General features: G+C 65.8%; 48 protein-coding genes and 1 pseudogene (1 of these 49 running past the window's edge). 13 read left to right on the forward strand and 36 right to left on the reverse strand.

Translation table 11 applies throughout. From position 1 onward, the window contains the following. A protein-coding gene (locus AB4Y44_RS23590) for a penicillin-binding protein 1A (RefSeq protein WP_368701024.1) crosses the window boundary here: on the reverse strand, nt 1–1315 show its 5' portion. It extends 1217 nt beyond the left edge of the window; 1315 of the gene's 2532 nt are visible here — the first part of the coding sequence; it begins with the start codon at nt 1313–1315; its stop codon lies beyond the left edge, outside the window. A gap of 280 nt (nt 1316–1595) precedes the next feature. On the opposite strand from AB4Y44_RS23590, the gene AB4Y44_RS23595 reads away from it, so the two are divergent. Beyond that, complete coding sequence (locus AB4Y44_RS23595) at nt 1596–2768, forward strand: porin (protein ID WP_342918506.1); 1173 nt, start codon at nt 1596–1598, stop codon at nt 2766–2768. Between the two features lie 12 nt (nt 2769–2780). On the opposite strand, the gene AB4Y44_RS23600 is transcribed toward AB4Y44_RS23595, so the two are convergent. The 5 genes from AB4Y44_RS23600 to AB4Y44_RS23620 all read right to left on the reverse strand — a co-directional run bounded on the left by AB4Y44_RS23600 (nt 2781) and on the right by AB4Y44_RS23620 (nt 6119). Continuing rightward, complete coding sequence (locus tag AB4Y44_RS23600; RefSeq protein ID WP_342918505.1) at nt 2781–3077, reverse strand: hypothetical protein; 297 nt, start codon at nt 3075–3077, stop codon at nt 2781–2783. Between the two features lie 105 nt (nt 3078–3182). Continuing rightward, complete coding sequence (locus tag AB4Y44_RS23605) at nt 3183–3797, reverse strand: flavin reductase family protein (protein ID WP_342918504.1); 615 nt, start codon at nt 3795–3797, stop codon at nt 3183–3185. A gap of 209 nt (nt 3798–4006) precedes the next feature. Next, on the reverse strand, nt 4007–4162 hold the full coding sequence (locus AB4Y44_RS23610; RefSeq protein WP_165822904.1) for a hypothetical protein: 156 nt from the start codon (nt 4160–4162) through the stop codon (nt 4007–4009). Nucleotides 4163–4362: 200 nt separating this feature from the next. Beyond that, nucleotides 4363–5181, reverse strand: a complete 819-nt coding sequence (locus tag AB4Y44_RS23615; protein ID WP_368701025.1) for a hypothetical protein — start codon at nt 5179–5181, stop codon at nt 4363–4365. Between the two features lie 251 nt (nt 5182–5432). Continuing rightward, a complete protein-coding gene (locus AB4Y44_RS23620) occupies nt 5433–6119 on the reverse strand; it encodes an MgtC/SapB family protein (protein ID WP_368701026.1) in 687 nt (228 codons plus the stop codon). A 134-nt stretch (nt 6120–6253) separates the two neighbouring features. Between AB4Y44_RS23620 and AB4Y44_RS23625 the strand changes: the two genes are divergently transcribed. Then, on the forward strand, nt 6254–7339 hold the full coding sequence (locus tag AB4Y44_RS23625; RefSeq protein WP_342918502.1) for an AGE family epimerase/isomerase: 1086 nt from the start codon (nt 6254–6256) through the stop codon (nt 7337–7339). A gap of 83 nt (nt 7340–7422) precedes the next feature. Here AB4Y44_RS23625 and AB4Y44_RS23630 read toward each other — a convergent pair whose 3' ends face one another. Next, nucleotides 7423–8982, reverse strand: a complete 1560-nt coding sequence (locus tag AB4Y44_RS23630; RefSeq protein WP_342918501.1) for a methyl-accepting chemotaxis protein — start codon at nt 8980–8982, stop codon at nt 7423–7425. A 280-nt stretch (nt 8983–9262) separates the two neighbouring features. Here AB4Y44_RS23630 and AB4Y44_RS23635 point away from each other — a divergent pair, with 280 nt between their 5' ends. Further along, entirely contained in the window at nt 9263–9706 is a 444-nt protein-coding gene (locus AB4Y44_RS23635) for a PaaI family thioesterase (RefSeq protein WP_342918500.1), read from the forward strand. A gap of 88 nt (nt 9707–9794) precedes the next feature. Here AB4Y44_RS23635 and AB4Y44_RS23640 read toward each other — a convergent pair whose 3' ends face one another. The 9 genes from AB4Y44_RS23640 to AB4Y44_RS23680 all read right to left on the reverse strand — a co-directional run bounded on the left by AB4Y44_RS23640 (nt 9795) and on the right by AB4Y44_RS23680 (nt 19004). Beyond that, entirely contained in the window at nt 9795–10643 is an 849-nt protein-coding gene (locus tag AB4Y44_RS23640) for an ureidoglycolate lyase (protein ID WP_342918499.1), read from the reverse strand. A gap of 69 nt (nt 10644–10712) precedes the next feature. Continuing rightward, a complete protein-coding gene (locus AB4Y44_RS23645; protein ID WP_069261439.1) occupies nt 10713–11456 on the reverse strand; it encodes an SDR family oxidoreductase in 744 nt (247 codons plus the stop codon). Between the two features lie 156 nt (nt 11457–11612). Further along, complete coding sequence (locus AB4Y44_RS23650) at nt 11613–12497, reverse strand: amidohydrolase (protein WP_368701027.1); 885 nt, start codon at nt 12495–12497, stop codon at nt 11613–11615. Nucleotides 12498–12500: 3 nt separating this feature from the next. Then, nucleotides 12501–13538 carry an aldo/keto reductase gene (locus AB4Y44_RS23655; protein ID WP_342918496.1) on the reverse strand — a complete coding sequence of 346 codons (1038 nt, stop codon included), beginning with the start codon at nt 13536–13538 and terminating at the stop codon, nt 12501–12503. Between the two features lie 57 nt (nt 13539–13595). After that, nucleotides 13596–14909: a UxaA family hydrolase gene (locus AB4Y44_RS23660; protein WP_368701028.1), complete on the reverse strand. Its 1314-nt coding sequence runs from the start codon at nt 14907–14909 to the stop codon at nt 13596–13598. 42 nt (nt 14910–14951) lie between these two features. Then, nucleotides 14952–15281, reverse strand: a complete 330-nt coding sequence (locus AB4Y44_RS23665) for a UxaA family hydrolase (protein WP_368701029.1) — start codon at nt 15279–15281, stop codon at nt 14952–14954. Between the two features lie 15 nt (nt 15282–15296). Continuing rightward, entirely contained in the window at nt 15297–16337 is a 1041-nt protein-coding gene (locus AB4Y44_RS23670) for an ABC transporter permease (protein WP_342918493.1), read from the reverse strand. Further along, nucleotides 16327–17838, reverse strand: a complete 1512-nt coding sequence (locus AB4Y44_RS23675; protein WP_368701046.1) for a sugar ABC transporter ATP-binding protein — start codon at nt 17836–17838, stop codon at nt 16327–16329. The genes AB4Y44_RS23670 and AB4Y44_RS23675 overlap by 11 nt, the downstream gene beginning before the upstream one ends. A gap of 83 nt (nt 17839–17921) precedes the next feature. After that, nucleotides 17922–19004, reverse strand: coding sequence for a sugar ABC transporter substrate-binding protein (locus AB4Y44_RS23680; protein ID WP_342918492.1), 1083 nt, complete (start codon nt 19002–19004; stop codon nt 17922–17924). Between the two features lie 233 nt (nt 19005–19237). Between AB4Y44_RS23680 and AB4Y44_RS23685 the strand changes: the two genes are divergently transcribed. Together AB4Y44_RS23685 and AB4Y44_RS23690 are read left to right on the forward strand one after the other, a co-directional pair. Beyond that, nucleotides 19238–20071: an IclR family transcriptional regulator gene (locus tag AB4Y44_RS23685; protein ID WP_342918491.1), complete on the forward strand. Its 834-nt coding sequence runs from the start codon at nt 19238–19240 to the stop codon at nt 20069–20071. Nucleotides 20072–20170: 99 nt separating this feature from the next. Then, nucleotides 20171–20716 (forward strand): hypothetical protein, encoded by a 546-nt coding sequence (locus AB4Y44_RS23690; RefSeq protein WP_342918490.1) that lies wholly within the window; start codon nt 20171–20173, stop codon nt 20714–20716. A 30-nt stretch (nt 20717–20746) separates the two neighbouring features. Here AB4Y44_RS23690 and AB4Y44_RS23695 read toward each other — a convergent pair whose 3' ends face one another. The 4 genes from AB4Y44_RS23695 to AB4Y44_RS23710 all read right to left on the reverse strand — a co-directional run bounded on the left by AB4Y44_RS23695 (nt 20747) and on the right by AB4Y44_RS23710 (nt 26141). Further along, complete coding sequence (locus AB4Y44_RS23695) at nt 20747–23110, reverse strand: GNAT family N-acetyltransferase (protein ID WP_342918489.1); 2364 nt, start codon at nt 23108–23110, stop codon at nt 20747–20749. A gap of 237 nt (nt 23111–23347) precedes the next feature. After that, nucleotides 23348–24949, reverse strand: coding sequence for a peptide chain release factor 3 (locus tag AB4Y44_RS23700; protein WP_321925697.1), 1602 nt, complete (start codon nt 24947–24949; stop codon nt 23348–23350). 565 nt (nt 24950–25514) lie between these two features. Next, nucleotides 25515–25808 carry an H-NS family nucleoid-associated regulatory protein gene (locus tag AB4Y44_RS23705; protein WP_069261447.1) on the reverse strand — a complete coding sequence of 98 codons (294 nt, stop codon included), beginning with the start codon at nt 25806–25808 and terminating at the stop codon, nt 25515–25517. Nucleotides 25809–25913: 105 nt separating this feature from the next. Then, nucleotides 25914–26141 (reverse strand): hypothetical protein, encoded by a 228-nt coding sequence (locus AB4Y44_RS23710; RefSeq protein WP_368701030.1) that lies wholly within the window; start codon nt 26139–26141, stop codon nt 25914–25916. Between the two features lie 384 nt (nt 26142–26525). Here AB4Y44_RS23710 and AB4Y44_RS23715 point away from each other — a divergent pair, with 384 nt between their 5' ends. Next, complete coding sequence (locus AB4Y44_RS23715; RefSeq protein WP_368701031.1) at nt 26526–27776, forward strand: helix-turn-helix transcriptional regulator; 1251 nt, start codon at nt 26526–26528, stop codon at nt 27774–27776. A 16-nt stretch (nt 27777–27792) separates the two neighbouring features. Here the strand turns inward: AB4Y44_RS23715 and AB4Y44_RS23720 are convergent, their stop codons facing one another. Both AB4Y44_RS23720 and AB4Y44_RS23725 read right to left on the reverse strand, forming a co-directional pair. Beyond that, nucleotides 27793–28014, reverse strand: a complete 222-nt coding sequence (locus AB4Y44_RS23720; RefSeq protein WP_342918486.1) for a hypothetical protein — start codon at nt 28012–28014, stop codon at nt 27793–27795. Between the two features lie 158 nt (nt 28015–28172). Next, nucleotides 28173–28784, reverse strand: coding sequence for a BON domain-containing protein (locus AB4Y44_RS23725; RefSeq protein ID WP_368701032.1), 612 nt, complete (start codon nt 28782–28784; stop codon nt 28173–28175). A 203-nt stretch (nt 28785–28987) separates the two neighbouring features. On the opposite strand from AB4Y44_RS23725, the gene AB4Y44_RS23730 reads away from it, so the two are divergent. After that, the gene (locus tag AB4Y44_RS23730) at nt 28988–30388 is read left to right on the forward strand and encodes a GntP family permease (protein ID WP_368701033.1); all 1401 of its coding nucleotides are present in this window, start codon (nt 28988–28990) and stop codon (nt 30386–30388) included. A 127-nt stretch (nt 30389–30515) separates the two neighbouring features. Here AB4Y44_RS23730 and AB4Y44_RS23735 read toward each other — a convergent pair whose 3' ends face one another. Continuing rightward, nucleotides 30516–31715, reverse strand: coding sequence for a succinylglutamate desuccinylase/aspartoacylase family protein (locus AB4Y44_RS23735; RefSeq protein ID WP_368701034.1), 1200 nt, complete (start codon nt 31713–31715; stop codon nt 30516–30518). Between the two features lie 477 nt (nt 31716–32192). Between AB4Y44_RS23735 and AB4Y44_RS23740 the strand changes: the two genes are divergently transcribed. Next, nucleotides 32193–33380 carry a DUF2235 domain-containing protein gene (locus AB4Y44_RS23740; protein WP_368701035.1) on the forward strand — a complete coding sequence of 396 codons (1188 nt, stop codon included), beginning with the start codon at nt 32193–32195 and terminating at the stop codon, nt 33378–33380. A 35-nt stretch (nt 33381–33415) separates the two neighbouring features. On the opposite strand, the gene AB4Y44_RS23745 is transcribed toward AB4Y44_RS23740, so the two are convergent. The 6 genes from AB4Y44_RS23745 to AB4Y44_RS23770 all read right to left on the reverse strand — a co-directional run bounded on the left by AB4Y44_RS23745 (nt 33416) and on the right by AB4Y44_RS23770 (nt 39621). After that, nucleotides 33416–34135, reverse strand: a complete 720-nt coding sequence (locus AB4Y44_RS23745) for an ABC transporter ATP-binding protein (RefSeq protein WP_368701036.1) — start codon at nt 34133–34135, stop codon at nt 33416–33418. Further along, entirely contained in the window at nt 34135–34902 is a 768-nt protein-coding gene (locus tag AB4Y44_RS23750) for an ABC transporter ATP-binding protein (protein ID WP_368701037.1), read from the reverse strand. The genes AB4Y44_RS23745 and AB4Y44_RS23750 overlap by 1 nt, the downstream gene beginning before the upstream one ends. Then, the gene (locus tag AB4Y44_RS23755) at nt 34899–36173 is read right to left on the reverse strand and encodes a branched-chain amino acid ABC transporter permease (protein ID WP_368701047.1); all 1275 of its coding nucleotides are present in this window, start codon (nt 36171–36173) and stop codon (nt 34899–34901) included. Before AB4Y44_RS23755 ends, AB4Y44_RS23750 begins: the two co-directional genes overlap by 4 nt. A gap of 39 nt (nt 36174–36212) precedes the next feature. Further along, nucleotides 36213–37160 (reverse strand): branched-chain amino acid ABC transporter permease, encoded by a 948-nt coding sequence (locus tag AB4Y44_RS23760; RefSeq protein WP_324159037.1) that lies wholly within the window; start codon nt 37158–37160, stop codon nt 36213–36215. A 40-nt stretch (nt 37161–37200) separates the two neighbouring features. Beyond that, the gene (locus AB4Y44_RS23765; protein ID WP_342918480.1) at nt 37201–38445 is read right to left on the reverse strand and encodes a branched-chain amino acid ABC transporter substrate-binding protein; all 1245 of its coding nucleotides are present in this window, start codon (nt 38443–38445) and stop codon (nt 37201–37203) included. A gap of 204 nt (nt 38446–38649) precedes the next feature. Beyond that, the gene (locus AB4Y44_RS23770) at nt 38650–39621 is read right to left on the reverse strand and encodes a helix-turn-helix domain-containing protein (RefSeq protein ID WP_342918479.1); all 972 of its coding nucleotides are present in this window, start codon (nt 39619–39621) and stop codon (nt 38650–38652) included. Between the two features lie 99 nt (nt 39622–39720). On the opposite strand from AB4Y44_RS23770, the gene AB4Y44_RS23775 reads away from it, so the two are divergent. After that, nucleotides 39721–40965, forward strand: a complete 1245-nt coding sequence (locus AB4Y44_RS23775; RefSeq protein ID WP_368701038.1) for a DUF1479 domain-containing protein — start codon at nt 39721–39723, stop codon at nt 40963–40965. 7 nt (nt 40966–40972) lie between these two features. On the opposite strand, the gene AB4Y44_RS23780 is transcribed toward AB4Y44_RS23775, so the two are convergent. Beyond that, on the reverse strand, nt 40973–42709 hold the full coding sequence (locus tag AB4Y44_RS23780) for an ATP-binding protein (protein WP_368701039.1): 1737 nt from the start codon (nt 42707–42709) through the stop codon (nt 40973–40975). 178 nt (nt 42710–42887) lie between these two features. Next, nucleotides 42888–43223: a response regulator gene (locus tag AB4Y44_RS23785; RefSeq protein WP_368701040.1), complete on the reverse strand. Its 336-nt coding sequence runs from the start codon at nt 43221–43223 to the stop codon at nt 42888–42890. Nucleotides 43224–43556: 333 nt separating this feature from the next. Between AB4Y44_RS23785 and AB4Y44_RS23790 the strand changes: the two genes are divergently transcribed. Next, a complete protein-coding gene (locus AB4Y44_RS23790) occupies nt 43557–43832 on the forward strand; it encodes a hypothetical protein (RefSeq protein ID WP_342918475.1) in 276 nt (91 codons plus the stop codon). Nucleotides 43833–43838: 6 nt separating this feature from the next. Here the strand turns inward: AB4Y44_RS23790 and AB4Y44_RS23795 are convergent, their stop codons facing one another. Next, nucleotides 43839–46889, reverse strand: a complete 3051-nt coding sequence (locus tag AB4Y44_RS23795) for an FAD-binding and (Fe-S)-binding domain-containing protein (RefSeq protein WP_368701041.1) — start codon at nt 46887–46889, stop codon at nt 43839–43841. A 115-nt stretch (nt 46890–47004) separates the two neighbouring features. Here AB4Y44_RS23795 and AB4Y44_RS23800 point away from each other — a divergent pair, with 115 nt between their 5' ends. From AB4Y44_RS23800 to AB4Y44_RS23810, 3 genes are read left to right on the forward strand one after another with little or no spacing between them, the layout of a single operon-like run. Next, complete coding sequence (locus tag AB4Y44_RS23800; protein ID WP_368701042.1) at nt 47005–47922, forward strand: LysR substrate-binding domain-containing protein; 918 nt, start codon at nt 47005–47007, stop codon at nt 47920–47922. 42 nt (nt 47923–47964) lie between these two features. Then, the gene (locus tag AB4Y44_RS23805; RefSeq protein ID WP_368701043.1) at nt 47965–48108 is read left to right on the forward strand and encodes a hypothetical protein; all 144 of its coding nucleotides are present in this window, start codon (nt 47965–47967) and stop codon (nt 48106–48108) included. Between the two features lie 48 nt (nt 48109–48156). Then, the gene (locus AB4Y44_RS23810) at nt 48157–49059 is read left to right on the forward strand and encodes a DUF1932 domain-containing protein (RefSeq protein WP_368701044.1); all 903 of its coding nucleotides are present in this window, start codon (nt 48157–48159) and stop codon (nt 49057–49059) included. A 7-nt stretch (nt 49060–49066) separates the two neighbouring features. Here AB4Y44_RS23810 and AB4Y44_RS23815 read toward each other — a convergent pair whose 3' ends face one another. The 4 genes and pseudogenes from AB4Y44_RS23815 to AB4Y44_RS23830 form a co-directional block, all read right to left on the reverse strand. Then, entirely contained in the window at nt 49067–50413 is a 1347-nt protein-coding gene (locus AB4Y44_RS23815) for an MFS transporter (RefSeq protein WP_368701045.1), read from the reverse strand. 340 nt (nt 50414–50753) lie between these two features. Next, nucleotides 50754–51623 carry an alpha/beta fold hydrolase gene (locus tag AB4Y44_RS23820; protein WP_133183800.1) on the reverse strand — a complete coding sequence of 290 codons (870 nt, stop codon included), beginning with the start codon at nt 51621–51623 and terminating at the stop codon, nt 50754–50756. 65 nt (nt 51624–51688) lie between these two features. After that, complete coding sequence (gene mhpT, locus AB4Y44_RS23825) at nt 51689–52936, reverse strand: 3-(3-hydroxy-phenyl)propionate transporter MhpT (RefSeq protein ID WP_342918470.1); 1248 nt, start codon at nt 52934–52936, stop codon at nt 51689–51691. 94 nt (nt 52937–53030) lie between these two features. Continuing rightward, a pseudogene (locus tag AB4Y44_RS23830) lies at nt 53031–53299 on the reverse strand (4-hydroxy-2-oxovalerate aldolase); the annotation flags it as partial.

Raw genomic sequence — 53299 nt, forward strand, 5'->3', positions numbered from 1 at the left:
CCTGCTGCACGTGGTCGAATGGTTCGTCGGTGAAGTCGCGGCTGCCCACCCACGCCTTGATCTGCCCGTTGCGCGGGTCGATGGCGAGGAAGCCCGCCTCCACCGCGGTCTTGCTCTTGCAGAGGTTGCGCATGAAGGTGCGGTCGCCGGCGAGCTGCTTGAGCGCATCGGCGTCGTTCGCACCGGCGTCGCGTGCGCTCTTGTAGTCCTGCGTTTCACGCATGAAGGTCGCGAACAGGTCGTTGCCGGCCACGCAGCCGTTGCGTCCGCTCCATGCGCCGTTGGCGATGCCCTGCAGCTGGTTCGTGTGCTGGCGCAGCGCGGCGGTGGCCATCTGCTGGAGACGCGAATCGATCGTGGTGCGCACCACGAGGCCATCCGAATAGATGTTGTAGTCGTTGCGGTCGGCCCAGGAAATCAGCCATTTGCGCAGCTGCAGCGCGAAGTGCGGCGCGGGGCCGGGCGGCTCGGTCTGACGCTCGAAGTCGAGGCGCAGTGGCTTCTTCGAGAGCGTGGCGTACTGGGCCTCGCTGAGCTTGCCGTACTTCACCATCTGGCCGAGCACGGTGTTGCGCCGCGCGAGCGCGCGCTCGGGGTTGATCACCGGGTTGTAATAGGCGTTGCCCTTGAGCATGCCGGTGAGCGTCGCGGCTTGCAGGATGTCGAGCTGATCGGCCGAAACGCCGAAGTAGGTGCGCGCCGCCATCTCGATGCCGTAGGCGTTGTAGAGGAACGGCACCGTGTTCAGATACGTTTCGAGAATCTGCTGCTTGCTGTACACCGCCTCGATCTTGAACGCCGTGATCGCCTCCTTGATCTTGCGCGTGAGCGTGGGCGCGCGGCCGATTTCATCGGGATAGAGATTGCGCGCGAGTTGCTGCGTGATGGTCGAGCCGCCCTGGCGCTCGCCCGAGAATGTGTGCAGCGCCGCGCCCGCCGTGCGCTTGAAGTCGATGCCGTGGTGCTCGTAGAAGCGGTGATCCTCGGTGGAAATCAGCGCATCGACCATGTGCGGCGAGATTTGCGCGAGCGGCACCCATTCGCGGTTCGAGGGCTTGAACTCGGCGAGCACCTTGCCGTCGGCGGAAAGAATCTGGGCCGGTTCGTCCACCCGCGCCTTGCGGATGTCGCCAATGCTCGGCGTAAACGGAATCAGCACGAGCACGTAGAGCAGGACGAGCGCCGGCAACGCGCCGATCGTCATGAGCACGCCGCGCCGCGTGGGGTGCCGCAGATGATGGCGCGCACGCGCCCCCAGCGGGCGAACAAACCCGCCCAGCCGCGCGGCGGCGGGCTTCAGGCGGGACAACGACATCGCGATTCGATCGCGGATCAACGGCACGTAACGCTTCACGCGGCAGGTAGGGTCGGCTGGCAAAGCGTGAATCGTACCAAACTCGCAAGGCCGCTCCTGCTTCTGGCCGGGTGCAAGCCCAGGATCGCCGGAGTCGATTTATGACAGGGAGATGAAATCATCGTTCCAGATCGAGGAAGAATCCTCTCCAGTCACAGCCGGTTTTTCCGGCGTCGCTCCCTCCCTACACTCCTGTCGCTGTTGCACATGCCACGAAACAACAACGCTACAGGAACCTCGAATGAAGAACCCCCTCTCGCTCACCACCGCTGCCGCCGTGATCGGCGCACTCGGCACGCTCGCCGCGCCCGCCGCCCACGCGCAAAGCTCGGTCACGCTCTACGGCCTGATCGACGCCGGCATCATGTACACGAACAACGTCGCGAGCGGCAAGTCGGGCGGCGCGCTCTGGCAGGCGACGAGCGGCAACGTGAACGGCAGCCGCTTCGGCGTGCGCGGAAGCGAGGACCTGGGCGGCGGCCTGCATGCGGTCTTCGTGCTCGAAAACGGCTTCAACGTGCAGAACGGCAAGCTCGGCCAGGACGGCCGCATGTTCGGCCGCCAGGCCTACGTGGGCCTCGCGAGCGACCAGTTCGGCTCGCTCACGCTCGGCCGCCAGTACGACTCGCTCGTCGACTTCGTCGCGCCGCTTTCGGCCACGGCGGGCACCTTCGGCGACACGGGCTTCGCGCATCCGTTCGACAACGACAACCTGAACCACTCGCTGCGCATGAGCAACGCCGTCAAGTTCACGAGCAACACGTATAGCGGCCTGAAGTTCGGCGCGTTGTACGCGTTCTCGAACCAGACCGATTTCGCCGTGAACCGCGCCTACAGCTTCGGCGCGAGCTACACCAACGGGCCGCTCGCCATCGCGGCGGGTTATCTGCAGCTGAACGGCACCCAGGGCGCGACGGCGAGCAGCCCGGGCGCGGTGGATCTCGCGGAGTCGACGGCCAACGGCAAGGGCGGCTTTGCGCTCGGCGCCGACCGCCTGCGTTCGTTCGGCGGCGGCATCAACTACACGTTCGGACCGGCGACGGCGGGCTTCGTCTTCACGCGCAGCGAGTACGCGGGCACCAGCTCGTTCGGCTCGCAGGGCGGCGACATGAGCTTCAACAACTACGAAGTGAACGGCAAGTATCAGTTGAACCCGGCGTGGAGCCTGGGTCTCGCCTACACCTTCACGGATGGCCACGTGAGCAACACGACCACCTTTGGCGCCGATCCGAAGTGGAACCAGGTGGACGCACAAGTCGTGTACCGCCTCTCGAAGCGCACCGACCTCTACGGCGAGGCCATGTACCAGCACGCCTCCGGGCACAACTACGTGGCGTTCATCAACACGGCGGGCGGCGCGTCAACGACGGCCAATCAGGTGGTGGGCACGGTGGGCTTGCGCGCCCGCTTCTGATCACGCTTCTCGTCACAACACGAGCGAAAGCGCGATCGACACCCACACGGCAGCCGCGCCGCAAAGAAAGGCGCGGCGTGCCATCAGGAAGCGCGATTCGTCGTTGGGCTTCGCGGGCGAGGTGGCGAGCCAGGGCACACTGCCGAGGCACGCGAAGCCCGCGAGCGCGATGCCCACGACCACCCGGTCGCCGACGCGCCAGGCCGACGGCTCGTGCAGCCCCCAGTAGCCCAGCGCGATCAGGCCGATCGAAAACATCGTCGAGGCGGCAGAGCTGAGCGCCACCACCGATCCCGTCGGAGATTGCATGGATTGCCTCCCTGCGCGCTTCGCGCTGTCGGGCCATTATCGGCGGGCGGGCAGGACGCGGCAACGGCGCGACCGGTTCAACCCGATGTGCGCGCCCGCAGCGGCTTACGCGCCCGGCCGCACCATCTGGAACATCTCGCCGATCTGTGCGTAGTCGGCGCGATAGCCCGCGCGCATCACGGGCTGGGCGGCGTGCGTGTCGAACAGGCCGTCCTTCAGGAATTCCTCGCGAATGTGCACACCCACCACCTGCCCGAGCGCGAGCCAGTTGTCCATGGGCGCACCATCGAGCGTGTTGAGCCGCACGACTTTCAGCAGCTTGCATTCGAGCGCGGCCGGCGACTCGGCCACGTGCGGCACCGCCACGCTGCGGCCCGGTGCGGCCGTGAGGCCCGCGAGCGCGAATTCGTCGACGTCGGCGGCGACCGGCGCGGAGGTGCGGTTCATCTGCGGCGCCAGCGCCTTCGACGTGAGATTCCAGACGAACTCACCGGTCTCTTCGATATTGCTGATGCTGTCCTTGCGGCCTTCGCTGCAGAACCCGATGATCGGCGGAAACGTGGCGAACGCGCCGAAGAAGCTGTAGGGCGCGAGATTGAGCGCGCCGCTTTTTGCGCGGCTGGAAATCCAGCCGATCACGCGCGGCGCGACGATCGCCTTGAACGGATCGTGCGGCAGGCCATGGCCCTGGGCGGGGTCGTAGAAGTAGGTATTGGACATGATGTGGCGTAGCGGTTTCGAAGCGGCACCACTATGACACGAGCCGCGCGCGGCTGCCGTCACGCCAGGCGAAGCGCCTTCGGCTTGCAGGCGCCCCAAACGCAACAAGGCCGGCTCTCTTGCGAGAGCCGGCCTTGCATGAAGACCTGGCGGTCTGACCGGAGAAACGCGTTGGACGGCGTGCGCCGCCCGAAGCGCCTCAGCTTCGATCAGTCACGCGGCATGCCGAACGGCATGTAGTGCGAGCGGCGAACGCGCTCGGCTTCGCGGTGACGCGCTTCGTACGAGTATTCCGAATCCATCGGCAGATACGGCGACGCGAAGAGGTCGCTCACCTTTTGGAACAGGGCAAAGATGAAGCTCATGGCGACTCCCAGTTAGGCTGCAGTTCAGGGTTTTCCCTAAGACAGGATGAATTATAGGGTTTTCCCTAGGTCAGCGCTAGTGCAGCGCAGCAAAAAATCTGCGACGCGCCGTCGCACGGGGTCGAGCACAATCGATGCGTTGCAGCAATACAACACATCGAGATTTCGGATACAGGGGCGGGATCGTCGGACGAAGCCGGTCAGCGCGTGGCTTTCTGGGCGCTTTTCGCGTGAGGCGTATGCGTGGCATGCGCCGCGGCACGGTGCGCGGGGGCCGGCGATGCCTTGGCGGGCGCGGCACGGGGTGACACGTGTGCGGGGGCCGCCGCCGGGGTTTCCGCGGCAGCGGTAGCGGCCGCGGCGGTTTGCGCGGCGACGCGCTGCAACAGGTCGTCGAGCGTGGACTGCTGCTTCAGGATGAACTGCTCGAGGCGCGCCTCGTCGGCGCGGGATTCGTTTGCGAGGCTGTCGAGCCGCACCGACTGCGCGATCCCGAAACCGACCGATGCGAACACCGCCACCGAAGCAGCGGCGAGCACCCACTTTTGTTGCCGTGACGAGGCGACCGCCATGCGGTTCTGCTCGGCGAGCGCACCCTGGAGCGCGTCGAGGCGCTGCGTGAGCGCGTCCGGCTCGGTGGCCGCCGGAGCCGCTTCGGACGCGAACCCGGTGGGTTCCACGCGCTCGGCAGGGTCCGCGGCAAACGACGGCTCGGCGACGAAAGCTGCGCCAGCCGGGTCCCGCACCTCTCCAACGCCCGGCGCCATCGCTTCGGCCACGGCAGGCGCCGCGGCACGCTTCGCCCGCGGCGCGCGGCGCGCAGTCGTTGCAGCCGCAACGGGCCTCGCCGCGCCCGCCTCGTCGGCGGCCGCTGCCACTGCTTGAGCCGGCTCGGGGCTTTCGAAGCCGCTCAGCGTGCCCTGACGCACGGCGGCATCCGCTTCGGCAACGGCGGCGAGTTCCTCGCCGACAAGCGCGTGCGGAGCATCGGATTCGACAGCAAGCGGGGATTCAGTCACGTCGGACGACGCAGACGTCGCGCGAGGCTGCCACGGCGCGTTGCGTTCGGGATGCGAAGAGCTCAAGGATGCGGTATCTGCGTAATCAGCCATGGGTCAGCGATGCGGTTCGCGTCGCGCGCCGGCCGGTCACGGCCGCTTGGCGACGTCCTCGTGTTCTGGTTCGAACGCACATTGTCGCATGCCAGAACGCGCGGCCAGGGGCTCTGCCCCGACTTACCCAGCCGGCATCGATCCAGCGCCCCGCGCAGTCAACCCGCTGCGCCGTCCTCGCGAAAGTCCTTCACGTCGGGCAAGCGGCGCAGCGTCGCGCAAATCGCCTCGTACTCCGTCGACGACACGCGGCTCAGCGTGATCATCACCTCGTCCAGCTCGGGCGAGTCGTCGCTCTGCTGCACGACGAACCGCTTCACACGCGGGCTCGACGTGCCGAGCGCGTCGTGCAGCGAGTGAAACGTGAGCGCGCCGCGGCTCACCAGCAGCGTGAGCTGGCGTCGCTGCCGGAACGTGATGAAGCGCCGCTCGAGCGGCTTGATGCCCGCGAGGATGATGAGAATGATGACGGTCGCCGCAATCGCGCCCGTATAGAGCCCGCCGCCCACCGCGAGGCCCACGGCCGCGACCGACCAGAGGCTCGCCGCCGTCGTGAGGCCGCGCACGATCTCGCCGCGCAGCAGGATCGAGCCCGCGCCGAGAAAGCCGATGCCCGAGACGACCTGCGCCGCCATCCGCGAAGGATCGAGCACGACGTGGTCGTCCTTGAGGACGTCGGCGAAACCGTAGGCCGAGACGAGCATGATGAGCGCCGAGCCCACACTCACGAGCATATGGGTGCGCAGCCCCGCCGCCCACGAAAGCCGCTCGCGCTCGAAGCCGATCACGCTGCCGAGCAGCGCGGCCAGCAAGAGGCGCGCAATGAGTTCCCAGTTTCCGATCATTGTTGTCACCCTCCGGGTCTTGTTGTCGTGGGCGAACGCGCTGCGGCGGACCGGAATGTCCGCGCCATGCGCGAATGCGTACAATCGCCGGCATTGCTCTTTTGATGTGATGCGCTTCGCCGCACCTTTTCGCCATGAACACACCTACGAGCGCAGCCAGCCTGCGCGAGCATTTCGACCGCGTCGTCCTGCCGATGTGGCGCGGCCCGGGCTTCAATGCCGAACTGCGTCTGCCCTACGAGGCGCTCGATGCGGCCGGCGTGCAGCCGCTGCCCGTCACGCGTTACCGCGCGATGGCGTGCGCCCGCCAGATCTTCGTCTTCTCCCAGGCCGGCGACGCCGCGCACGCGCAAACGCTCTTCGAAACGCTGCGCCACACTTATCGGGACCCGCAGCACGGCGGATGGTTCTATAGCGTCGACGCAGCCGGCGCGCCGCTCGACACCACCAAGGATCTCTACACGCACGCCTTCGTGGTGTTCGCCACCGCGGCCTACGGCCAGCGCTTCGGCGCGGCCGAGGCGCTCGACGTCGCGCGTGAAACGTCCGCGCTGATCGTCGACCGCTTCGCAGCCCGCGACGGCCTGCTCAACGCGGCGCTCGACGCCGCCTTTGCGAGCGTCACCGGCGGCCCGCTGCAGAATCCGCTCATGCACCTCACCGAAGCCTGGCTCGCGGCGAGCGAAGCGACCGGCGACAGCGCGTTCGATACGGCGATCACGCGTCTCGTCGAGGCGCTCGCACGCGGCTTCCTGCACGCGCCGACGGGCTGCATCGCCGAATTGCCGGTCGGCGCGGCGGACAACCGCCTCGAGCCCGGACATCAGTTCGAATGGTTCTGGCTGGCAACGCGTGCGGGCGCCCGCCTGGGCGCGTCGGGTCTGGACGAAGCGCTCGCGCGCGCCTTCGTCTTTGCACAGAAGCACGGCGTGGACCCGGAAACGGGCGCCGTGGCGGCCGCGCTCGACGAGCACGGCCGGGTCACTGATGCGACGCAGCGCATCTGGGCGCAAACTGAATACTTGCGCGCGCTCGCCACGCACGGCGACGCCGCAGTGCGCGCCGCGCTCGCGCCGCAGATCGAGCGCTTCGCGCCGCGCTTTCTCACGCGGCAGGGCTGGGTGGAATGCCGCAGCGCAAACGGCGAGGTGGCGCGCGCGGACATGCCGTCCACGACGCCGTATCACCTCTTGACCGCCTACCAGGGCATGGGCGTGTGAGGCGCAATGGCGCGAAGCGCCGAGGCAGGCTGGCGCAAGCCCGCCTGCCGGAGCGATAAAGCCGCTCCGGCAGTTCAAGCCATTCAGGCCGCCAGCACCGCCGGCGAAATCTCGAATGCGGCCACGGCCTCGGAAAGCTGGCGCGTCTGCTGATGCAGCGAAGCCGCGGCAGCCGCGGCCTCCTCGACGAGCGCCGCGTTCTGCTGGGTCATCTGGTCCATCTGCGAAACGGCCTGATTCACCTGATCAATGCCCGTGCTCTGCTCGAGCGACGAGGCGCTGATACCCGCCATCATCTGCGTGGCCCGCGAGATCGAGTTCGACACCTCGCGCATCGACTCGCCCGCGCGCTCCACCAGCTCCGAGCCGCCGCGGATCTGCGACACCGACTCGCTGATCAGCGTCTTGATCTCCTTGGCCGACTGCGCGCTGCGCTGCGCGAGTCCGCGCACCTCGCCCGCCACGACCGCGAAACCGCGGCCCTGCTCGCCCGCGCGCGCCGCTTCCACGGCCGCGTTGAGCGCGAGGATGTTGGTCTGGAACGCGATGCCGTCGATCACGCCGATGATCTCCGCGATCTTGTCCGAGCTTTGCGCAATGCCGCGCATGCGCTCGACCACCTCGCCCACCACGGCGCCGCCGCGCGCGGTCGCGTCGAGCGCCGCCTCGGCGAGCGCGTTCGCCTCGCGCGCGTTCTCGGCCGTGTTGCGCACGGTGCCCGTCAGTTCCTCCATGCTCGCTGCCGTCTGCTCGAGCGACGCCGCCTGCGATTCGGTGCGCGCCGACAGATCGGCGTTGCCGGTGGCGATCTCGTCGGCGCCCACGTTGATCGAGCCCGCCGTTTCGCGCACGGTGTGGACCGTACGCGCGAGGCTCGACTGCATCAGCGCAAGACCCTGGAACAGCCGGCCGATCTCGTTCTCGCCGCGCGCGGCGATGCGCTCGTCGAGGCGCCCGCGTGCGATGCGGTCGAAATGGCGCCCTGCTTCCTCGAGCGGCTCCACCACGCCGCGGCGCAGCGCGAAGTGCACGCCGGTCGCGAGCGCGATCAGCAGGAGCAGGATGACGATGCCCACGCCCTGGAAGAGCCCGAGCCGCGAGTCGATCGAGTCGAGCGAAGCGCGGCTCGCCGCGGCGTTGAACTGCGTGAAGGCGTGCAGCTCCGCGAGATAGCCGTCCTGGTACGACTGCGTCGGCTGGTCGAGGAAGGCCTGCAGGTTGTTGCCGTTGAGGTCGTCGATCAGTTCGCCGAGCGCCTTGCGGTACACCTGGTAGCGCTCGCCGAGCGCGGCGACGCGCGCGCGGTTGTCGTCGTTGATCGGCGGTACGGCCATGAGCGCCGCGAACGTGGTGTCGGCGGCGGCCAGCTGGTCGCGCGCGTGATTGACCATGTCGGTCGGCACCGCGCCGCCACGGACCATGCGCGTGCCCGCGCGCGAGAGATTGATACGGGCGTCCATCAACTGCTGGGTGATGACGTTGGCGGCGCTCGCCTGCCGCAACGCCACTTTCGAGAGGTCGGCCACGTCGTCGTGCGTGCGCGTGAGCGACCAGTAACCAAGTCCTGCGGTCACGAGCTGCAGTACACAGAACGCGACGAGGACACACAACAGGCCGGATGCGACCTTGATCTTGCTGAACATCGGGACACCTGGATGGCAGTGAATGAGTGAGGCGCGAGCATGTGATCGCTCGGGCCCGCACTGCGTTTACGGCCACGCAAACCCGGTTTTTGAGCCCTAAACCGTGAAAAAACGCCCCAAAATGCGCAACGGATCATTTCAGCAATGGTTGCACGGGCATTCCCCGCATTTCTCGCAACAATAGAAGAATGCCGACTCGATTCGATTCACCTTGACTCGACGCTGTGGCTTCCTAGAGTGGTTAGGAAACCACTCGGGGATAGACCCAGGGAACGCGACGATGACAGATCTTGTGGACCGCGCGCGCGGCGCATTGCACGCCCAACCGTTCAGCGTGCTGCTCGGAACGGAACTGACACACGTGGGACACGACGAACTGACCCTGCGCCTGCCCGTACGCGACGACCTCAAGCAGCAGCACGGCTACGTGCATGGCGGCGTGATCAGCTATCTCGCCGACAACGCGCTGACCTTCGCCGGCGCGCTGGCGCTCGGGCCGCGGGTGGTGACGGGGGAATACAAGATCAACTATCTGCGCCCGGCACTCAAGGGCACATTGATGGCGCGGGCGCGCGTGGTGCACGCGGGGCGCCACCAGGCCACCTGCCAGTGCAGCGTGTACGTGATGGAAAACGGCGACGAAAAGCTCGTGGCGCTCGCGCAGGGGACGGTGAACCGGCTGGCGGAAGGCAGCGGACCGGAAGACAAAAGCCAGTCGAATTGAAAGGCCGGCGCCGCAAAACAAAGCGCGCGAGGCGAAGCGGGTGTGCCCGCCTCCCCTCGCGCGCTTTTTCGTGCGTCTTCAGGCGCGCTTACTCGGCCGCGCGCGTTTTCTGCTGCTGCTCGCCCAGGCCCTCGATGCCAAGGCGCACCGTCTGGCCCGCCTTCAGGTACACGGGGTTCGGCTTCACGCCCATGCCCACGCCCGGCGGCGTGCCGGTGGAGATCACGTCGCCCGGCTGCAGGCTCATGCACTCCGAGAGATACGAAACCAGCTTCGCGACCGTGAAGATCATCGTGCGCGTGCTGCCGTTCTGGTAGCGATGGCCGTCGACTTCGAGCCACATGGAGAGGTTCTGCGGATCGGCCACTTCGTCGCGCGTGACGAGCCACGGGCCGGTCGGGCCGAAGGTGTCGAAGCCCTTGCCCTTGTCCCACTGGCCGCCGCGCTCGATCTGCCATTCGCGCTCGGAGACGTCGTTGATCACGCAGTAGCCCGCCACGTAGTTGAGCGCATCGGCCTCGCTCACGTTCTTCGCGTGCTTGCCGATCACCACGCCCAGCTCCACTTCCCAGTCGGTCTTCTTTGAGCCGCGCGGGATCTCGATGTCGTCGTTCGGGCCGACGATGGCGCTCGTCCACTTGTTGAAGACGACCGGCTCGCCCGGCACCGGCATGCCCGACTCGGCGGCGTGATCGGCATAGTTCAGGCCGATGCAGACCATCTTGCCGATATGGCCCACGCAGGGCCCGATACGCGGATTGCCTTCGACGAGCGGCAGCGTTTCCGGGTCGATCGAGCGCAGTTGCGCGAGGCCGGCGTCCGAGAGCACGTCGCCCGCAATGTCGGCCACGTTGCCCGAGAGCGCGCGAATGCGGCCTTCGGCGTCGAGCAGGCCCGGTTTTTCGTGGCCCTTCGGGCCATAACGAAGCAGTTTCATCGTCTGTGTTCCTCGTGTGTCTGTGCGTTGCAGTCGGTCAGAATCGCCTGGGGCGATGGTTCGGGCTAACTAGTTCGACCATCCGCCGTCGATCACATGCGCCTGGCCGGTCGTGAAGCCGGATTCGTCGGAGGCAAGATAGAGCGCGAGCGCCGCGATTTCCTCGGGCTTGCCCACGCGCCCCATCGGCTGGCGCGCGACGAACGCGGCGCGCGCCGCGTCCACGCTCGTGCCCTGCGCCGCCGCCTGCGCGGCGATGCGCTCCTCCAGCGACGGCGACGACACCGTGCCCGGGCAGATCGCGTTGCAGCGGACGCCGCGCGTCACGAAGTCGGCGGCCACGGCCTTCGTCAACCCTATCACAGCGGCCTTCGAGGCGCCGTACACGAAGCGGTTGGGCACGCCCTTCACGCTCGACGCCGCCGACGACATGTTGATGATCGACCCGCCGCCCTTTGCCAGCATGCCCGGCAGGAAAGCGCGGATGGTTCGGTACATCGCCTTCGCGTTCAGATCGAACGCGAAGTCCCAGTCTTCTTCGCTCGCTTCCAGTATCGAGCCCGCGTGCACGAAGCCCGCGCAGTTGAACAGCACGTCGATCGCGCCCAGTTCCTGCGCGAGCGCGGTAATGGCCGCGCCGTCGAGCACGTCGAGCTTGCGCGCCTCGACCGGCAGCGCCGCCAGTGCGTCGATGCGCAGGTCCGTGGCGATCACGCGTGCGCCTTCGCGCGCGAACAGTTCGGCGGCCGCGTAGCCGATGCCCTGGCCCGCCGCGGTGATCAAGGCCGTCTTGCCGGCCAGTCTTTGTACCATCTGCCACTCCGGTTGGAAGCGCGGCACGGCGATACCCCGAATTGCAGCAGGCCCCCATGCCGCGATCGAGCGATGCAATCGCGGGAAGAAGTTGGGATGACGCAAACGGCCATTATGGCGACGCAGGCGCGCCTCGTGGCGTTCGGCGGACGTTTTCTAACCGGCTGGAGGGTCCCCGAGCCCGGTTTTAAGCCGGTAGAAAGCCGCAGCGTTGCCGCCGAATACGGCGGCGCGCTCGTCTGCGGAAAGTGCTTGTGTGAGCCGTTGCGCGCTCGCGTGCCAGCGTGCATAGTCGCCGTTGAGGTTCAGCACCGGCCAGTCGCTGCCCCACATGAGGCGTTGCGGTCCGAACGACGCAAGCAGATGCGCGACCCACGGCGCCAGCGTGGCGTCGTCCCAGCCGGGCTCGGCTTCGGTCGCGAGCCCCGACAGCTTGCAGTGCACGTGCGGAAATCGCGCGAACCGCGAGACGGCCTGCGACCACGCGGTGTAACCGCTTTCGCCACCATCGGCAATTGGCGGCTTCGCGCCATGATCGATTACCACGCGCAGCGCGGGATTGCGCGCGAGAAATGTCGCGAGTGCGTGCGCATGGCGCGTGAAAACGAGTGCGTCGAAGGCGAGATCGTGTGCGATGAGCGCTTCCACGCCGCGCGCGGTATCGGCGTTCGCGATCCAGTCGTCGTCGGGCAGGTCCTGCAGCATCGGGCGCACGCCGCGCAGCTTCGGCTCGCGCGCGAGCTCGGCGATCAGGTTGGCGACGTGCGGGTCGTCCAGCGGCACCCAGCCCACCACGCCCGCGATCGACGGCTCATTGCGCGCAAGATCGAGCAGCCAGCGCGTTTCTTCGACAGTCGGCGCGGCCTGCACGACCACCGTGCGCGCCACGCCGCACGACGCGCGCAGCGGCGCGAGATCGGCGGGTCCGAACGCGCGATACAGCGCGGTCATCGAAGGCGTGAGCCAGCCGTAGTCGCCGCGCGCGGGGTCCCAATAGTGCTGATGGGCGTCGATCCGTTCGATCGTAGAGATCGTAGTCATGGCTCAAGCCTGCGGCAGCGGCGCGCGCGGATCGAGGAGACCCTTGTCGCGAAGCGCGAGCCACAACTCGCGGGGCAATTTCGTCTCGAACGAGGCGACGTTCTCGCGCACCTCCTGCGGGCTGCGTGCGCCGTTGAGCACCGTCGCCACGGCCGGGTGCGCATAGGGAAACTGCAGCGCCGCCGCTGCGAGCGGCGCGTCGTAGGTCCGGCAGATCGTATCGAGCCGCGCTACGCGTTCGACCACTTCCTGCGGCGCATCGGCGTAGTTGAACTTGAGATCGCCGAGCAGCCCGTGCGCGAGAATGCCCGAATTAAACGCGCCGCCCAGCAGAATGCTCACGCCCTTCTTCTCGCATTCGGGCAGCAGGTCGTCGAGCGGCGCCTGTTCGAGCAGCGTATAGCGGCCCGCCAGCAGCGCGCAGTCGATGTCGAATTCCTGCATCGCCTCGCGTATCACTTCGCGCTCGTTCACGCCGAAGCCGATCGCCTTGATCGCGCCCGCCTTGCGCAATTCGTCGAGCGCCTTGAAACCGCTGTCGCGCAGTTGCCGCCAGTAGTGCTCGTTGCGCTCGCCGTGCGTGTAGCGGCCGATATCGTGCACGAGCAGGATATCGATGTCGACGAGGCCGAGCCGCTGCTGGCTGTCCTCGAACGAACGCAGGATGCCGTCGCGCGTGTAGTCGAAGATCGCCTCGAAGGGCAGCGGATTTTGCCAGCCCTCGCTGCCGTCGTACGGGTGCGTGCGCGGCACGAAATGGCGGCCCACTTTCGTGGAAATCACGTACTCGTTGCGCGGATAGCGCCGCAGCGCCGCGCCCAGCCGGTGCTCGGCCTTGGTGTGGCCGTAGTGCGGCGCGGTATCGAAAAAGCGGATGCCGGCTTCCCACGCGGCGTCGACGGTGGCTTGCGCCTCTTCTTCGGACAGGTCGCGATACAGGCCGCCGAGCGGCGCGGTGCCTAGACCCAGTGCGCTGACTTCGAGCGCCGTGCGGCCGATACGGCGCCTGTGCGCCACCCTGGGATGCTGTTCTTGCGCCATGGCTCGTCACCTCCTGGAGATGGTTGTTCACACAACGAAATCATCCGACTGCGCGTTTCAGTTCGCAGCTTCGACGATCGGCACGCGCGCACTGGCGGGCAGACATACGGGGCCGACGGGCTCGAAGCTCTTGTACGTGAGGATAAACTCCTGGTGCCCGAGCATTTCCGACTTCGAACGCTCGCCGCCCGCTACCGCCAGCGTGCGATCGAACACTTCGCGCCCCACTTCGTCGAGCGTCGCGCGCCCTTCGAGAATGCGGCCCGCGTCCACGTCCATGTCGCCGGCGAGGTTGCGGTAGGTCAGCGGGTTCGCGCACACCTTGATGACCGGCGCAAGCGCCGAGCCCACCACCGACCCGCGCCCCGTCGTGAACAGGATCACGTGCGCGCCGCAGGCGATCAGCTCCGCGATTTCCGCATTGTCGCTGATATTCGGAAAGCCGAAGCGCGGCTCGCCGTCGGGCACCACGTCGAGCAGATAGAGACCGCCCGTGGGCGGCACGTCGCCCGGCTTCACGATGCCGACGATCGGCGAGGCGCCGCTTTTCGCGTATGCGCCGAGCGACTTCTCTTCCTGCGTGGTCAGGCCGCCGTCCGCGTTGCCGACGGCGAACGAACCGTGGCCGAGAATCGAGTAATAGCGCGCCGCCTTGGCCACGCACGCGACGATCTCCTCGCCCAGTTCGGGTCTCGCCGCACGGCTCTTCATGTGGAATTCGCAGCCCACCAGCTCGCCGGTCTCCTCGAAAATGCAGGCCGAGCCCGCTGCGATTAGCTGATCGAAGGCACGGCCCACAGCCGGGTTGGCGGTGATGCCGCTCGTGCCGTCCGAGCCGCCGCAAATCGTGCCGACCACGAGCTCGTCGAGCCGCATCGGCACCTTCTGTTGCGCGGCAAGTTGCGCGCGCGCTTCGCGCACCCAGTCGAGACCGTACTGGATCGTGCTGCGCGTGCCGCCCTTCCCCTGGATCGTCAGGACTTCTACCGGACGGCCGCTCGCGCGCACCTGCTCCACGAGATAGTGCTTGTTCATGCTCTCGCAGCCGAGCGAAACGAACAGCACCGCGCCCACGTTCGGATGCGTGGTGAGCTGCTTCATCATCTTCTCGGCGTAGCTGTTCGGAAAGCACCCCGGAAAACCGATCAGATGCACCGGCGGCGCTTCTGGCTGCTGCAGCGCGTGCGGATCGTCGAAGGCGCCGAAGGGCTCGCGAAACTGCGCGACGATTTCCTGCGCCACATGGTGTGCGCATTCCACGAGATAGGCCACCGCAACCACGTTGCGAATGCCCTTGCGGCCGTCGTTGCGCAGCCAGCCTTCGAGCATCGGCGCGGCGGCTTGTGAAGGGGTGACGTTGCTATCGCTCATAACTTGAATCCTGCTCGCGGCGCGTGCCGCATCATGGTGGCGTTACTTGTGCGGCACGAATTCGTGCCCCGCGTCGTGTGTATAGGTCGGCAAGTAATCGCTTTCCAGGTTGTGCGTGTGCAGATGCTCGCCGCGCGACACCGGCTCGTTCACGTGTCCGATGCGCGCGCCATAGCGCAGCACCTTCTCGTCTTGCGCGAGCGCGCGGCGCGCCACTTTGTGGCCGAGTTCGATCGTCTTCGCGAGCGTCACGCGCTCGCCTTCTATCTCCACCGTCTCGCCGGCTGCCAGACGTGCCGCCGCGATCAGGCAGTTGTCCTCGGGCGCGAGCAGAATGAGGCGGGCGTCGGTATGGGATGCGTTGCCGTTCACAGAGAGTCTCCGCGTTTAGTTCTGTGCCTCGCCGCCGGCGAGCCGCGCCACCATCAGCGAGCCGAGGATGATCGCCCCGTAAATCGCCTGAATCCAGAACGACGGCACCTGGGCGAGCGTGAGCAGGTTCTGCACCACGCCGAGCAGCAGCACGCCCGAGAGCGCGCCGAGCATCGTGCCCTTGCCGCCATCGAGCGAAATGCCGCCGATCACGGCCGCCGCGAACACCGTGAAGATCATGCCGTTGCCCTGATTCGCGTTGATCGCGCCCACGTAGCCGGTGACGATCAAGCCGGCAATCGCGGCGAGCACGCTGCCGAGCACGAACACGCCCCACGTGATGCGCTCGACGCGGATGCCGGCGGCGCGCGCCGCGTCGGGATTGCCGCCGATCGCATAGAGCGCGCGGCCTACGCGGTGATAGCGCAGCATGAACGCCGCGATCGCGAACGCGGCGGCGGCGAGCCACACGGAAACCGGCAGGCCGAGCACGATGGTGGTGGCGAGCGCGAAGAACGACGAAGGCATGTCGAAGAGCGTGCCCCCCTTGGTTGCACCCACCAGCATGCCGCGCAGCACGATCAGCATCGCCAGCGTGACGATGAAGGCGTTCAGGCGCAGCCGTACCACGAGAAAGCCGTTGATGAAGCCGATCAGCGCGCCCACCGCCACAATGGCGGCAAGCCCCGCAAACGCGGGCCATTGCAGGCCGAAGCCCGCCGAAGCGGCCGGCATGACGAGCATCGCACCGACGGCGGGCGCAATGCCCACGGTCGATTCGAGCGAAAGATCGAACTTCCCCGTGAGCACGATGAGCGATTCGGCGAGCACCACGAGCGCGAGCGCAGCGGAAGCCCCGAGCACGCTGATGAGATTCGCGCGCGTGAGAAAGCTCGGGCTCACGAAACCGCCGATCACGAGCAGCAGCACCAGCGCGGGCAACAGCGCGAAATCGCGCAGGCGCGCCAGCTGGATGCGCGGACGCGCCCGGCGGGCGCTCGCGGCCGCATCGGCCTGCGCCGCCGCGAACGCGGGCGTCGAAACACTATTCTTCATGGAGATCGACTCCTTCAATCGATGCGATCAGTTCGTGGTCCTGCCATCCGGCCGCCATCTCGGCGACCACCTCGCCGCGAAACATCACGAGCACACGGTCGCAGGTGCGCAAGTCGTCGAGTTCGCTCGACACCACGAGCACGGCCTTGCCTTCCTCGCGCACGCGGTCCACGACCGAGAGCAGCGCTTCCTTCGACTTCACGTCCACGCCGGCCGTCGGGTCGATCAGCACGAGAACGTCAGGATTGCTTGCCAATGCGCGCGCCATCACCACCTTCTGCTGGTTGCCGCCCGACAGCCCCGACACCACATGATCCGGACCTTGCGCGACGATGCCGAGCGCCTCGATCATGCGCTTGCCGAATGCCTGCTTCTTCGCCGGCGGGGCGAAACCGAAGCGCCCCAGCAAGCCCGCAATCGTCATGGACGCGTTCTCGGCCACCGACTGCGTGAGCACGAGCCCTTCGTGATGGCGATCCTTCGGCACGCAGCCCACGCCGCTCGCGAGCGCCGCGGGCACGTCGCCGGGCGTGAGCGGCACGCCTTTCACGCGAATCTCGCCCGCGCGCTGCGCCGCGAGTCCCGCAATCGCCTCGCCCACGCTCGTGCGGCCGCTGCTCGTCGCGCCCGTGAGACCCACCACTTCGCCGCGCTTGAGCGTGAACGACACGTCGTGATAGTCATGCCCCGTGAGGCCGCGCACTTCGAGCGCGAGCGGCGCGTTGGCGGGCAGCGCCGCGCGCGCCGCCGCATCGGCGACATTCAGGCCGCCGCGCTCGCCAGTCATGGCTTCGATGAGCCGCTCGCGCGGCAACTCGGCCACGCTCGCGCTCACGATGTGCCGCGCGTCGCGCAGCACCGTGACGGCCTGGCAAATCTCGTACACCTCCTGCAGATGGTGCGAGATGAACAGGAACGTCACGCCTTCGCGCTGCAATTCGTCGATCCGCCGAAAGAGGCGCTTGATTTCCTCGCCGTCGAGCTGCGCGGTCGGTTCGTCGAGGATGATGAAACGCGCGCCATACGAAAGCGCCCGTGCGATCTCGACGAGTTGGCGCGCCTCGACCGTGAGGTCGCCCGCGCGCGCGTCCTCGCGCACGTCGATGCGCCAGTGGTCGAGCAGCGCACGCGCGTCGCGGCGCATGGCGGGCCAGTCGATCACCCCGCGCCGCCGTGGCTGGCGATTGATGAAGAGGTTCTCCGCGACCGTGAGATCGCGAATGATGGTCGAATGCTGATACACGCAGGCCACGCGCTCGCGCCAGGCGTCGCGGTCGGCGAGCGCGGGCGCACTCTCGCCGTTGAAGCGCACGCTGCCTTCGTCGGGCTTGCGCAGGCCGGTGAGGATCGAAACGAGCGTGGACTTGCCCGCGCCGTTACGGCCCACCAGCGCGTGCGATTCGCCGGCCATCACGCGCAGGCTCACGTCGGCGAGCGCCGCGGTGGAGCCATAACGCTTCGTCACGCCGCTCGCCTCGACCACCGGCAAGCGGGCCCGCATGGCCGCCTCGCGGCTGCCCACCGATAGCGCGCCGCCCCACGGCGGCGCGCTATCCGCCACGGCCCGATCGCTGGTTCGATCGTTCATTTGACGGTATTGCCCCACAGGTTCTTGTCGTCGACGTTCTGCTTCGTCACGAGCGGCGCCGGCAACTGGTCTTCGAGGATGCCGGACTGCAGCTGGATGATGGTGCTGTCGTGATCGGTCTTGCCCGGCTTGAACGTCTTGCCCTCCAGCGCGGCCTTGATGTAGTAGAGGCCGTACTTCGCATAGAGGTCGGCGGGCTGCGATACGGTCGCATCGATCTCGCCCTTGCGGATGGCTTCGAACTCCTGCGGGATGCCGTCATTGGAAACGATCACGATGTGCTTCGGATCGCCCGCGGGAAAGAGCAGTTGCTTGCGGCGCAGCGTTTGCAGCGTGGGCGAGAGATACACGCCGCCCGCCTGCATGTAGATGCCCTTCACGTCGGGGTTCGCGGTGAGCAGGCTGTCCAGCGCGCTGGCCGCGACGTCGCCCTTCCAGCCGGCCGGAATTTCGAGCAGCGACAGATTCGGATAATTCTTCAGGCACGCGCGGAACGCCTCCGAACGGTCGCGGCCGTTCACCGAGGCGAGGTCGCCCATGATCTGCACGACCTTGCCCGACTTCACGTGCTCGCCAATGTACTTGCAGGCCTGCTCGCCGTACGCGCGATTGTCGGCGCGCACGACCATCGCCACGTTGCCCTGCGTGGGCGCGACGTCCACGGCCACGACCTTCACGTCTTTCTGCGCGGCGTTGCCGAGCGCGCGGCTGATCGCCGCCGAATCGATCGGCCCGACCACGATGCCCTTCGCGCCCAGATTGATCATGTTGTTCATGTCCGTGATCTGCTGGGCGGGATCGTTGTTCGAGTTCACGGGCGCGAGGATGTCGATGCCGTCCTGCTTCGCATAAGCGCCGAGGTAATTGTTGTACGACTGCCAGAATGGCGAAGTGAGGAGCGGCAGGCCGAGGCCGACCTTGCCGGGTTCGGCTGCGTTAACTGCACCCGACGCGCCGATTGCCGCAGCACAGGCCGCGGCGACGCACAGCGTCCGGGTGGCGGCGCGGGCGAAGGCACCGCGCGCTTGATGAATTCCGGTGGAGCGGCGGGCCTTCGAGAGCCCGGATGCGAACGCCATGTGTGTCTCCTGTCGACGCGCCTCGCACGCCGATGCTGTCGTTGATGAATCGCATGTGTTTGCCGGGCCCACGTGGAATGCTCGAAGCGCCGGCGACCCGTTGCTACTGCCTCTTCCTTACCAGACGATGCTGGTGTTTGTTCACCAGTGAACGTATTATTCATATACGCACATCGCGAGGTCAAGCGATGTGCAGTGCAGCATGGGTCCGTGATTTCCCTGGGGACGATCGAATGGAAAAGAACACGAAGAAGAGCCAGAGGGACAACGTGCCCGAAGAAGCCGACGAGAAAGACGACGCCGATCGCTATCGCGCGCCCGCGCTGGACAAGGGGCTCGACATCCTCGAACTGCTTGCGGAGCAGCGCGCCGGCCTCACGCGCACCGAGATCACGAAGGCGCTGGGGCGCAACGCGAGCGAGATTTACCGCATGCTCGAGCGGCTGGTCGCGCGGCAATACGTCATCCGTTCGGAAGGCGGCGACCGCTATGCGCTGAGCCTGAAACTCTTCGCGCTCGCCCACCGTCATCCGCCCATGGAGCGCCTGATCTCGGAAGCGCTGCCGCTCATGCAGCGCTTCGCCGACGAAGCCGAGCAGTCCTGCCATCTCACCGTGTACGACCGCGGCAACCTGCTCGTGATCGCCCAGGTGGACGGGCCGGGCACATGGGGCATCGCGGTGCGGCTGGGTTCGCGCGTGGGTCTCGTCGATACGAGTTCGGGCCGCACGCTGCTCGCCTGGCAAACGCCGGAGCAGCGCGCGCACATGCTCGCGGAGCATACGAAGGTGAAGGGCGAGGTGGCGATCGACCACGCGGCGCTCGCAGCCGCGTGCGAGCAGGTGCGCGAGGCGGGCTTCTCGCGCAAGGACAGTCAGCAGATTTTCGGCGTGACGGACGTGACGTTTCCGGTGCTCGGGCCTTCGGGTCAGGCGATCGCGGCGCTCACGTGCCCGTTCCTCAAGCGCATCGACGACTATGTCGCGCCTTCGCTCGATGAGGCGACCCGAATGCTTGGCGCGACCGTGCAGACCTTGTCGATGTTTCGCGAGGACGGCGCGACCTGACGCTCGGTAGGGCTCAAGCCGGTCACGCAAAACGGTTAGAATGGCGGCCCTCTCAAAAAAACCTGTGCGCCTTATATGGCGAACGCGCATTCGAAACCCATGGCGAAACTCCTGACCGATCAAGAATTCCAGCGCTTTTCCGAGCTTCAGCAGAAACAGGCGAGCTTCACGATCTCGGCCGACGAAGCCGACGAGCTGCGCGACATCGTCGCGCGCGCGCAGAAAAAGCGCGACGACCGCGCCGACGCGATGAAGACCGTCGAAACCGCCATCGCGCAATTCGAAATCGCCCCCGAGGAGCTTTTCACGGCCGAGCAGATCGCCGAAGCCGCGCGCAATTTCGGCCTGATTCCGGCCACGCGCAAAGAGCGCGTGCTGCCGCCGTCGCTCACCTTCAACGGCAAGACGCACCAGTGGACCACGCGCGCGCTGCCCGAGGAAATCCGCGCGCCGCTGTTCGAAGCGTTCCAGGGCGGCCAGTCGGTGAAGGCTTTCATCGCCACGCCCAAGGACGCCGCGCGCTGCGCCGCGACCATCGCGCGGCTGGAGAAGGAAACCGGCGCGCAGTATGGCGAGGCCTGGCTCGAGGAGCTCGCCCTCACGCGCGGCCAGATCGACGACGCGCTCGCGAAGCTGGCCGCCTAAGCAGCGTCACGAACCAGGTCGCGTGCCCGCTCAGTCGAGCGGCATGCGAAAACCGACCACGCCCGGGTCTTCCGTGGGCGTGACGGTGAAGCCGCAGGCGCGCGCGAGGCCGATCATCGGCGCGTTCTCGCGCAGCGCCTCGCCGAGCAGCCAGTGCGTGCCGCGCGAGCGCACGTATTCGATGATGCGCGACATCAGCAAGCGGCCAAGGCCGCCGCGCTTGAGATTCGACAGAATCGCGACCGCGAACTCGGCGGTCTCGTTGTCGGGATCGGCCACGGCGCGCACCACACCCAGCGTGCGCGGCTGGCCGTCCTCGCCATGCACGACCGCGATCAGCGCCATCTCGCGGTCGTAGTCGATTTGCGTCATGCGCGCGAGCTGCGTGTGATCGAAGCTGCGCACCGCCGAGAAGAAGCGCAGGCGCAAGTCGTCGGGCGTCATCGACTCGACGAACGTGCGGTGCATCTCCTCGTCTTCGGGACGGATCGGGCGAATCGTGAGGCGCTCGCCGTGCCAGTCGATGGTTTCTTCGAGCCGCCGCGGATACGGCATGATCGCGAAGCGGCTGCGCTTTTCCGCGATCTGCAGGCAGGGCTCGACGACCACGACCGCCTCGGGCAGCACGCGCAGCGTCAGACGCAAGCCCACGATTTCCCGCACCTCGCACACGAACTGCGATAGCTCGGTGAGCGCGGCCAGCGTCGGCTCGGGCGCCGTGTAGCGTGCGTAGGGCGAGTGCGCGACGATGTCGCGCGAGAGCACGGGGTTCAGCGGCGGCAGGCTGTACACGCGCAGCGGCGGCGAAAAGTCGTCCGGCGAAGGCGCGGCGAAACGGAACACCGGGCCGAAGTTGTCGTCGTCGCGAAACTCGACCGACACGTCCACCACCGGCTTCACGCCCGGTTCGTCCTGCGCCTGCGTGGCGAGCCCGAACAAGGCCAGCAATCTGCCCGCCTCCTCCCCTTTCAGCTCCGTGCGTCCGGCCGCCAGCGCTGCGCGCGCTTCGCCCTGCGCGGCCTCGATCGCGGCCGGGCCTTGCGCGGGCATCGTCTCCGGCGTCTGCATCAAGAGCTCGCGGCCCAGCCGGTAATCGACGAGACGGGCAAACGCGCGCGCCAGGCGCCGCGGCGTGGTGTGTACCGGAATGCCGTGCGCGTGCAGTTCGTCGCGCGTGGTTTCGTCCACGCCGCCGAAGAAGCACGCGAGCATGCCGCGATACGCGAAACGCTGTTGCTCGATGAGGGTGCGCGCCACCGCGTCCACGGGCGCGCTGTGGGTGGGCGCGTGCACGACGAACGCCGTGCCGCTCGAGCGATGCGTGGCGAGCGTTTGCAACGCGAGGCCGAAGTGCTCGGGCTTCGCGGTGTCGCCGAGCACGAGCGGATTGCCGGCCTGCGCGTGCGGCAACGCGGTCTGAACGGCCGCGAGCGCTTCGTCGTTCCAGCGGGCGAGCGTGTCGCCGGCTTTCATGAAGGCGTCGCGCGCAAGCGTGGCCACGCCGCGGTCGCTCGTGATGAGCGTGGCCGTGTCGCTCGCGGCCACGCGGCCCACGCCGAGCGTTTCGATTTCGTCGAGCAGGTCGTCGAGCGTGTCGACACGCACGAGGCCCGCGCGCCGGAAGGCCGCCGTGTAGAGCGCATCGCCCTTGTCGTCGCGGCCGCTGCGCAGCGCGAGCACGGGTTTGTTGCGCGCCGCCGCGCGCGCCGCCGACATGAACTTGCGCGCCGCGCGGATCGTGTCCACTTCGAGCAGGATCGCGCGCGTGCTCGGGTCGCTCGCGAGATAGTCGAGCACGTCGCCCACGTCGACGTCGGCCTCGTCGCCGAGCGCGATCACGTGCGAAAAGCCCAGTCCGCGCGGCGCGGCCCAGCGCAGCACCGCGTTGGTGAGCGCGTTGGACTGCGACACCCAGGCCACGCCGCCCTTGCGCGCAATCGACGCCGCCGCGCCCAGCTGCGCGTTGAGCGCGGGCGTGAGCGCGCCGAGACTGCCAGGGCCGACGATGCGCAGCAGATGCGGGCGCGCCGCCGCCAGCGCGTGGCGCAGGTCGGCCTGATCGGCCTCGTCGCTCACCTCGCCGACGATGATCGCTGCGCGCGTGCCCATGCCGCCCAGGCGATGCACGAGCGCGGGCCACGTGGCGGGCCGCGTGCAGATGATGGCGACGCCGGGCGCCTCGGGCAGATCACCCGCGTCAGCGAGCACGGGTCGCCCGTCGAAGGCCTCGAAGTCGCCCGCATGGCGCGGATTGACGGCCCACAGCGGGCTCGTGAAGCCGCCTTCGATCAGCCGCCGCCACACCATGCTGCCGATGCTGCCGGGGCGCTGCGAAGCGCCGATCACGGCCACGGATTTCGGCTGGAACACTGCATCGAGATTGCGTACGGTCACAGGCACTCCTCGTCGGTCGGACAGGCGCTGGCCATCCAGGCGAACGCCGGTTAGTCGTCTTTTACCGTTACGAGAAGAGGATAGGGCAAGCGCGCAGGCGCTGCGCGTTTTTCGCCCGGCGCGTATGAGCGCAGACGCGGCGGTATGGCGTCGCATGCCGCCCTGGGCGTGTGACACCACGATGCGCGAGAGGGAACTTCGCTGGTTTGTGAACGCGGCGCGAGCGCGCCGCGCGTGTTACATCGACTTGCGGAACGGCGCGCCCGAATGCTCGCGCAGCTCGTTGAACACGATCTTCGGCCAGGCCTTTTGCGCGACCTCGATTTCGGAGACGTGCGAGGCGAGATAGGTCGGCGCGTTCGATGCGTCGTAGGCCATGCGGGCCTCGTACGAATCGGTGAAGCGGCGCAGCTCGGCGGGATCGTCGCAGGTCACCCAGCGCGAGAGGCGATAGCGCGCGGGCATCAGGCGCACGGCAACCTTGTACTCGGCCGCGAGGCGGTGCGACACCACTTCGAACTGCAGCTGGCCGACTGCGCCCAGAATCGTCGCGCCGCCGTGGATCGGGCGGAATACCTGGATCGCGCCCTCTTCGCCGAGCTGCTTGAGCGCTTCGCCCAGTTGCTTCGCGCGCATCGGATCGACCACTTCGATGGTCTGGAAGATTTCCGGCGCGAAGAACGGCAGACCCGTGAATTGCAGGTCTTCGCCTTCGGTGAGCGTGTCGCCGAGGCTCAGCGTGCCGTGGTTAGGAATACCGATGATGTCGCCAGGGTACGCCTCGGCCACGGTCTCGCGGCGCTGCGACAGGAAGCTCACCACGTTGTTCGCGCGGAAGGTCTTGTTGTTGCGCGTGACCTTCAGTTGCATGCCGCGCTCGAAATGGCCCGAGCACACGCGGATGAAGGCCACGCGGTCGCGGTGCGCGAGGTCCATGTTGGCCTGCACCTTGAACACGACGCCCGTGAATTTCGTTTCTTCCGGCGAGACCGGACGCTGCACGGCCATACGCGGCGACGGCGGCGGCGCGAGATCGACCAGCGCGTCGAGAATTTCCTTCACGCCGAAGTTGTTGATCGCCGAGCCGAACAGCACCGGCGACTGCTCGCCCGCGAGGAAGGCGTCGCGATCGAAGGTGGGCGTCGCGCCCGTGATCAGCTCGACTTCCTCCTTGGTGCGCTTCCAGTGATAACCGAAGCGCGCTTCGCCATCGGCTTCGCTGAGGTTCTGCAGCGTTTCCACCGCGCCGCCCAGCGACTCCTGACCCGCGCGGAACACGCGCACCTGGTCGCGCTGAATGTCGTACACGCCCTGGAACTCCTTGCCCATGCCGATGGGCCAGGTGAACGGCACGGCGGCCACACCCAGGTGCTGCTCGATTTCGTCGAGCAGGTCGAGCGGCTCGCGCACTTCGCGGTCGAGCTTGTTGATGAACGTGAGAATGGGCGTCTTGCGGCTGCGGCAGACTTCGAGCAGCTTGAGCGTTTGCGCTTCCACGCCGTTCGCGCCGTCGATCACCATCACGGCCGCATCGACGGCCGTGAGCACGCGGTAGGTGTCTTCCGAGAAGTCCTCGTGGCCCGGTGTGTCGAGCAGGTTGATGACGGCGTCGCCGTACTCGAACTGCATGACCGAGCTGGCGACCGAAATGCCGCGCTGCTTTTCGATCTCCATCCAGTCGGAGGTCGCGAAGCGGCCGCTCTTCTTGCCCTTCACGGTACCGGCGATCTGGATCGCACCCGAAAACAGCAGCAGTTTTTCGGTGAGCGTGGTCTTGCCCGCGTCCGGGTGAGAAATGACCGCGAACGTGCGGCGGCGTCTGAGTTCGGCTACTGACATGGATCTGGCGGGTATCACGGATGAATTCGGGCAACCGGGCCGCGCGGCGGGGGTTGCGGCGAGCGCGGCGGCGCTTGCGGGCGCGTTTTCAGGCAACGCTTACGGCGCGTGCGGCGGCAGTGCGCGGACCGCGACGCACGGCAAATAGCACGAGCGATCGGGAATGTCCCGCGGATGCCCGCGCAAAAAAGCGAAAAGGCGCCGGGACCGAATGATACACGGCATTCGCCCCGCCGACTAAAGGTTTGATGGGGTTCGAACGGGTTAGGCGTGCGGATTGGCACCGCTTCGGCAAAGGTGAGCTTTTACAGGACCTCGATGCGAACGCACCGTCGACACCTTCGTGCACCCGCCGCACTCGCAAGACGCCCCTCATTTTCGCGAGAATTTCCTTTCGCCTCAGACGTCCACCCGCCGCGTGAACGTCGTGGTCCCGCACGTTGCGGCGTGCCGCTGCGCGCGGCGCAGGGCGTGAGGTGAGCTTTTTCGGGAAGCTTGAAGCGGTGCGGCCGTCACATCGGGTGCTGCGCACCTCTGGTGCAACGGCCTGGCGAGAATTGGCCCGTTATTCCTTGATGAGGAAGCGTTCGCGGTTCTTGCCCGCCAGCCAGCCCGGTGCCCGGCCACGGCCGCTCCAGGTCTCGCCGGTTTTCGGGTTCATGTAGCGGGCCGGCAGCGCCTTCTTGCGCGCGGGGCCAGCACGTCGGCTCGTGAAGCCCAGTTCTTCCGCGGTGATGTCGTACTCCGCGATTTTTTCCTTGATCTCGGCGATCGCCTGGTCAATTTCCTTTTCACGCGCCGCAGCCACTTCCTTGTGAAGCTTCTCCAGCTGGGCGGTCAGTTGCTTGTAGCTCGGCATGAAAACGCATCTCCAGTTCGGTCAAGAGAGTGCCATTGTGACCGGTTTGGAGCCCGTGCGACGATGCAGGCGCGCTTTTTTACAACGCTGCCGCAAACGTTGGCGTTACCGTTCGCGTTGCGGCAGCGATTCGTGCGACAGACGGCTTTCGAGCGCGCGCAGCGCTTCGTTGAGCCGCTTCACGCGCTGCACCTGCGAAGGGACGAGGTTCTCGCTGGAAACCGACTCGAGCCGGCCGCGCCAATAAGAGAGCGGAATACGGTCGCGCCCCGAGAGCCGCCCGATGATGTGTTCGAGATGCTCTATGTCCTTTTCGAGTTGGTGATGATTCATCGCTGCCCCCGGTAATGACAAGTTTTATCGAGCGCGCACAAATAGCGCGCACTCACTTTCGTCGCATCGCCGATTTTCCGCACGCTGCGGATAATCGGTCAGTTTGGTAATCGCGCTGGCTGATCGTGCAAAATGCACGCCGCTGCGGATTGACGGCTTTTGTTCGTACTGTCAGACCAGAATAAGGCCAGCGCGCCCGGCTATCCGTTGGATACCGCACGGAATCTCAAAGGCCGCTCGTCCACGCTGCCGGTTGTATCCGCATCCATATCGGAAGGCAGATTAACGGGGGCTATTGCGTCTGTATATTCCTCAATTGTGGAACGCTATGCGGAGCGCATTTTGCTGCCGACGGCTTTTCACAATACGAACAACGAGAATGGCGTGAAAACAAACGAATCACAATACGACCGCCTGCTGCATCTTGTTTACGACACACTCGATAATCCTTGCGCCTGGAAGGATTTTTGCGCGCAATTGCGCGAAGCGATTGGGGTGGCGTCGATTCATCTGTATGCCTTTGACCGGCAGCGCGATCTGTTTTCCTGGAGCGACGGTTTCGCGCTTGCCGGCGCGGAACCGCTGGAGCGCATTCGGCCGCTGTACCGCGACGACACGCGTCTGGCGTGGCTGCGCGCTTACCCGCCGGGCAAGTGGCTGCATTGCGGCATCGAGTTCGACTGCGCGGACGGCGACTGTGCAGCCGGGTTCGAGCTCTGCCCGCTCGAGGAAGGCCATCGCTGCGCGGCGCTGTGCAAGCTGATCGAACAGAACGGGCTCGCCGTCATGCTCGCGTGCCGCGCGCACGCCGAGGCTGGGCCGCTCCCGGGCGAGCACCGCGCACTGCTCGAGCGGCTCACGCCGCACCTCGTGCGCGCGGTGCGCCTGTATCTGCGCCGCTTTGCCTTGAACGCCGACACGCTGGCAAACCGCTCACGTCCGCCAGCGATGCTCGTGAGCGCGCTGGGCGAGGTGCTCCATAGCAACGAGGCCGCACAGCGGCTCCTGAAGGCGACCTCGCTCGTGCGGGTGCGCGGACGCCGCATCACGCTCGCGGCGCCCCATCACGCGCGCCTGCTCGAGGACATCGCCGTGAGCGAGGCGCGCCTGCGTAACCGCATGAGCGGCGCGCGCGCGGCGGCGGCGCGCTTTCGCGCGTTGCGTATCGTCGGCGCCGTATCCGGCACGCTCGCGCCGGATGCGCCTGACGCTGCGGCCGCAACGGACCCGCACGGCCGGACCCATAGCGGGCGGGGCCGCGCACAGGCTTCGGCGAGCCAGCAGGAGGTGCTCTACGCGTTCTATAACGTGGTGACGGCCGACGACGCCTCGGCCCCGGAATTGCGCGCCTTCGCGGCGCTGACCTTCTATCACCCGCGCTCCGCGCCGCTAGTCGACGAGCGGGTGCTCGCCACGGCATTCGATCTCTCGCCGGCCGAATGCCGTATTGCGCTGCTGCTCGCGGAAGGTCTCACGCAAAAGGAAATCGCCGCGCACGTCGGCGTGCAGCACGACACCGTGCGCAAACAATTGCAATCGATCTTTCAGAAGACGGCGACGCGCCGCCAGCCCGACCTGCTGCGCCTGTTGCTGAATCTGCCAGCGCGCGGCACGGGCGCCGCCGCCGAAGGCTGAGCGGCGCGCGACAGGCCTATTGGGCCTTGCGGCAGGCGAACACGAGGGTGTAGTTGCCGTTGTCGGTCGAGGTCGCGACGGTGTCGTAGCCTGCGCCGGCGCAACGGGCACGCGCCTGCTGCGCGCAGGAATCGCGATCGCCCGAGGCTGGGCATTGCACCTGGATCGTCGGTCGGCCGTCCGACAGAAACAGCGGCGGCCCGCTGCTGCATGCAGACAGCCCCGCGATCAAGGACAACGCGCACGCCGCGAACGGCAATCTGCGCAAACGGAACAACGACGAACCAGGACGAGTCATTTGGAGCACCCCAACGGGCTTCTAGTTTTTCGACGTTGCGATTGTGCCATGCCGCGAGCCATGTGCGATGCATCGCCGCGAGCGCCAGCTGCGCGCGCTCAGGGCGCGGTCGAAAGCGTCTTGTACGGCAGCGCGCCGCGTGGGTCCGAACTCACGCGTACGAAGACCTGCTCGACGTCGGGAATCGCGGCGAGCCTGCGCTCGAGCGCTGCGCTGTCGAAGCCCGGACCCACGCAGCCTTCCGCGTAGACGAAACGGCGCTGCACCGTGATCCAGATGCTCGTGCCCACAAACAGGGCATCGCCTTGCAGTTGCTGGCGAATCGCCGCTGCAATGTCCGCATCGTAAAGATACGAGTTCGGCTTCGAGCACTTGTGCGCGAGCCAGCAGGTCGTGCCGCGCTCCACGCGATAGTGGGCGTCGTCGTCGGCTTCGGCTTTCGTCATGCGCGGGCCGAGCGGCTGCGGGCAAGCGCTGAACGCGTTCGACAGCGCGAAGAACGGGTCGTTGTACCAGTTCTTGCGCTGGGTGTCCGGTGCGTTCTCTGCCTTTGAGGCGGGCGCGGAGGCGCCGGCCTGTGCTTGCGCGAGCGCCGCGCCCGTCCAAATGCCCGCAAAAACGCCCGCGCAAACGAGCGCCGTTGCAAGCCGCGCTCTCCGCACCGCCCGCGCGCGCCACGCATCTGGGCCGCCCTTACCGTTTGCACTCATCGACTGTCACCTCACCGGCTCAATCCGGCTCGCTCTTCTGCGCAACGATAGGACCGCGCGGCCACGCTCGCAATATCGAGATAAATCCTTTCGTTACAATCGCTGCGACGCACCACCGCCTCGCCGCATGAAGAGACGCAGCTAAAGCCCTCGCCCACGCAGCAAGCTGAATCGCGCACCACGATCGATCCGCAGGAGACTCCATGTCGTTTGTTATCGTTCTCGCCGCCCTCGCGTTCCTCATGCTTGCCGCGTACCGCGGCTACAGCGTGATTCTCTTCGCGCCCATCGCCGCGCTCGCCGCGGTCCTCCTCACCGAACCCGCCGCTGTCGCGCCCGTCTTTTCGGGCATCTTCTTGGAAAAAATGGTGGGCTTCGTGAAGCTCTACTTTCCCGTGTTCCTGCTCGGCGCGGTATTTGGCAAGGTGATCGAACTATCGGGATTCTCCGAGGCGATCGTGCACGCCGCCATCCGCTATATCGGCCGCTCGCGCGCCAACGCCGTGATCGTCGCCGTGTGCGCGCTGCTCACTTACGGCGGCGTGTCGCTCTTCGTCGTGGTGTTCGCCGTCTACCCGTTCGCAGCCGAGCTCTATCGCCAGAGCGATATTCCGAAGCGCCTCATGCCGGGCGCCATCGCACTCGGAGCCTTTTCGTTCACGATGGATTCGCTGCCCGGCACGCCGCAGATCCAGAACATCATTCCCACCACCTTCTTCAAGACCACCGCGTGGGCCGCGCCCGCGCTTGGCGTGATCGGATCGCTCTTCATCATCGTCGTGGGCCTCTCGTACCTCGAATGGCGCCGCCGCGGGGCGATGTCGAAAGGCGAAGGCTACGGCACCTCGCTCGTGAACGAGCCGGAACACGTGAAGACCGAACACCTGCCCAACCCGCTGCTCGCCGTCGCGCCGCTCGTGCTGGTGGGCGTGGCGAACTTCCTGCTCACGCACTGGATTCCCGTCTGGTACGGCGACACCGTGACCGTGCCGCCCGAAGTGCTGCCCGGCATTCATACGCCGGTCACGGCCACCGTCAAGCAAGTCGTGGCGATCTGGGCGGTTCAGGGCGCGCTGCTCGCGGGCATCGTGCTCGTGATCGTCACGGCGTTCGGCCGCGTGAAAGACCGCTTCGCGAACGGCACGAAAGCGGCCGTGGCCGGGGCGCTGCTGGCCTCGATGAATACCGCCTCGGAATACGGCTTTGGCGGGGTGATTGCGGCGCTGCCCGGGTTCATCGTCGTGAGCGACGCGCTGAAGAGCATTCCGAATCCGCTCGTGAACGCCGCCGTGTCGGTGAGCGCGCTTGCGGGTATCACGGGGTCGGCATCGGGCGGCATGAGCATCGCGCTCGCGGCCATGTCGGATCTGTTCATCAAGAGCGCGCAGGCGGCGCATATTCCGATGGAAGTGCTGCACCGCGTGGTGGCCATGGCCAGCGGCGGCATGGACACGCTACCGCACAACGGCGCGGTCATCACGCTGCTCGCGGTCACGGGGCTCACGCACCGCGAGTCGTATCGGGACATTTTTGCGGTGACGGTGATCAAGACGTTGGCCGTCTTCTTCGTGATCGCTGTGTACTATTCGACGGGCATTGTTTGATGTGGGGTGCTCGCAGCAGCACTGGCGAAACAACCTGAGTTTTTTCTTTCCCCGGAAACTCAAGTTGCAGCGTGGCCATATCATCTGAAACAAGGGCGGCAACCCGTGCCGCCCTGCCCGGCCCGATTCATTCAGAAAAGTCCTCCGGATTCTCCTTTGCCGCGCTCTGATAAAGAACCATCAAGAGAGGAATTCTGGGCTCTGCCGTGGCGTCGCTTCGTCGTGCCGTCACCTCGCCCGCGACTTCGGTCGTATACTCCGCGACCACTTCGCCAAAGGTATTGCGCTGGATTGCCACTTTCTGGCCCGCCTTGACCTTGTCATTCACCTTGACCAGCAGTTCGACGAATCCACCGTGCGTCGACATGACTGTGTGGCCGCTGTTGCCAACGATGGTCCCGACGTCTCGCCCAGTGCGCCCCATCGGACCCGATACGACGTCGTAGCGCTTAAGCACGTTCATCGTGCCCTCGACGAACGACGGAATCATGTCGAAATCGAAAGCGCGCGCAGATCCGATCTCCGGCGTGATTGCGGGAATCCCCACATTGATGAATGCATTTGCAAGCAGCGTGGGATAGGCGGGGTTGTCGAAGATCTGCTTGATCGGAAAAAGCTCCGCCATGGCTCGCGCCTCCGGCAATTCCATTCTGGCCAGATTGAAGGAAGTCACATCCATGCCGGTCGTGCCCGTATGAAAATCGAGTGCGTAGTCGGTGTTCGGCCTCAGCAGCCGGTTGAACAGCAGTCCCGCATGCCGGCTCGGCGCGCTGGCGCCATTCTCGTTGCCCGGCCATTCGCGGTTGATGTCGATGAGGCCGATACCAAGTGCGGAATTGGGCCATCTGCGCTCCATGGCTTCGAGCGCGGGACGCGATACGTCCAGAACTGCCAGCACGGTGCCTGACATCTGCGCGGGATCGAGCTGGCTTATCACGCCGTGGATGGTATGCACGGGGCTCATTTCGTCGCCATGCACCCCGCTGATCAGCGCGACGCGCTTGCCCGGCTTCGCGCCGTGGACCACGATCACCGACACATACCAGTTCTGCCCAGTCGGCATTTGCACGCCCTGAAAGTAGAACTTGTGTGTCTTGCCACGCTCGAGATCGCCGACGTCGAGCGCGCTGATGACCTTCTTTCCCTGGATCACATCGCCGGTATAAACCGTCCCCGTCCCTTGCCGGTCCCCTGCGGTCGGCGCATTGGCGCCTTGGGCACTTGCGGCCTCGCTTTGCGTGACCAATGCGGATGTTGCGCCGACCAGCGCAACGGCCTTCTTCATGAAGGCGCGACGAGCGACGACATCTTCCGATTCGTTTTGCATGATAGCGAGGTCCTGACGTTCGGAACCTGTCGGTCAGTTCAGAACATCTGTTAACGTCTTCTACATTCGTTTCCGACGAGTTACTTCGACCAGGCATCCTGCTCAGCCTTTCGAAGCTCGCGGCCAAAACCGCGCCCCAGCCTTTCGCACGTCTCCGAGGGCGCGTCGACATGCATTCTCCCCCCAAGCGCGAAAGCTTGCTTCCTCCACGCGAAAGCGCCTTCAGAGCAGTTCAGCTGGCCCGCCGGGGGCCCCAGCGGCCCAATTCAGCACTACTGCCCCCTTGTCATACGTACGCAATCGCACACTCCCGACCTCGCAATCCGGAACACAGAAGCTATATTTGTAGATCTGATGTTTGCCACGCGCAGCGCACGCGATACCGCATCGGCTGGGTTAACGCACCGAGACGATACTCAGGATAGCGAACAAACGTTCCGTAGATAGCGACTGGATTGCGTGTGTGAGGAGCCAGCGATGTCCAAAACGATAGTCTTTTGCGCAGACGGCACGTGGAACGGCCCCGAAGATCCGGCAGGAAAAGGCGATGGCTTCGCGCCTGACGCCGCGGCCGGGTGTCAGCCGGGACTGACCAACGTATGCAAGCTTTTCGCGTGGCTCGATGGAAACATGCTGCCCGAAGGCGCCGACTGGGGCGGCGTCGAGATGGAAAAGGCGCTTGCCGACGCCAACGGCAAACCCATACAGATCGCGAAGTACATTCACGGGGTCGGGAATTCCGGGCAATTGCTCGATAAAGTCGCCGGCGGCGCGTTTGGCGTCGGCGTCGTCGCCCGCATCGCGCGTGGCTATACGTATATTTCGCGCAACTTCGAGCCTGGCGACAGCATCGTGATCGTCGGCTTCAGCCGCGGCGCGTACACCGCACGAGCCCTTGCGGGACTGATTGCGGGACAGGGTCTGCTTCGGCCAGAGCTCGCCGCGATCGACGATCAGAATCGTTACGACACCGCGGTGGCGGCCTGGTATCGATGGAGACACGGCCACGAAACGACGTTCCAGAAGATCGCAGACGGCGTGATGGAGTTCTTGACGATCCATCGCGCCTTCTCCAAACCGAAGCCTTTGGACGCCAACTCGTTTGTGAACGCAAAAGTCACCGCAGTGGCGGTTTGGGACACGGTCGGTTCGCTCGGCATTCCCATCTACTATGAGGGTTCCGCCATCGATCTGTTCCGGTTCTGCGATCTGACGCTCAACCCGGACATTGGCCTCGGCGTGCACGCCGTCTCGCTCGACGAGCAACGCAGGCCGTTCGAACCGACGCTATGGAATCCCAACCCGAACGTGACGCAAGCACTCTTTCCGGGCGGTCATTGCGACGTCGGCGGCGGCTATGCCGATCACGGCCTCTCCGACGGCCCGCTGGTCTGGATCGTGGACAGGTTGCAGCACACCGACGTGGGATTGAAGTTCGCCCTTCATCCTCCCGTTGCCGTCCTGTCCAATCCCCTGGGGCCGCGACACCGCGAATGGGTAGAGGACCGTGCCTGGCTGGCCGCCGGAGTGGGACCGCGCGCCTTCCCGGCAGGCATGGTCGTCAACGACAACATACGGCAGCGGATGAACGGCCAACCCGAAGATGTTTTTGGGGCTAACGGCCAGCAGCCCAACTACTCGCCGGGTAACTTGCCAGCACGCTAAGCGGCATTGCTTCGGCAGCGCGAACGAACGAAGTCCTACACCTCCAGCCATTCCTGGCGGACGCGCGCATCGGCCTTCAACTGCTGCGGCGTCCCCTCGAACACGATCTGCCCGTGCCCCATGACGTACACGCGCTGCGAGATATCGAGCGCGATGGCCTGCTTCTGCTTGACGAGCAGCACCGAAATACCGCGCGCCTTCAGCGTCTTCAGATACTCGCCCACCTGCGCGACGACGAGCGGCGCAAGCCCTTCGGTCGGCTCGTCGATGATGATGAGGTCGGGGTCGCCCATGAGCGTGCGGCACAGCGTCAGCATCTGCTGCTCGCCGCCGGACAGCAGGCCCGCGGGCGTGTCCTCGCGCTCCTTCAGGCGCGGGAACATCCGGTACATGTCGTCGAACTGCCAGCGCGGCTTCTGGCGCGCGCGATTGCGCTTTTCGCCGAGCATCAGGTTCTGCCGCACGGTGAGCGTCGGGAAGATGTCGCGATTCTCCGGCACGTAGCCGATGCCCCGGTGCGCGACCTCGAAGGTGCGCAGCCCGCGCACTTCCTCGCCGCGCAGCAGAATCTGCCCCTCGCACCGCACGAGCCCCATGATGGCTTTGGCGAGCGTCGAGCGGCCCACGCCGTTGCGCCCGAGCAAGGCGACGATCTCGCCCTCGCCCACCTGCATCTCGACGCCGTGCAGGATATGGCTCTTGCCGTAGTACGCATGGAGGTCGCGCACCTGGAGCATGGAATTCGCGGTCGCCATCAATGTGCACCTGCGGGTTCGTCCAGCGTGGTGCCCAGATAGGCTTCCTTCACGCGGCGGTTGTTGCGGATGGCTTGCGGCGTGTCCGTGGCGATCACCTCGCCGTACACAAGCACCGAAATGCGGTCGGCGAGGCCGAAGACGACACTCATGTCGTGCTCGACCATCACCAGCGTCTTGCCGACGGTGACCCGGCGAATCAGCTCCACCGCGTGATCGGACTCCGAGCGGCTCATGCCTGCCGTCGGTTCGTCGAGCAGGATCACCTCGGCGCCGCCCGCAATCGTGATGCCGATTTCGAGCGCGCGCTGCTCGGCATAAGTCAGCAGCCCGGCGAGCGTGTCGTGGCGGCCCTGCAGGCCGATCAGCTCGAGCACTTCTTCGGCGCGTTCGCGCGCGTCGCGCAATTGCTCGAGACGATGCCAGAACGAATACCGGTAGCCGAGCGACCACAATACGGAGCAGCGCAAATTCTCGAACACCGAAAGGCGATGAAAAATGTTCGTCACCTGAAAGCTGCGCGAGAGCCCCATGCGGTTGATCTTGTACGGCGGCAGCCCGCCGATCTCGACGCCGTTGAGTTTGACCATGCCGGAACTCGGTGCCATGCGTCCCGAAATCAGGTTGAACGTCGTCGACTTGCCCGCGCCGTTGGGACCGATCAGCGCGTGACGTTCGCCCTGCGCGATATTGAGGTCGACGCCGCGAATGATCTCGGTACGCCCGAAATTCTTGCGCACGTCACGCAACTCCAGTGCGGCCGTCATACATCGCTCCCTGCGATTTCCCGTTGCACGCCATCCCACGCGTCGCGCACCCGCGCGGCCGCGAGGCGTCCCGCCTGCGCGCCCACGGCCCACAGCACTGCGGCGACGGCCCAGGGCTTCCATGACGCGGCATCGAAGTGCAGGCCGAAGAACGCCATGGCCGTGCCGTTGTCGCTATCGATCTGCACCTTGTAGACGAGTTCGACGGTCAGCACGAGCGCAGCGAGCAAGATCAGCCCGGCGCCCAGCGCCGCCGCATAGGACGGCAGCATGCGGTGCACCTTGCGCGCCGCGATCAGAGGGACCTGCTTCATCAGCAGGCTCGACACGCCGCCCGGCACGAACATCACCACCAGCACGAAGAAAAGGCCGAGGTACAGCAGCCATGCCGGCGTGAGATTGGACAACGCGACCGCAAAAAGCACGAACAGGATAGAGCCGATGATCGGCCCGAAGAAGAACGCCCCGCCGCCGATGAACGTCGCGAGCAGCACGCCGCCCGACTGTGCGGCGCCGACATTCTCCGCCGTCACGATTTCGAAGTCGATCACCGAGAGGCCGCCCGCAATGCCCGCGAAGAACGCCGAAAGGACCATCACGAAAAAGCGCACGCGCTGCGTGTTGTATCCGACGAATTCCGCACGCTCGGGATTGTCCCGCACGGCGTTGGCGATGCGGCCGAGCGGTGTCTGTGTCCATGCGTACATGGCGATCATCGACACGAGACACCACACCGCGATCAGGTAGTACACCTGGATCGCCGGGCCGTATGTGATGCCGAGCACCGCATGGCCAACCGTGCGATTGGTGGGCACCCCGCCCTCGCCGCCGAAAAACGCGGGAAACATCAGCGAACTCGCCGCCACCATTTCGCCGATGCCGAGCGTGATCATCGCGAAGGTGGTGCCCGACTTGCGCGTGGTCACGTAGCCGAACAGCACGCCGAACAGCATGCCCCCGAGCCCGCCGACCAGCGGCAACAGCGAAACGGGCAACGGAAAATGGTTCGCGCCGATCTGGTTGAGCACATGCGCCGCCACGAATGCGCCGAGCCCGGAGTACACCGCGTGCCCGAACGAGAGCATGCCGGTCTGCCCGAGCAGCATGTTGTACGAGAGCGCGAAGATGATCATGATGCCCATCTGCGAAAGCAGCGCGATCGCGAAGCCGCTGGAAAACACGAGCGGCAGCACCAGCATGATGAGCACCGTAGCACCCCAGATGACCCAGCGCAGCGAATGCGCGGACTGCAGCCATCCGTGGCGTTGCATGGCCGAACCGGCGCTGGCCTGAATGAGCGGTTTCATCGGTCAGCCCTCCCGCTTGCCGAGCAGCCCGCGCGGTCGCAGGATCATCATGAGCACCATGAGCAGATAAGGCAGAATCGGCGCGACCTGCGAGACCGGCATGCGCAACAGCGACGAGAGCGTCGTGCTGTCGGTCACCGTCACGCCGACGAGTGAAAACAGATCGGATAGCGAAGCATCGATCGTGACGGCGAAGGTCTGCATGATGCCGATCAGCAGCGACGCGATGAACGCGCCCGGCAGCGAGCCCATGCCGCCAACCACGGCGATCACGAATACGATGGTGCCGACCGACTCGGCCATCGAAGGCGACGTGACGAACGCATTGCCGCCGATCACGCCCGCGAGACCCGCCAGCGCGGCGCCGCCGCCGAACACGAGCATGAACACGCGCTGCACGTTGTGCCCGAGCGCCTCGACCATTTCCGGGTGCGTGAGCGACGCCTGAATGACGAGGCCGATGCGCGTGCGCGTCAGCACCAGATACAGCGCCGCGAGCATGGCGATCGAGATCAGCATCATGAAGGCGCGATACTTCGGAAACTCCGACGTGTACACCTTGAACAGCGCCCCGTTCAGTTCAGGCGGAATGGCGTACGGCACCGCGGCCAGCCCCCAGACCAGCTTGACGCCCTCCACGATCAGATACGACAGGCCGAAGGTGAACAGCAATTCCGCCACGTGCCCGAACTTGTGCACGGTACGCAAGCCGAAACGCTCGACGAGCGCGCCGACACACGCCACGAGCACCGGCGCCGCCACGAGCGCCGGCCAGAAACCGATCTTGCTGGCAATGGTGTAGGCGAAGTAGGCCCCGAGCATGTAAAAGCTGGCGTGCGCGAAGTTGAGCACGCCCATCATGCTGAAGATCAAGGTGAGGCCCGAGGAAAGCATGAACAGCAGCAGCCCGTAGCCGATGCCGTTCAACAGAGAGATGGTCAGGAATTCCACTGCCCGATGATCCTTGTGAAGTGTCGTAGCGAGAGCACGTTCAGCCCGGGCGCTTCATCTGGCAAGTGGTCGGCTGCGTTGCCGCGGTCGGCCCGAGCTGTACGTCGGTGCGCCAGCCGTAGCCGGTGTTCTCCTGGTCGTACTTTACCGTTTTGCCGTCCGCCTTGGTCCATGTCGCGATCACGAGCGACTGCTGCGCCTGGTGATCGGCAGCGCGCATCGCGACCGGACCGTTCATGCCGTCGACCGTCATGCCCTCCATGGCCTTGGCCACCTTGACGGGATCGCTCGACTTCGTCGCGCTTATCGCCTTGCTCAGCATTTCGATGCCGGCATAGGCCGTCGCCAGGTAGTAGTCGTCGTTGTACTTCTTCTTGTAGCCCTCGATGATCTGCCCCACCACCGGCGGGTTGTTCGCCGTGTTCGGGCCGAACACGCCCACGTACTTCACATGGTCGGCGCCGGACGCGCCCATGGCCGTCGGCACGCCGGTCGTGCCTGCGTAATAGGTATAGAAGTTGGCCGTCACGCCCGCGTCCTTGCTCGCCTTCACGAGCAATGCGAGGTCGCTGCCCCAGTTGCCCGTGATCACCGTGTCGGCGCCGGACGCCTTGATCTTGGTGGCGTAAGGCGAGAAGTCCTTCACGCGCGCGAGCGGATGAAAATCGTCGCCGACGATCACGATATCCGGGCGCTTGCTCTTCAGGTCCTCGCGCGCCACGCGCGAGACGTCGTGGCCAAACGAGTAGTCCTGATCGATGAGATAGACCTTCTTGATGTCCTTGTCGCGCGCGAGGAACGTGGTGAGGGCATCCATCTTCATGTCGGCGTTGGCGTCGAAGCGGAAGTGCCAGTAGTCGCACTTCGCGTTGGTCATGGCCGGGTCCACCGCCGCGTAGTTCAGGTAGACGATTTCCTTGCCCGGATTGCGCGAGTTGTACTTGGCGACCGCATCCTCCAGCGCGAGGCCGACCGACGAGCCGTTGCCCTGCACGATATAGCGGATGCCCTGGTCGGCGGCCTGGTTCAGCAGGGTCAGGCTTTCCTGCGGCGACAGCTTGTTGTCGAATCCGACCACCTCGAACTTCGTGCCGTTTGCCCAGTTGTGCTCGTTGGCGTATTCGGCCGTGTATTGCCAGCTGTGCAGTTGATTCGTTCCGAGTGACGCCATCAGGCCGGACAGCGGATCGATAAAGGCAATCTTGACCGTCTGCGCCTGCGCGGCCCCTCCTGACAACGCCGACGATACCACCGCACCAACCAGCAACGAGCGCAACATCCTCATGGACTGTCTCCTTTGTTTGGGCATTGCTTATCGAGCGTGAATTTTCTGTCCGACCGTGCGATTTTTCGTTATATCACCACATTCCAGACGCTAATAACAGCACTCCAGGGAAATCGCTGACGCGAGCCGGCATAGCGAGTCATTGCGACTGGCTTACGGATCGCCTGGGTCCGCTTGCGACGACTCAACCGCGCGTTCGGGACCTCAGGCCCGGCGCAACCGGGGCTTGCCGCCCGCCATCCGCCGCGCAGGTTCGAGAGAAGGCGAGCGCTCGGTCAGGGCCGGCGCAGCATGATCGTCGTCGAGCTTTGCACCCTTGAATTGCTGCCGGTAGGCCACGGGCGTCAACGCTTTCGTGGCCTTGAACTGCCGGTTGAAATTCGCGGCGTTGGGAAACCCCGAGCGGGTTGCGATCACGGAGATGGGCATCTGCGTGTCGCTCAACAGCCGACAGGCATGGCCGATTCGCACCCGCGCAAGGTACTGCCCGACGCTTTCGCCCGTGTGCTGCACGAAATGCCTCGTCAGCGTGCGTTCGGACAGACCTGCAGCTTTGGCGAGCGTCGAAAGCCGCAAGGGTTGCGAGAACTGCGTTTCGATCAGCGCGAGCACCCGGTTCAGCTGCTCGGGCTCGTAGCCCGACGACGCGCCAACGCGGCCTTCGAACGCACTGGGCGTCGCCAGTTGAGTGGCAGGCAAGTCGGTCAGCCAGACGAGGATCTCCAGCACGGCAGCCAGGCGCCCGCGCGGGTCTGCCGACAAGAGACGGTCCAGATAGCGGCGCATCTGCGCGCCGGCGCCTTCCTCGAAGACCAGTCCGCAGGCCGCACGCCGCAGCAGGTTGCGCAGGTTCGCGTATTCCGGGCAAACGTCGGCGAGGCGCTGCACCCAACTGCCTTCGAACCAGATGACGATGGCAACCTGCGAGTCCGCCGGGTCGATCGAGCGATTGGACGACCAGGTGTGCGGCATGTCCGGCGGGACCAGGACGAGATCGTCGGCGCCATAAGCGGTGACCGAGTCGCCGATATAGCGCTTGCCCTGGCTGTTCATCGTCAGCGTGAGTTCGTATTCCGGGTGGTGATGCCACTCGAACGGAATGCGCGGCAAGCGCCGGTGGTAAACCCGCACCGAACAGCGGCTGCCGAAGTCGACGTGCTCGTACGCTGCTTTCATGGCCGAAGCTACAAAAAGATTGACCCGATAATATCACCGGCCAGGGCTGCGCCGGCGTACGCTCCCATCATTCGAAATCACCAAGGTGGAGACAAGGACATGGCTTTGCATATCGACGACCTGCCCGCGGCTATCCGCAAGGCCAAGCAGGAACTGCGGGAAGAACTGCCCGATTACCAGGCCGTGTTCGCCGAGGTCGAAGCGGCCATGCACGAAGAGGCGCATCGCATTGTCCAGCTTCGCGACCGGGGTGAGCCGGTTATCCCCGAAATCGCCTTCGCGGACATCGTCGGCAACCGGGTGAGCGCGGAGCAGATCGCGCGCGTGAAGGCGCGCGGCGCGTGTGTCATCCGCAAGGTATTCGACCGCTCGCTCGTGGAGCAGTGGGACAACGAGATTGCCGGCTACGTCGAGCGCAACGATCTCGACCGCAAGCTGCTCCATCGCGCCGAAGACAAATACTTCGGCCAGCTGGCTTCGAGCAAGCCGCAGATCTACGGCGTCTACTGGTCGAAGCCGCAAGTGCTGGCGCGCCAGTCGCCGGAGCTCACCCAGGCGCGCGTGTTCCTGAACCGGCTGTGGCGCACCGAGAGCGAAGGCCGCGTGCATTTCGACCCGGATCACGTGCCGGTTTATGCAGACCGGCTGCGCCGCCGGCCGCCCGGCTCCGAGTCGCTGGGTCTTTCCGCGCACTGCGACGGTGGTTCTGTCGAGCGCTGGATCGAAGCGAACTTCCGCAAGGTCTACCGTCACGTGTTCTCCGGAAACTGGCGCGACTATGACGCGTTCGATGCGGCGTGGCGCACCGCCGTCGAAGAGATTCCGTCACCGGCTGTCTGCTCGATGTTCCGCACGTTTCAGGGTTGGACGGCGCTCACGCAGCAAGGCCCCGGCGACGGCACGCTGCAGCTCGTGCCCATTGCGAACGCGATGGTCTACATCCTGCTGCGCGCGCTGCAGGACGACATTGCCGACGACGACCTGTGCGGCGCGATGCCGGGCCGGGCGCTCTCGATGAAGCCGGAGTATCACGCGCCGCTTTTCCACGCGCTTTCGTCGATTCCCCTGATGCAGCCCGGCGACACCGTCTTCTGGCATAGCGACGTGATTCATGCCGTGGAGGACGCGCACCGCGGCAAGGGCTACAGCAACGTGATGTACATCGCTTCGGCGCCGTCCTGCGCCAAGAACGACGCGTATCTCGCACGGCAGCTACCGAGCTTTCTCGAAGGCAAGAGTCCGCCGGACTTCCCGACGGATCATTTCGAAGTCGATTTCGTCGGGCGCGCAACGGTCGACGACCTGACGCCGCTCGGACGCGCGCAGATCGGGCTGAAGCCCTGACCTCGCCTCAGTCGGTCTTGTTCAACGCATTGCGTACCGCAACGGCAAGCTCGTCGTATCGATAGGGCTTGCTGATCAGCGCGACACCTTCGTCGAGCTTGCCGTCGTGGAAAATCACGTCGCGCGTATAGCCAGAGGCAAACAGGACCTCGGCGTAATACGGCGGCCCGCTCGCAATGCGAGCCAGTTCGCTGCTTCGCACCGTGCCCGGCGTCACGACATCCGTGAACAGCAGGTCGAAACGCTGGCCGCTCTGGATCAGCTTGAGCGCGCTTTCGCCGTCTTGCGCGGAGAGCACCTTGTAGCCGAGCTGGGCCAGCATTTCGATCGCGGCAATGCGAACGTCGGCATCGTCTTCGACGACGAGAATCGTCTCTCCGCCTCGCTCCTGTCTCGCAACGGTCGGTTTGTAAGCGTCGTATTCCGCTTCCAGGCTGCGCGGGAAATAGAGGTTGACGGTCGTGCCCTGGCCTTCCGCGCTTTCAATGAAAACGTGGCCCGAACTCTGCGCCACGAACCCATGCACCATGCTCAAACCCAGTCCCGTTCCCTGCCCCTCGGCCTTCGTGGTGAAGAACGGCTCGAACACGCGCGCTTTCACGTGGTCGGGCATGCCGCGTCCCGAGTCCGAGACTTGCAGGCGCACATATTCGCCCGCCGGGACGCCATCGCGAAGCGCCAGTTCGTCGTTGCCCGCATCGATGTTCGCAAGACAAACGCAGATGCGTCCGGGTCCGTCGATCGCGTCGCGCGAGTTGATGACCAGATTCAACAACGCGCTTTCCAGCTGGCTTCGGTCGGCGCAGATATTCCAGCTTTCCTGCGCCGGCACGATGGCGAGTTCGATCGTCTCCGGCAACGTACGGTGCAACATCTCGGCGATGCCTTCGACCAGCCGGAAGGGATTCAGAACGGCCGGCGCGAGCGGTTGCCTGCGTGCAAAGGCCAGCAGTTGCGCGGCGAGTTTCGCGCCGCGCGACACCGCGTTGCTGACCGCAGCCACGCGCCGCTCGAGCGCGGCGTTGCCGCGCGTCGAAAGCTCGATGAGCTGCAGATTGGCGGAGATAACCTGCAGGACGTTGTTGAAGTCGTGCGCGACGCCGCCCGTAAGACTGCCGATCGCCTCCAGCTTTTGCGCCTGACGCAGCCGTTCCTCCATTGCCACGCGCGCCCCCACTTCCTCGGCGACGCGCTGCTCGAGTGTCTGCGTCAGTTGCAGCAGCGCGTCTTCGGCCACCTTGCGCTGCCTTTCCGCCAGGATCTTCGCGGTCGTTTCGAACACGATGGCGATGACGCCGGCCGGCCGCTCGTCGTCTTCGAAAACCGGGCTGTAGCTCAGGTCCATCCAGACGTCTTCGGGGTGCCCCTCGCGATACAGCACCAGCTGCTTGTCCTGGAAGGCCAGCGTTCCGCCAGCGAGACACGTATCGACGACGTTGCGGTTGAACGCCGCCACCTCCGGCCAGCCGGTTTCGACCGGTTTGCCGAGCAGGAATGGATGCCGGCCGCCCGCGAAAACCGCGTAGGCGTCGTTATAGACCATCGTGCCTTCGCGGCCCCAAAGCATAACGAGCGGAGAAGGCGAGGCGAGCAGCATGTTGACCGCGGCGACGAGGCTCGCCGACCACGTGTCGCGCGGGCCGAGCGCCGTGTCGCTCCAGTCGAATGCGGCGATGCGCTCCGTCATTTCGCCCGGCCATCGGGTCGAGGGGCGCTCGATCGGCGGTGGAACTTCCTTGTTCATGACGCGACTCTGGCTCCCAGGAGACGCTGCTGGATTTCGGAACGACGATGGTCGTGGAGATTCGAGGCTGCATACGAGCGAGACGAGGTGCGCAATTATTGTTCCGGCCCGGGGCGGGAGCCGTCAAGACCGCCACAAAGGGCGACCGGCGCCGAAGCGGCAGCCGGTCAGAGCGGCGTCACAGGCAGGCCAGCAGGTCTTCGAGCCGCACCGGTTTCATCAGACATTTGTCGAAACCGGCTGCCGCCGCCCTGGCCGTGATATCCGGGTCGGCGTGTCCCGATAGCAGAACGTACCGGGTATGCAACAGCGCGGGGTTGAGCCGAAGCTGGCTCACCAGGTCGCCGCCGCTCATGTCGGGAAGCTTCCAGTCCACGAGGGCAAGCTCGGGAAGGAACGACCCGGCGACGAGCAGGGCCTCTTGTCCATCGGCGGCGCATCGGGCTTGATGACCTTCGAACTCGACGAGCGCCGCGAGCGCATCTGCGACGTCGCGGTTGTCGTCGACTAGCAAGATTCGTTTTGGCATCGGGCACAAAAAGCTGGCTGGAGAACGGGCGCGACACAGGCAGAACCCGCACCGCAGTTCACCTTCGAGTGTACCCGGATTCCGCCAATGGCAAACGCCCGCGTCACCTCACCCCAGGGGTCGGAGTCCACCCAGCATGCTGCATCACGCGCAATCCATCGGTGTACTGAGCAATCTGCTTTGCACAGCAGCAACGCGGCAAGTGCTTAACTCGTTGTTACCAATCTCGCAGCACCGTTGCACCTGTGTCAGGGGACGGCGCCTAGACTCGGCGCCGTGCTCATCAAGAACGCACGCAGCGTGCGAAGGAGTGGCGATATGAAGAGGACGATTCTCGGCCTGGTCCTGGGCGCAACGGCGTTGGCGGCTTCGACCGCTGCATTGGCCCACGTGGATGTGGCTGTGGGCGTCGGCGTGCCAGGCGCGGCCTATGCGCCGGTTCCCGTCCAGACCGACTGGCGAGGCGACGACGACTGGCGCGCGCGGCGCTGGCGGGAACACGAATGGCGCGAGCACGAACGTCGCGAGCACGAATGGCGCGAGCGGCAGTGGCGTGAACGCGAATGGCACGACCGGGGCCGCTGGAACTACTGACCCGGATCAGCGCAGGGCGTCCAGCAGCGCCTGAACTGGGTGGCGCAACGGGCGCCCGCGCAGGCGCTTCACCTGGCAGCGGCATGAATAGCCCGTGGCGAGCAGTTCATCCGCCCCCTGCGTCGACGTCGATGCCGCATCGACATGTCGCGCCCACGATTGCTCGAAGATCGCTACCGAGGTCGCGCGATTGCGCGCCTCGTGGCCGTAAGTGCCCGACATGCCGCAACAGCCGCTGGCAGGAGTGGCGAGCGCGAGGCCTGCCGCCGCGAAGACGTCTTTCCACAGGAGCGCGGCAGTGCTCGCGTTGGTGCGCTCGGTGCAATGCGGCAGCAGTCTGAACGAGCCGGACGCTCGCGGCGACGTTGCACGCGTGCGCAGCGCGCCGATCAGCCATTCCTGCGGCAGCTGAACGTCGGGTACCGCTTCGATGCCTTCCACCTTGCGATACTCCTGGCGGTACACGAGCGTCATGGCCGGATCGATGCCCACCAGCGGCACACCCGTTCTGGCAAGCGCGGCCAGTTGCGCCGCATTGCGCCGCGCAGCCCGGCGAAACTGCGGCAGAAACCCCTGCACGTGCAGCGGCTTGCCGTTCGGCAGATAAGGCGCGACGAAGACCTTGAACCCGAGCCGCGCGGCGAGTTCCAGAAATGCGGCGGCGACCGGCGTCTCAAAGTAGCGCGTAAACGCGTCCTGCACCACGATTACGCTGCGCTGGCGCTCGGCAACGCCGAGCTTCGAGAGGCGTTCGGGGGTTGCGACTTCCGCTCCCGAGCGGCGCAGCGCGCCACGCCACGAGACCGGGCTCAACAACGGGCTATCGACAAGTCCCAGGCAGCGCGCAAGCAGGGACTTGACGGGACCCGCGCCCATCACCGCGTTGTACACGCTTCTCGCTCCAGGCAGCGCCGCTACACGCGGCACCGTGAACTCGAGCGCGCCGATCAAATAGTCGCGCAGCGGCCGCAAATAGCGAGTGTGATACAGCTCCAGAAAGCGGGCGCGAAACTCGGGCACGCTCACCTTCACGGGGCACTGCCCCACGCATGACTTGCATGAGAGGCAACCCGCCATGGCGTCGTACACCTCATGCGAGAAGTCTTGCCCGCCCTGGCGTTTGCGCAGGCTATTGACCATGCGCACCGGCAACGCCGCCGCAACTGGCACAGCCGTGAGATCCGCTCCGGCATCCTGTTGCCGGCGCAGCCACTCGCGCATCAGCGAAGCCCGGCCCTTCGGCGAATGCACGCGCTCGCGCGTGGCCTTCCACGACGGACACATGGCGTCGTTCGGGTCGAAGTTGTAGCAGGCGCCGTTGCCGTTGCAGTGAACGGCGTCGGCATTGGCCTGCCAGACACGCTCGTCGATGCGCCGGTCCAGTTCGCCGCGCAGCGTCGTCGCGTCGATCTTCAGCAGCGCCGCACTCGCCCCGGCCGGTGTGGCGATCTTGCCGGGATTGAGCTGATTGTGCGCGTCGAATGCCGCCTTGAGCCGCTGCAACGCGGGATACAAAGGCCCGAAGTACTCGGGCACATACTCCGAGCGCACGCCCTTGCCATGCTCGCCCCACAGCAGGCCGCCATACTTCATCGTCAACTTGGTCACGGCATCCGAAATGGGGCGCACGAGCGCGGCCTCGTCGGGATTGCGCATGTCGAGCGCGGGGCGCACGTGCAGCACGCCGGCATCGACGTGGCCGAACATCCCGTAGCGCAAACCGAAACCATCCAGCAGCGCCCGAAACTCCGCAATATAGTCGGCGAGATTTTCGGGCGGCACGGCCGTGTCTTCCACGAAGGGCTGCGGGCGGCTCGCGCCGCGGGCGTTGCCCAGCAGGCCCACCGCACGCTTGCGCATCGAATAGACGCGATGGATCGCCGCCTCGCCTTCGGCGATCGTATGTCCCAGGCGCCTGACGCTCGCGTCGGCGCCCAGATGCTCGACGAACGCCGCGACGCGCGCGCGCAAGTCGTCCGCATCGTCGCCGCTGAATTCGACCATGTTGATGCCGCTCGCACCGCCTTCGACGCCTTCGTCGTCGGGGAAATACCCGGCCACGCTTTGCCAGACGCTATCCTCGCGCGCCAGCCGCAGCACCGTGGAGTCCACCGTTTCGATCGAGAGCGGACGATGGGCCATCAACGCGCGCGCGTCGCGCAGGGCATCCATGAAACCCTCGTAGCGGATATTGACGAGCGTAGCGTGCTTCGGAACCGGCAGCACGTTCAGCGTCGCCTCGACGATGAAGCCGAGCGTGCCCTCCGAGCCGCACAGCACGCTGTTGATGTCGAAGCGCCCCTCGCCGTCACGCAAATGGGCGAGGTCATAGCCCGTCAGGCAGCGGTTCAGCTCGGGAAAGCGCTCGCGTATCAGGCTAGCTTCGCGCTCGCTGATGTCGCGCGCGGTGCGAAACACTGCGCCGACCTTGTCCTCGCGCGCACAGAACGCCGTGAGTGCGGACTCATCGACCGGCGCGCTCGACAGGCGCTCACCGCCAACCAGGACCGTTTCCAGCGCGAGCACGTGGTCACGCGTTTTCCCGTAGGTGCAACTGCCCTGCCCGCTCGCGTCCGTGCTGATCATGCCGCCGATGGTCGCGCGGTTCGATGTCGACAGCTCCGGCGCGAAAAAGAGTCCGTGCCGCTTCAGTTCGGCATTGAGCTGGTCCTTGACGACACCGGCCTCCACCTTTGCCGTGCGCGCAACCGGATCGATTTCGAGGATCCGGTTCATATGCCTCGACATATCGACCACGATGCCTTCGGTCAGCGACTGCCCGTTCGTGCCCGTGCCGCCGCCGCGCGCCGCCACCGCCACGCCGCGAAACGCCTCGCGCCCGAGTAGCGCCGCGAGGCGTACGACGTCCTGTGCATGGCGCGGAAACACCGCCGCTTGCGGATAGCGCTGGTAGATCGAATTGTCCGTGGCCAGCACCGTGCGCGTCGCGTGAGTCGCATCCACCTCGCCTTCGAAACCCGACGTCTCCAATTCATGCAAAAATTGACGGATCAGCGGGTTGCTGAATTCACCGATGGCAAGCGGGGCAATTGTCATATCGTTCTCGAAGTCTCGCCGTGGGCGCACGATTGCCTTACTGGCAGGGCATTGTCGCGTCCCCGACCGCCACCGGGCAAACGTATATTCGTTGGGTTGATCATGAGGTTTATGAATGAATTTCCGCAAGCTCACGCCTTCCATGTCGCTGCTGCTCGCGTTCGAGGCGTCCGCGCGGCATGAGAACTTCACGCGTGCCGCCGAGGAGCTGTCGCTCACGCAAAGCGCCGTGAGCCGCCAGGTACAGGCGCTCGAAGCGATGCTCGATCTCGCGCTCTTCACGCGCGAAGGCAAGCGCATCATCCCGACGGATATCGGCCGCGCCTATATGGCCGAGATCTCGCACGCGCTCGCGCTGATCCGCAGCGCCACGCTGCAGGCCCTCACCGCCAACGCGCCGAAAACGCAGTTGCGCGTCGCGACCCTGCCGACGTTCGGGGCCAAGTGGCTGCTGCCGCGCCTGCACCGCTTCTATCAGGCGCACCCCGATTTGCAGATCGATCTCGACTCGCGCATCGAGGCCGCCGATTTTTCGACCCAGGACCTCGACGCTGCCATCGTGGTGGGCGACGGCCGCTGGCCGGGCGTGACGGCACACCGGCTCTACGCGGAAGAACTGGTGCTGGTCGGCAACCCGGCCGCGTTACCCCTTGCGCGAAAATCGAGGCGCAGGGCCGCCGCGCCGACCATCGACTCCCTCGAAGGGCTCACGCTGCTGCGGGTGCGCAGCTTTCCCGACGCCTGGCGCGAATGGTGCGCGCACTTCGGTTTGCCCCACGACGCGCTGCGGCCGGGCCCGAGTTTCGAGCTGACCTCGCATTTGATCCAGGCAGTCGTGGCCGGTATCGGCGTAGGCCTCGTGCCGCGCATGCTGGTGGAAGACGAATTGCGGGAAAACCGGCTTCTCAGCCCGTTCGAAGCGGTGCCGAGCTCGCGCTCGTATTACCTCGTCTACCCGGAGCGTGCTCAACGCCATCCCGTGCTGGTCGCGTTTCGCAACTGGCTGCTGGAGGAACTCGGCGAGCAGCAGTGACGTCAAGGTTGCATCCGCAAGGGTGCGACTTCCACGACCAATGTGATCGGCAATTCGGTCGCCGTGCTCGTTTTGTCGAAATGGGAAAGCATGTTCGACAAGCAGAAGTTCGACGCCCACATGAACCGGCGTCTCGCGGCCCCGGTCGAGTCGCCGCCGGTTCAGGCGAGCGAACCTCGCGTGTGAGCCTGGCGCGCTTGTCTCTTCATCAACGTCATCGAGAGCGATTCAAACATGGAACAGCAAAACCAGCAGCCGGTCACACGCGTTGCGATCATCGGCTTCGGCGAAGTGGGCCCTATTTTTGCGCAGGCATTGGCGCATGCCGGGCTGCACGTTTCGACGTTCGACATCAAGCTGCAGGAAAGCGCCACGCGCGAGACGATCCTCAAACGCGCGAGCGAAAGCGGCGCCCACGTAGCCGACGATCTCGCTTCTGCACTACAGGGCGCACAACTCGTGTTTTCCGCCGTCACGGCGAGCCAGGCCGAAGCCGTGGCGAGCGCGTGCACTCCGCACTTGCTGGCCGGCCAGACGTTCGTCGATCTCAACTCCGTCTCGCCCGCCGTAAAACAGCGCAACAGCCAGGCCGTGGAGCGCGTGGGCGCCGATTACGTGGAAGCCGCCGTCATGGCGCCGGTGCCGCCGCAAGGCATACGCGTGCCGATGCTGCTGGGCGGGCGCGCGGCCGGGCGCACTGCCGACGTGCTCAACGCGATCGGCATGCGCGCGCAAGCCGTGGCCGCCGAAGTGGGACTCGCTTCCGCCATCAAGCTGTGCCGCAGCATCATGATCAAAGGCATGGAAGCGATGTGCGTGCAATCGATGCTCGCCGCGAAGCAGTTCGGCGTGGACGACCGCGTGCTTGCATCGCTTGCGGCAAGCTTCCCGGGCATGGGTTGGGACACGGGCTACGAGTCGTACCTGATCGGCCGCGTGGTCGAGCACGGACAGCGACGCTCCGAGGAAATGCGCGAGGCGGCGGCCATGCTCGACGGCCTCGGCATGTCGAGCGAGCTGGCCAACGCCATCGCGAACGTTCAGCAGGCGCTGGCCGAGCGTGCTGCGCCGCTCGTCCAGTCGCTTGATGAAAAGGGCAGACTGCCGGAATGGCGCACGCTGCTCAAGCCTGCGTGAGGTGCACTTAGCGGCTGGCCTTCACCGGCGGGACACCGGCCACCAACGCCGCGCCGCTCGCCACCAGCAACGCCGCGAGCAGATAGAGCGCGTTATCCATGCTGCCCGTATGCGTCTTGATGAGCCCGATCGCCCACGGGCTCACGATGCCGCTCGTAATGCCGATACTGCTGATGAGCGCGATGCCCGCCGCGGCGGCCTTGCCCGTGAGATACGCCGAAGGCACCGCCCAGAAGATCGGCAACGCGGCGAAAATCAGCACCGCTGCGATCGAAAGAATCGCCATCATCGCGGCGAAGCTCGCAAGATGCAGCGTGAGCAGCGCCAACGCCATGCCGCCGCCTACCGTGCACGCCGCGAAGTGCCAGCGCCGTTCGCCGCGCCGGTCCGAGCGGCGCGCGATCCACATGAGGCCCACGGCGCCCACCGCATTCGGAATGACTGTGTAGAGGCTGATCGCCAGCACGTCATGCACGCCGAAGTCGCGAATCATGAGCGGCATCCAGAAGTTCAGCGTGAGCGAGGCGCAGGTCAGCGAGAAGTAGATGAACGCGAACAGATACACGCGCGGGTTGCGCAGCGCCGCCCCGAACGATCGCGTGGAATGCGGGTGATCGCCTTCGCCATCGCGTTGCGCGAGGAGGTGGGCCTTTTCCGCATCGGTCAGCCAGCGCGCCTTCTCGGGCCCGTCCACGAGCCAGAACGCGGCCATGAGGCCGAGCAGCACGGCCGGCAACCCTTCGATCAGGAACATCCAGCGCCAGCCGGCGAGGCCCGCTACGCCAGCCATGTCGCGCATGATCCAGCCCGAGATGAGGCCGCCCAGCACGCCCGCCACCGCCACGCCCGCGAAGAAGATCGAGAACACGGCCGCGCGGCGCCGCGCCGGATACCAGTACGTGAGATAGAGCACGATACCGGGAAAGAAGCCCGCCTCGAACACCCCCAGCAAAAAGCGCAGCGCATAGAACTGCGTCGGGCTCGACACGAACATCATGCTGGTCGAGGCAATGCCCCACAGCAGCATGATGCGCATGAACGTGCGGCGCGCGCCGAAGCGCGCAAGCAGCATGTTGCTCGGCACTTCGCACAGCACGTAGCCCACGTAGAACACGGCGGCGCCGAGGCCGTACATCGCGTCGCTGAAGCCCAGGTCGTGCTTCATCTGCAACTGCGCGAAGCCGATGTTGATGCGGTCGAGGAACGAGACGACGTAGCAAACGAACAGGAACGGAATGACGCGCGCGGAAACTTTCCGGTAGAGCGCGTCGTCTTGCTGCGGGGGATTCTGCGCGGACGTAGCGTACGCGCGGGCGGCGTCGGACTGGCGGTCCGGGGCAATCGATTGGGGCATCTGCCTGTCTCCAAACATGACTGCGGCTCACCCGGGCGGATCCGGGCAGACCGTTGATGCGCGGCGTCTTGCGCGCCTTGCGCGGCTCGCCTGGACGCGTGCGGTGCGCGCGTCTCCAGGCAGTGATGCCGATCATAGGTGGGACAGGTTTAATTTGTCAATGGCGAATCGTTTTGTTTAACGCTAATTCTGGTTTGTCTTTAGTCAAGCCGGTCGATGGTGCGTTGACTCTCGGTTTCGTCACACAAAAACCGGTTTGCAAACGCAATGCGCTTTCCCTAATAAAAAAAGCGGCACACCGCGAGATGTGCCGCTTCGTTGCCGCGAGGGCTTTCGTGTCTTAGTGCTTCAGGAAGTCGATCACCATGCGGTTAAAGGCTTCCGCATGCTCCCATTGCGCCCAGTGGCCGCAACGGTTGAACACGTGCAACTGCGCGTTCTGCATGCCCGCGAGCAAACGCAGGCCAATATCCATCGGCACGAAGCGGTCGTCGCGGCCCCAGATCACGAGCGTGGGCGCGGCGATTTCGCCCAGGCGCGGGCCGTAGTCGCTGAACTGCTTCGGGAAGGCCGCGAGGCTCTTCACGAAGTTTTCCAGGTGGTCGCGGCGCGCGAGCATGTTGTCGAGGCGCGTTTGCATCAGCTCGTCGGTGAGCGCGCTCGCGTCGTACACGAATACGTTCATCATGCGCTTGAGGTTCTCGATCGTCGGATCGCGATAGAGACCTTGCAGCAGCTTGATGCCTTCGGTGGGCATCGGCATGAAGCTGCTCGGGCCGCCGGTGCCGCCGCCCATCAGCACGAGCTTGCCCACGCGCTGCGGGTTCGCCAGTGCGAACGCAACGGCGCTGTGCCCGCCCATCGAATTGCCGAGAATATGCACGCGCTCGATGTCGAGCACGTCGAGCAGGCCCTTGAGCACGCGGCCGTTCAGGTCCGAGCGCGAGCTCGTGCAGACGATCGGATCGCTCTTGCTCCAGCCCGGGCAGTCCATCAGGATCACGCGGTAGCCCGCTGCGACGAGCGGTTCGACGTTGCGGTTGAAGTTGGCCCAGCCGCTCGCGCCCGGACCCGAGCCGTGCAGCATCACGACGGTTTCGGCGCCAGCGCCTGCGTCGTTGTAGTGAATCTGGAACTCGACGTCGCCGTCCTTCACGCGCGCGAACTTGCTCGTCGAGGCTTCGGTGATTGCTTGTGCCGTATCCGTCATGATGACCATCCTTTAAAACGTATTAACCCATGCGGAAGAAGGCGCATGCCTTCTCCCCTTCACATTCATGCGCCCTGTGCGCCCAGCGTGCTGCGCTGCCTGAATGCACCCACCACGCTGAGCGCAGCAAGCGCCGCGATCACGACGAGCGGAATGCTCGAGCCCACCAGCATCGATGGGCTCTGGCCGAGTGCGAACAGCTGGCCCGCCACGAGCGGCCCGAGAATCGAACCCAGACGCCCCACGGCCACGGCCGCGCCCACACCCGTGCCGCGCACTTCCGTGGGGTACGCATGGCCCGCGAGTGCGTACAGTACCGACTGGCCGCCCACGATAAAGAAGCCGCACAGCAGGCCGCCCACGGCCGTCGAACTTGCGCCGCCTGCGCTTGCGAGCACGGTGAGCGCCGCCACGATGCCGATGTACATGCCGATCACCGTGCCGCGGCGGCCGAAGCGATCCATGATCGTTGCGATCGCAACGGCGCCGATGCCGCCGCCGATGTTGAACAGCATCAGCACGAGGTTCGACTGCACGCGCGTGAGGCCGCGTGCGAGCACCATCGAGGGCAGCCAGTTCATCAGGAAGTACAGCACGATCAAGGTGCCGAGGTAGCTGATCCACAGCGCAATCGTGGTACGTGCGCGGCCCTCTTGCCAGAGCGCTTGCGTCACGCTCGGCGCGCCTGCCCGCGCGACCTTCGAAGCTTTCGTGGCGACGAACTGCTGCGACTCGCGCAGGAACAGGCCAAGCAGCGGCACCATCACGATCGGGCCGAGACCGCCAACGTAGAACACGTGGCGCCAGCTTGCGTCCCCCGTCCCGAGCATGCCGATGACGGCGGCAATCGCCGCGCCGAACGGCATGCCGCAGTACATCGCGCCGACTGCCGTGCTGCGCTGCTGCTCACCCGCTGCCTCCGAGCACAGCGCGATCAGGTTCGGCATGGCCGCGCCGAGACCAAGACCCGTGAGCAGACGCGCGACGAGCAGGCTTTCGAAATTCCACACCATGGTCGTGGCGAGCGAGAAAAGCCCGAACAGCGCCACCGACCACATGAGCACGCGCTTGCGGCCAAAGCGGTCGGCAAGCCGCCCGCCCAGTGCCGCGCCGGGCAAGAGGCCGATCGCGCCGGCGCTGAACGCCCAGCCCATTTGCGCGACGGCGAGATGAAACTCCTTCGCCATGCGCGGCCCCGCTACGCCCGCCGATTGCAGGTCCAACCCTTCGAGCAGCGCAATCGCCAGACACAGGGCAATGGTTGCCTTGCCGCTCGTTCCACTTCCTCCAGCACTACTGTTTCGCGACGTCATAAAAAGTCTCCAAATATATATACGAGCCGCTCTTTCCGGCGGCTATGAGTGGCAACGCCGCGCATCACCCGAAGGCGATGCGCGGCGTGCTTGATCAGGACTGCAATGCTTGCTGGCGCTTTTTCAGATCGAGCGCCACGTCGACGATCATGTCTTCCTGGCCGCCCACCATCCGGCGCTTGCCCAGTTCGACGAGAATGTCCACCGTCTTCAGGTCGTACTTCTTCGCAGCCACCTCCGAGTGGCGCAGGAAGCTCGAATACACCCCCGCATAGCCGAGCGCGAGCGTTTCGCGGTCCACGCGAACCGGGCGGTCCTGCAGCGGGCGCACGATGTCGTCGGCGGCGTCCATCAGCGTGTAGA

The sequence above is a fragment of the Paraburkholderia sp. BR10937 genome (assembly GCF_040965695.1).
GTDB lineage: Bacteria > Pseudomonadota > Gammaproteobacteria > Burkholderiales > Burkholderiaceae > Paraburkholderia.

Bases quoted from the DNA above. Each gene is read 5' to 3' on its own strand.
- AB4Y44_RS23655 (WP_342918496.1), bottom strand. From the start codon at position 13,538: ATGGCGCAAGAACAGCATCCCAGGGTGGCGCACAGGCGCCGTATCGGC.
- AB4Y44_RS23595 (WP_342918506.1), top strand. From the start codon at position 1,596: ATGAAGAACCCCCTCTCGCTCACCACCGCTGCCGCCGTGATCGGCGCA.
- AB4Y44_RS23605 (WP_342918504.1), bottom strand. From the start codon at position 3,797: ATGTCCAATACCTACTTCTACGACCCCGCCCAGGGCCATGGCCTGCCG.
- AB4Y44_RS23635 (WP_342918500.1), top strand. From the start codon at position 9,263: ATGACAGATCTTGTGGACCGCGCGCGCGGCGCATTGCACGCCCAACCG.
- AB4Y44_RS23750 (WP_368701037.1), bottom strand. From the start codon at position 34,902: ATGACGGCCGCACTGGAGTTGCGTGACGTGCGCAAGAATTTCGGGCGT.
- AB4Y44_RS23775 (WP_368701038.1), top strand. From the start codon at position 39,721: ATGGCTTTGCATATCGACGACCTGCCCGCGGCTATCCGCAAGGCCAAG.
- AB4Y44_RS23650 (WP_368701027.1), bottom strand. From the start codon at position 12,497: ATGACTACGATCTCTACGATCGAACGGATCGACGCCCATCAGCACTAT.
- AB4Y44_RS23700 (WP_321925697.1), bottom strand. From the start codon at position 24,949: ATGTCAGTAGCCGAACTCAGACGCCGCCGCACGTTCGCGGTCATTTCT.
- AB4Y44_RS23745 (WP_368701036.1), bottom strand. From the start codon at position 34,135: ATGGCGACCGCGAATTCCATGCTCCAGGTGCGCGACCTCCATGCGTAC.
- AB4Y44_RS23820 (WP_133183800.1), bottom strand. From the start codon at position 51,623: ATGACGGATACGGCACAAGCAATCACCGAAGCCTCGACGAGCAAGTTC.
- AB4Y44_RS23725 (WP_368701032.1), bottom strand. From the start codon at position 28,784: ATGAGTGCAAACGGTAAGGGCGGCCCAGATGCGTGGCGCGCGCGGGCG.
- AB4Y44_RS23620 (WP_368701026.1), bottom strand. From the start codon at position 6,119: ATGATCGGAAACTGGGAACTCATTGCGCGCCTCTTGCTGGCCGCGCTG.
- AB4Y44_RS23790 (WP_342918475.1), top strand. From the start codon at position 43,557: ATGAAGAGGACGATTCTCGGCCTGGTCCTGGGCGCAACGGCGTTGGCG.
- AB4Y44_RS23630 (WP_342918501.1), bottom strand. From the start codon at position 8,982: ATGTTCAGCAAGATCAAGGTCGCATCCGGCCTGTTGTGTGTCCTCGTC.
- AB4Y44_RS23610 (WP_165822904.1), bottom strand. From the start codon at position 4,162: ATGAGCTTCATCTTTGCCCTGTTCCAAAAGGTGAGCGACCTCTTCGCG.
- AB4Y44_RS23740 (WP_368701035.1), top strand. From the start codon at position 32,193: ATGTCCAAAACGATAGTCTTTTGCGCAGACGGCACGTGGAACGGCCCC.
- AB4Y44_RS23690 (WP_342918490.1), top strand. From the start codon at position 20,171: ATGGCGAAACTCCTGACCGATCAAGAATTCCAGCGCTTTTCCGAGCTT.
- AB4Y44_RS23600 (WP_342918505.1), bottom strand. From the start codon at position 3,077: ATGCAATCTCCGACGGGATCGGTGGTGGCGCTCAGCTCTGCCGCCTCG.
- AB4Y44_RS23800 (WP_368701042.1), top strand. From the start codon at position 47,005: ATGAATTTCCGCAAGCTCACGCCTTCCATGTCGCTGCTGCTCGCGTTC.
- AB4Y44_RS23765 (WP_342918480.1), bottom strand. From the start codon at position 38,445: ATGAGGATGTTGCGCTCGTTGCTGGTTGGTGCGGTGGTATCGTCGGCG.
- AB4Y44_RS23730 (WP_368701033.1), top strand. From the start codon at position 28,988: ATGTCGTTTGTTATCGTTCTCGCCGCCCTCGCGTTCCTCATGCTTGCC.
- mhpT (WP_342918470.1), bottom strand. From the start codon at position 52,936: ATGACGTCGCGAAACAGTAGTGCTGGAGGAAGTGGAACGAGCGGCAAG.
- AB4Y44_RS23795 (WP_368701041.1), bottom strand. From the start codon at position 46,889: ATGACAATTGCCCCGCTTGCCATCGGTGAATTCAGCAACCCGCTGATC.
- AB4Y44_RS23645 (WP_069261439.1), bottom strand. From the start codon at position 11,456: ATGGTACAAAGACTGGCCGGCAAGACGGCCTTGATCACCGCGGCGGGC.
- AB4Y44_RS23735 (WP_368701034.1), bottom strand. From the start codon at position 31,715: ATGCAAAACGAATCGGAAGATGTCGTCGCTCGTCGCGCCTTCATGAAG.
- AB4Y44_RS23815 (WP_368701045.1), bottom strand. From the start codon at position 50,413: ATGCCCCAATCGATTGCCCCGGACCGCCAGTCCGACGCCGCCCGCGCG.
- AB4Y44_RS23705 (WP_069261447.1), bottom strand. From the start codon at position 25,808: ATGCCGAGCTACAAGCAACTGACCGCCCAGCTGGAGAAGCTTCACAAG.
- AB4Y44_RS23770 (WP_342918479.1), bottom strand. From the start codon at position 39,621: ATGAAAGCAGCGTACGAGCACGTCGACTTCGGCAGCCGCTGTTCGGTG.
- AB4Y44_RS23755 (WP_368701047.1), bottom strand. From the start codon at position 36,173: ATGCAACGCCACGGATGGCTGCAGTCCGCGCATTCGCTGCGCTGGGTC.
- AB4Y44_RS23710 (WP_368701030.1), bottom strand. From the start codon at position 26,141: ATGAATCATCACCAACTCGAAAAGGACATAGAGCATCTCGAACACATC.
- AB4Y44_RS23810 (WP_368701044.1), top strand. From the start codon at position 48,157: ATGGAACAGCAAAACCAGCAGCCGGTCACACGCGTTGCGATCATCGGC.
- AB4Y44_RS23625 (WP_342918502.1), top strand. From the start codon at position 6,254: ATGAACACACCTACGAGCGCAGCCAGCCTGCGCGAGCATTTCGACCGC.
- AB4Y44_RS23670 (WP_342918493.1), bottom strand. From the start codon at position 16,337: ATGAAGAATAGTGTTTCGACGCCCGCGTTCGCGGCGGCGCAGGCCGAT.
- AB4Y44_RS23675 (WP_368701046.1), bottom strand. From the start codon at position 17,838: ATGCGGGCCCGCTTGCCGGTGGTCGAGGCGAGCGGCGTGACGAAGCGT.
- AB4Y44_RS23680 (WP_342918492.1), bottom strand. From the start codon at position 19,004: ATGGCGTTCGCATCCGGGCTCTCGAAGGCCCGCCGCTCCACCGGAATT.
- AB4Y44_RS23685 (WP_342918491.1), top strand. From the start codon at position 19,238: ATGGAAAAGAACACGAAGAAGAGCCAGAGGGACAACGTGCCCGAAGAA.
- AB4Y44_RS23640 (WP_342918499.1), bottom strand. From the start codon at position 10,643: ATGAAACTGCTTCGTTATGGCCCGAAGGGCCACGAAAAACCGGGCCTG.
- AB4Y44_RS23780 (WP_368701039.1), bottom strand. From the start codon at position 42,709: ATGAACAAGGAAGTTCCACCGCCGATCGAGCGCCCCTCGACCCGATGG.
- AB4Y44_RS23660 (WP_368701028.1), bottom strand. From the start codon at position 14,909: ATGAGCGATAGCAACGTCACCCCTTCACAAGCCGCCGCGCCGATGCTC.